Annotated in this window: 30 protein-coding genes (1 of these 30 only partly in view); 2 read left to right on the top strand and 28 right to left on the bottom strand. The window is 41.8% G+C overall.

Annotated elements, in window-relative coordinates; translation table 11 throughout:
• Nucleotides 1–522: 522 nt before the first annotated feature.
• Both HPC41_RS22440 and HPC41_RS22435 read left to right on the top strand, forming a co-directional pair.
• Nucleotides 523–2,166: an NAD+ synthase gene (locus tag HPC41_RS22440; protein ID WP_172396308.1), complete on the top strand. Its 1,644-nt coding sequence runs from the start codon at nt 523–525 to the stop codon at nt 2,164–2,166.
• Between the two features lie 260 nt (nt 2,167–2,426).
• Nucleotides 2,427–2,999: a DUF4136 domain-containing protein gene (locus HPC41_RS22435; protein ID WP_172396307.1), complete on the top strand. Its 573-nt coding sequence runs from the start codon at nt 2,427–2,429 to the stop codon at nt 2,997–2,999.
• Between the two features lie 125 nt (nt 3,000–3,124).
• Here the strand turns inward: HPC41_RS22435 and HPC41_RS22430 are convergent, their stop codons facing one another.
• From HPC41_RS22430 to HPC41_RS22295, 28 genes are all read right to left on the bottom strand, one after another.
• On the bottom strand, nt 3,125–4,162 hold the full coding sequence (locus HPC41_RS22430; protein WP_172396306.1) for a GntR family transcriptional regulator: 1,038 nt from the start codon (nt 4,160–4,162) through the stop codon (nt 3,125–3,127).
• Nucleotides 4,163–4,237: 75 nt separating this feature from the next.
• On the bottom strand, nt 4,238–5,395 hold the full coding sequence (locus HPC41_RS22425; RefSeq protein WP_172396305.1) for a glycoside hydrolase family 88/105 protein: 1,158 nt from the start codon (nt 5,393–5,395) through the stop codon (nt 4,238–4,240).
• Between the two features lie 648 nt (nt 5,396–6,043).
• A complete protein-coding gene (locus HPC41_RS22420; RefSeq protein WP_172396304.1) occupies nt 6,044–7,852 on the bottom strand; it encodes a RagB/SusD family nutrient uptake outer membrane protein in 1,809 nt (602 codons plus the stop codon).
• Between the two features lie 107 nt (nt 7,853–7,959).
• Nucleotides 7,960–11,214, bottom strand: a complete 3,255-nt coding sequence (locus tag HPC41_RS22415) for a SusC/RagA family TonB-linked outer membrane protein (protein ID WP_172396303.1) — start codon at nt 11,212–11,214, stop codon at nt 7,960–7,962.
• Nucleotides 11,215–11,359: 145 nt separating this feature from the next.
• Nucleotides 11,360–12,814 carry a pectate lyase family protein gene (locus HPC41_RS22410; protein ID WP_246250968.1) on the bottom strand — a complete coding sequence of 485 codons (1,455 nt, stop codon included), beginning with the start codon at nt 12,812–12,814 and terminating at the stop codon, nt 11,360–11,362.
• Nucleotides 12,815–12,968: 154 nt separating this feature from the next.
• Complete coding sequence (locus HPC41_RS22405; protein ID WP_172396302.1) at nt 12,969–14,306, bottom strand: pectinesterase family protein; 1,338 nt, start codon at nt 14,304–14,306, stop codon at nt 12,969–12,971.
• Nucleotides 14,307–14,317: 11 nt separating this feature from the next.
• Nucleotides 14,318–16,051, bottom strand: coding sequence for a fibronectin type III domain-containing protein (locus tag HPC41_RS22400; RefSeq protein WP_172396301.1), 1,734 nt, complete (start codon nt 16,049–16,051; stop codon nt 14,318–14,320).
• Nucleotides 16,052–16,125: 74 nt separating this feature from the next.
• Nucleotides 16,126–17,763 carry a DUF4957 domain-containing protein gene (locus tag HPC41_RS22395; RefSeq protein ID WP_172396300.1) on the bottom strand — a complete coding sequence of 546 codons (1,638 nt, stop codon included), beginning with the start codon at nt 17,761–17,763 and terminating at the stop codon, nt 16,126–16,128.
• Nucleotides 17,764–17,810: 47 nt separating this feature from the next.
• The gene (locus tag HPC41_RS22390; protein ID WP_172396299.1) at nt 17,811–19,649 is read right to left on the bottom strand and encodes a RagB/SusD family nutrient uptake outer membrane protein; all 1,839 of its coding nucleotides are present in this window, start codon (nt 19,647–19,649) and stop codon (nt 17,811–17,813) included.
• A gap of 7 nt (nt 19,650–19,656) precedes the next feature.
• Complete coding sequence (locus tag HPC41_RS22385; RefSeq protein ID WP_172396298.1) at nt 19,657–22,893, bottom strand: SusC/RagA family TonB-linked outer membrane protein; 3,237 nt, start codon at nt 22,891–22,893, stop codon at nt 19,657–19,659.
• Between the two features lie 375 nt (nt 22,894–23,268).
• Nucleotides 23,269–24,402 (bottom strand): glycoside hydrolase family 88/105 protein, encoded by a 1,134-nt coding sequence (locus HPC41_RS22380; protein WP_172396297.1) that lies wholly within the window; start codon nt 24,400–24,402, stop codon nt 23,269–23,271.
• Nucleotides 24,403–24,405: 3 nt separating this feature from the next.
• Entirely contained in the window at nt 24,406–26,562 is a 2,157-nt protein-coding gene (locus HPC41_RS22375; protein ID WP_172396296.1) for a hypothetical protein, read from the bottom strand.
• A gap of 180 nt (nt 26,563–26,742) precedes the next feature.
• Nucleotides 26,743–30,330 carry a DUF4450 domain-containing protein gene (locus HPC41_RS22370; protein ID WP_172396295.1) on the bottom strand — a complete coding sequence of 1,196 codons (3,588 nt, stop codon included), beginning with the start codon at nt 30,328–30,330 and terminating at the stop codon, nt 26,743–26,745.
• A 157-nt stretch (nt 30,331–30,487) separates the two neighbouring features.
• Nucleotides 30,488–31,888, bottom strand: a complete 1,401-nt coding sequence (locus tag HPC41_RS22365) for a glycoside hydrolase family 28 protein (RefSeq protein ID WP_172396294.1) — start codon at nt 31,886–31,888, stop codon at nt 30,488–30,490.
• Nucleotides 31,889–32,016: 128 nt separating this feature from the next.
• Nucleotides 32,017–33,078, bottom strand: a complete 1,062-nt coding sequence (locus HPC41_RS22360; RefSeq protein ID WP_172396293.1) for a glycoside hydrolase family protein — start codon at nt 33,076–33,078, stop codon at nt 32,017–32,019.
• Nucleotides 33,079–33,299: 221 nt separating this feature from the next.
• Nucleotides 33,300–35,378, bottom strand: coding sequence for a RagB/SusD family nutrient uptake outer membrane protein (locus HPC41_RS22355; protein ID WP_172396292.1), 2,079 nt, complete (start codon nt 35,376–35,378; stop codon nt 33,300–33,302).
• A gap of 32 nt (nt 35,379–35,410) precedes the next feature.
• Complete coding sequence (locus HPC41_RS22350; RefSeq protein WP_172396291.1) at nt 35,411–38,539, bottom strand: SusC/RagA family TonB-linked outer membrane protein; 3,129 nt, start codon at nt 38,537–38,539, stop codon at nt 35,411–35,413.
• A 288-nt stretch (nt 38,540–38,827) separates the two neighbouring features.
• The gene (locus tag HPC41_RS22345) at nt 38,828–40,336 is read right to left on the bottom strand and encodes a RagB/SusD family nutrient uptake outer membrane protein (protein WP_246250965.1); all 1,509 of its coding nucleotides are present in this window, start codon (nt 40,334–40,336) and stop codon (nt 38,828–38,830) included.
• 1 nt (nt 40,337) lies between these two features.
• Nucleotides 40,338–43,511, bottom strand: a complete 3,174-nt coding sequence (locus tag HPC41_RS22340) for a SusC/RagA family TonB-linked outer membrane protein (RefSeq protein ID WP_172396290.1) — start codon at nt 43,509–43,511, stop codon at nt 40,338–40,340.
• 277 nt (nt 43,512–43,788) lie between these two features.
• Nucleotides 43,789–46,530: a glycosyl hydrolase gene (locus HPC41_RS22335; protein ID WP_172396289.1), complete on the bottom strand. Its 2,742-nt coding sequence runs from the start codon at nt 46,528–46,530 to the stop codon at nt 43,789–43,791.
• 12 nt (nt 46,531–46,542) lie between these two features.
• Nucleotides 46,543–46,854 carry an L-rhamnose mutarotase gene (gene rhaM / locus HPC41_RS22330; protein ID WP_172396288.1) on the bottom strand — a complete coding sequence of 104 codons (312 nt, stop codon included), beginning with the start codon at nt 46,852–46,854 and terminating at the stop codon, nt 46,543–46,545.
• Nucleotides 46,855–46,910: 56 nt separating this feature from the next.
• The gene (locus tag HPC41_RS22325) at nt 46,911–49,868 is read right to left on the bottom strand and encodes a DUF4982 domain-containing protein (protein ID WP_172396287.1); all 2,958 of its coding nucleotides are present in this window, start codon (nt 49,866–49,868) and stop codon (nt 46,911–46,913) included.
• Between the two features lie 130 nt (nt 49,869–49,998).
• Complete coding sequence (locus tag HPC41_RS22320) at nt 49,999–51,153, bottom strand: glycoside hydrolase family 88/105 protein (protein ID WP_172396286.1); 1,155 nt, start codon at nt 51,151–51,153, stop codon at nt 49,999–50,001.
• Between the two features lie 112 nt (nt 51,154–51,265).
• Complete coding sequence (locus HPC41_RS22315; RefSeq protein ID WP_172396285.1) at nt 51,266–52,861, bottom strand: arylsulfatase; 1,596 nt, start codon at nt 52,859–52,861, stop codon at nt 51,266–51,268.
• 1 nt (nt 52,862) lies between these two features.
• Nucleotides 52,863–53,642, bottom strand: a complete 780-nt coding sequence (locus tag HPC41_RS22310) for a rhamnogalacturonan acetylesterase (RefSeq protein WP_172396284.1) — start codon at nt 53,640–53,642, stop codon at nt 52,863–52,865.
• A gap of 8 nt (nt 53,643–53,650) precedes the next feature.
• Nucleotides 53,651–54,421 carry a rhamnogalacturonan acetylesterase gene (locus tag HPC41_RS22305; protein WP_172396283.1) on the bottom strand — a complete coding sequence of 257 codons (771 nt, stop codon included), beginning with the start codon at nt 54,419–54,421 and terminating at the stop codon, nt 53,651–53,653.
• Nucleotides 54,422–54,479: 58 nt separating this feature from the next.
• On the bottom strand, nt 54,480–56,330 hold the full coding sequence (locus HPC41_RS22300) for a rhamnogalacturonan lyase (RefSeq protein ID WP_246250959.1): 1,851 nt from the start codon (nt 56,328–56,330) through the stop codon (nt 54,480–54,482).
• Nucleotides 56,331–56,366: 36 nt separating this feature from the next.
• Nucleotides 56,367–57,671: the 3' portion of a rhamnogalacturonidase gene (locus tag HPC41_RS22295; protein ID WP_172396282.1), read on the bottom strand. It continues 18 nt past the right edge of the window; only the last 1,305 of its 1,323 coding nucleotides appear in the window; the start codon falls outside the window, past its right edge; the stop codon is at nt 56,367–56,369.

The following is a 57,671-nucleotide window of genomic DNA, read 5'->3' as shown; positions in this document are numbered from 1 at the left end:
AGCTCGAAGTGGGGAACTCCGAGCTTTACCTAACCAATTATTAACCTAAATTATGAAAAGTTCTTTATATATTATTTTGTATATATCTTTCTGTTTTGATATATCAAAGGTACTATAGATTCCGTTTCATGTCAAGAAATTTAACAGCATTTAACGTTGTTAAAATTATGTTAAAACAATTTAGCAAATTACAACAATTGAACACCGTTATTTTGACGATAATTTTTCAACCAATCTATAGATAATAACAGATTAGGCTGTAGCTTTAGACAATGATTAAATTCATGGCCTATGCGTTGAATAGGCCAAACAAAAAATACTACGATCAATTCGTGGATTAGTAAATAAGCTAGTCACTCGTAGAATCTTAAAAAACAGTAGCCAATAAAAGAAACACTTTCAATAAAAAGGAATAAATTTGTAATGAAGGTACCGCGTCTTAGGGCTGTGTACTATTGAAACAAAACTTAAATCGTCATGTTTTTAATCACATAACGGGTTTAACAAAGAAAAATTAAAAGGATGAAAATAGCTTTAGCCCAATTGAATTACCATATCGGTAATTTTGAAGCAAATACAAAGAAAATAATTCAAAGCATCAACCAAGCCAAAGAAGCGTCGGCAGACCTTATCATCTTTGCCGAGCTCGCTATCGGAGGATACCCAGCCAAAGACCTTTTACGAAATAGCGTATTTAAAAAACAGTGTGATGAAGCTATTCACCAGATCGCTGCCCATTGTCAGGATATTGCTTGTATTATCGGTGCCCCCGTCAAAAACAGCGATCTCGAAGGCAAAGAACTATACAATAGCGCAGTGTTTATTGAAAAGGGTGCTGTTCGAAACATTATAAAAAAGGGCCTGCTGCCAGACTACGATGTATTTGATGAATACCGTTACTTCGAACCCAACAGACACTTCAATTGCATTACATTGAATGGTGTAAAAATTGCCCTGACCGTATGTGAGGACCTATGGGATGACGACGAGGGTGGAAACTCTTATGTCGGTGACCCTATGGCCGAACTCAGGAAAGAAAATCCTGATCTGTTGATCAATATCGCAGCTTCACCATTCTCATACACACATTTTGACGAACGTGTTAAGGTACTTTCACGCCAGGTCAATACCTACAGCCGCCCCCTGATCTATGTGAATCAAGTAGGTGCTCATATGGATATTATCTTTGATGGAAGGTCAATTGCACTTAATAATGAAGGAACAAAGATCGCGGAATTAAAACGGTTTGAAGAGGACCTGCAATATGTTACCTATCATCAAAGAAACATCACCTCAACCACCGCAACGACAAAAGATCCTGCAACAGAGATCGCCTTGGTCCATGATGCATTGATTCTGGGACTACGCGATTATTTTCAGAAATCAGGGTTCAAAAGAGCAGTGTTAGGTCTTTCTGGCGGATTGGATTCTGCATTGGTAGCCGCCCTTGCCTGCGAGGCATTGGGGGCAGACAATGTACTCTCCATTCTGATGCCTTCAGTCTATTCCTCAGACCATTCGATCAAGGACGCAATGGATCTTGTGCATAACACGGGCTGTAAACACAATATTGTACCGATAAAAGACATCGCTTCAGCATACGAAAATACGCTAGCCCCGATTTTTGATGGACTAAAACCAGATACCACCGAAGAGAATATTCAAGCGCGTGCACGAGCTGTCATCCTAATGGCGGTATCAAACAAGTTTGGCAACATTCTATTGAACACGTCTAACAAAAGTGAGGCTGCTGTAGGTTACGGCACTTTGTATGGCGACATGGCGGGTTCCATTTCGGTCATTGGTGATGTCTATAAATCCAAAGCTTATGAGCTGGCTCGATATATCAATCGGGAGCGTGAAATTATCCCGGTCAATACAATTGAAAAAGCTCCTTCAGCGGAATTACGCCCGGATCAAAAAGATTCAGATTCCCTTCCTGAATATGATCTATTGGACAAGATCTTATTTGAATTGATCGAAAATGAAAAGAGCGGCTCCGAAATTGTAGCGATGGGATTCGAAAAAGCGTTAGTAGAGAGAGTCAATAAATTGGTCAATAATGCTGAATTTAAACGTTTTCAGGCACCGCCGATCTTAAGGATCAGCCCCAAAGCTTTTGGCCCAGGAAGACAGATTCCATTGGTGGCAAAATATTCCTATTAATTTTACAATTAGGATTAAACCATATCTGTAGTTTTTTGTCTAACATTAAAAAATAAAATCCTGTACTATTTAGTACAACAACGAATTGCAAATAAACACTCGATGCTGCGTAAAAGCGATGAAAGCGGATAGTGAGAAGTTAAAACAAATTTAATAAATATAAAGTTCCATATAGGCCATGAAACCATCACGGGTATGAGGCTAAAAAGCAAAGCCATATACGTGATAGATTCATCACAGTTAATAAATAAATTACTACGATGAAAAAGATTCTATTATTTTTGGTGCTCTGCGTCGCGCTGGCATCATGTTCGTCTTATCAATACAATACCACTCGGGTAGAAAAGATGGATTTTACTCCTTTCAAGACGTATGCTTGGTTACCACCGGTAGACTCGCTTTCAAAGTCTTATTTTGACAATGATATTGCCAAAACTAATATTTTGGATGCAGCAAATGCGGCCTTGGAAGCAAAGGGACTCCAGTATTCAAAAGATAATCCGGATCTATTATTCCGTTATATTACAATAGTTAATAACAAAAGCCGATTGGTATATGGCGGCGGTGGATATTATGGCTGGGGCGGTCCTTGGGGCTGGTACAGACCCTGGTTTTCACCTTACTATTACGGTGGTGGATATTATCCTGTTGCAAAAGAACGCTATCGTTATGGCCACTTAATTATCGAAGCTATAGACCGTAAAACAAATACGGTGATCTGGCAAGCGCGGGGCTCAGGTGATGTCGATAACCCAGAAAAAGCGATCAATAATATCAGTAAGGTCGCAACCGGAGTTATTGATTTGTTCCCTATAAAAACATTAAAGAAATAAACGGAGTTTTTACAACTCCCATAAAGCAAAAGGCTGGTTTAATAGACCAGCCTTTTGCTTTTTAAGTATCTTTTATTGATCTGTTCCGAGCAATCACCTCGTTTTGTTTGATGAGCGGCTCATCCTTAAACCGATGGCCGCAATTTTAAGTAAAATGGTACCTCGACGCGTTCCTTCGATTTGTTCATAATCAGTTCAGCAGCAAGCCGCCCCATCATTTCAAAATCAGTGGATATTGTCGTAATACCATTCAGGATAAATTTCTTCAATGGGGTCTCATTATAGGAAATGACTCCGACATCTTTTCCTATCACCAGTTTATTTTGAATAACCTTGTTCAACAACTTCACAAGATCGTCCTCAATAATATTGATGTAGCATGTTCCCTTCTCAACATTCTCTTCATCAATATCGGACACTAGTTCGTGCTCAAAAGCATATTGCTGACAAAATTTGTAAAATCCCTTGATGATGGCTTTAGGAAAATCACTATAGTCCGGAAATACCAGTTTCAAATTTTTGTACTTACTAAGCACCTCATTGGCTTCTTCCAATGCGGAATAAATATCGTGTTCATAATTTTCATATACAGCAGGAAAATCCCCAGGAACGTCCTCAATGAACTTACCCAATAACATCAGTTTATCTGTAGGGATCTTGCGGATGATGTCGGGCGCTTTGTCTCTCCCTTCTTTAAAATGCGGAAATAAGACGTAGTAATCATACGTTTTGGTCAAGCTTCCCAATAGGTTATTCAGGTAAGATAAATCCGAATTATAAACAAATAAGTCGAGGTTGGCAAAGTCTCCGAGTTCCCTAGCAAAAGAATCATAAACAATTTTTTTATGTGCGCTCAATTTATTGAGAAAAAGGGCTATCTTAAGTTTCGATTGTACATCGGTCTTGTTGACATAATATCCCTTACCTGGATTGGACGCAATAATATCATTTTTCTTCAAATAACGATATGCTTTTTCAACAGTATCACGCGATATTTCCAGATATGCACTTAATTCATTGATAGACGGCAACATATCATTTCTGACCAATGTTTCATTTTTAACAGCATCGATAATGGTATTTGCTAATTGCAAATACTTGGGAGTAGCAGAAAAATCACTGATTTCTAAGGTTTTTAAAAACTGATTTACGGAACTGGTCATTGTTAGATTTTAATAAATATAAAATTAACGATTTGTTTATAAATATTTTAAAAAAACACTTAAAAACTAGTTTTTTCAAAATCCAGACTCTATACAGCCCATGATAAAAGGTCCCGTGGCCTTCGTATCATTTTCGCGGATCCGTTCGCCTACATAATAATCATAACTACCGTCCCGATAAGGATTTCCACCTAGACCGGCAACTGCATTGCACTGCACCAATGACCACAGCCCATTTTCTTTTTTTAACAGACGTCCTTGAATCCCCTGATATAATTTGTGTACCAAGGCCATGTAGCTTTCAGAAAGGTATTTTTTATTGATCCCTTTTGAATAAGCGTATAGAAACATGCTATTGACCGAAGCTTCCTGATAATTTCTTTCTTTTTTTGGCTGATCTATTACTTGCCACCACAGGCCCTCATCATCTTGATAGTTAGCAAGAGTCTTGGCTAACGATTGAGCCAATTGGATCAATTGATCTCTTCTGGGATAATCTAAAGGCAACTCGTCCAATACATCGATGACAGCCATAAAATACCAGCCAATACTTCTGCCCCAAAAATTGGGCGACTGCCCCGTTTTGGGATTTGCCCAAGCTTGCTTTTTACTTTCATCCCAAGCGTGATAATACAATCCTGTCCTAGTGTCCAATGTATGTTTAGCTGTAATTAAAATCTCATCGATAGCCTTGTCATAATATTGGTCTTGCTTACTAAGCTTAGCATATTTTGCGAGAAAAGGCCCGGTCATATAAACGCCATCCAACCAGATCTGATGGGGATAAATCAGTTTGTGCCAATAGCCACCTTCGAGTGTTGTAGGCTGGTATTTTAGTTGGTGAACTAATGTTTCAATAGCCAAGCGATATTTTTCTTTCTTTGTTTTTTCATAAAGTTCAAAAAGTATCTTTCCAGAATTCACAAAATCCACATTATAGGCACTAAGCTCGTAGAGATGAATTTCACCCTTTTCATTAATGAGCGTGTCTGCCCATTTTTCTACGTAGTTGAAGTACTTCTTATCGCCTGTTTTTTCAGCTACCTTTAACATTGCAAGACATCCCAAGCCTTGGGAATACCCAAAATATAATCGTTTTCCATGGTCCAACTGCCAGGCCTCAGGAAACCGCTTCATTTCCGAATCTGCAAACTGTTGATACATCGATTGTGCTGTCAGCGTAGATACTACTCCCAGTATGCATAGGAGAAGAATTATTTTTTTAAAGATCATATGTTGTCCTGTATGATTAAAATAAATATTTTACATTATTATACTACTTATCAAGAATATTGTTAACCATGACTCGTTGTTGATATTTCACTTAAGGTACTTTATAAATATTATCGTACCCAAATCGCTAAGGCTTCTGGAGTTACGTCGTCAATGTCATTCGTTTTTCTTTTACATAGCGGCATATAATTATATTATGAACTTACCTTACGAGAAGTAATAAATATGTACATCAGCCAGTAATGCTAAAAATATCACAAAAAGAAACAATAACCGTCCTGAGCTATCTTGATTTGCATGCTGTCTGAACGATTTCGCGCAGCAAAATATTGACTTCGTCACGTAGAAAAGTCATTCCGACCAGTGTTTCGTTTGTTTTCCCACGTGGAATTTTCATTTCCCCACGTGGAAAAATCGTTCAGACACCCGACTTTTTCATTTCGCCGAGTGACAAAATGAAAAAGTCCATTAACTAAACAAAGAAGTCGGGGGACTTTTTCATTTCGACGAACGTCAGTGATATTTTGCCAAAAGGGGAAATCAAACGTTCACCTGTCGAACTCATTTCGCCAAGTGGAAAAATTGCACAAATACAGTGCAATATCCCACAGACAGAGCGCAAAATCGATTGGAGGGACACAATACATCTTAATAGAGTGGATGCTGCTGACCGGTCAGTCCTGGATTATTATCAATGGTCGTCGTACTTAACGGGACTATCTCTACTTTGTTTTTTTCCAGACCTCTATAAATATTACTCACCCAAGTCGCCGTAGGGGCCAAGGCATTTGAAAAGAAAATAGATTGATTGCTGTACATATCCAATATGGTATATCCCTGCGCAGTTAATTCGGCTTTTTTTATTGCATCCGGAGCCTCTTTAAACGATATAAATTCCTGTGCAATCAAAGGATCATTAAACGCATTGGCAGGCGTCATTTTGTACGCACGGAATAAATCCACATTTGCGTACTTGCCTTGGTGTGCGGCAAGATCCAATAAATCTTGCTTGGTTTGACTCAGTTTTTCGAACAAAATTCCCCAACGAATTAAATCGGTCCGTCGCCATCCTTCAAAGCCCAATTCCAGTTTACGTTCCTGGATAATGGCATCCCGAAACCCTTGATAAGATGTTGGTGTTGTCCCTATTTTTGTTTTATCGTTTTTAAATGCACGTAAGCGTACTTGTTCGTATAGATCTTTTGCAATTGCGGTTGGTCCTTGATTGATTTCATTTTCAGCTTCGGCGTACATCAGCAGGATATCAGCGTAACGCAATTCAATCCAGTTGATATCTCTTTTGTTTACCGCAATGCCTTTCTCTGCTTTCCAATTGACCCTAAATTTACCGATAGTATTACTTGCATAGGTATTCATCTGGTGCTTACTATCTGCTGTGATGGAATAGGATGCAATCGCGACATCACGACGGCTATCCCCCTCTTCAAATTCAAAATAATAGGTTGGAAAGGCTGCCATTGCTGGCTGTGCTTTACCATAGAAGGAATTTGTGTGCGAAAAAAATCCATTTGTATAACCAATCTGTGCATCGTTACGATCAGCTCCTTTTTGCCCATATTCCAGCATGGATTCGTTATCGTATTTTCCATTGATGAGGTTTCTGAATATCGTTTCATAATCTATCAGACTATTTTCACCGCGATCTACAACCATTTTGCAAGCATCTCTTGCGATTTGATATAACTGGTGAATCCTGGACTGGTCCGGACGTTTACTCAGCTGCACACTACTTGCTGAATATGAGTTTAGATCCCAACGCAAGGAATATCCGGCAGCATATAAAGCTGTCCTAGCCAATAACCCATAAGCTGCATTCTTTGAAATACGTTCTACGGATAAACCAGATTCTCCTTTCCAAGGGAGCAAGGCAATAGCTTTTTGTAAATCTTCGACACAGGCATCCATGATGGTGTCACGACTCACACGGGAAGAAGAGAAGCTCCCCGCATCGACTACGGGAATACGTGGAAAAGGAACATCGCCAAAATAACGTACCACATTCAACATATTTTTGGCGCGTATAGCCAGTGCCTCGCCAAGGAGCATATCAAGTTTTTTCTTTTCTGAATCAGTCTTAGGTTGCATTAATGGAATATTCTTAATTAATACATTGACCTGTTCAACACCAGAATACATTGCCGTGTAGGTCGAAGAGGGGCTTGTTGCTGGAGTATACACATAGTTGGAAACTTGATTTTTTGAATTGGTCTCCCCCTCAGTAGAAAAGCATTCGTCTGTCCCCATACCAAATTGGTAATACAGTTCTGAATTAAAAACACTCGTATAAGCACCTAGTAATGCCATTTCTACACGATCGGCGTTTTCAAAGATATTACTACTATCGTAATCGCTTTGGGAAGGAAGTTCCAAAAATTTCTTACATGATCCTGTTGCCAATAAACAGGCTATGCTTAATATTGTTACAATTCTTTTCATTGGAATAAAGTGTTTTTCATTAAAGACTATTTTTGTCATAAACGATTCGTTAAATCGCATTAAATCTTTTGTCTGTAGTGCTGCTATATTTTAACCGAATCCATCACTCAAAAGGTCAAATTAAATCCAACAACGAAACTTTTTGTTCTTGGATAAGCAGAGTTATCCACCCCTCTCGTTAAAATAGACGATGTTGATGCTACTTCTGGGTCATAACCCGAGAATTTGGTAAATGTATGAATGTTGTTGAGCGTCAAGAAAACCCGCATTTTTCGTAAATAAGCATGTTTGGACAATTCTTGAGGCATAGTATAGCCTAGGGTGATATTGTTAATTCGTAAAAAGGATGCGTCTTCCAGATAATAGTCCAATGCATCACTTATCGCAATATTATTGGTGGAATTTAGACTCCACACTTGATCTTTCTGATGCTGATTAGGATTCAGTTCGGCCAAGCGGTTGAGATCTTTAGTCTCTGTTCCAGTAGAGGGATCAATTAATGTAAATCGATCCGCCATTCTTTCCAATGAATTCTGATTCGGTAAATAAGGTCCCATGAAACGCTGTGTATTCATATTAAATGCCTTATTACCATATGCAAAATTTAGAAATACATTTAAATCAAAATTTTTATAGGAAAGATTATTCCCAATTCCGCCAAAAAACTTCGGTTCAGGATTGCCTATTACCGTACGATCATTGGTTGACCATACGGGATTACCATTGCTATCTGTCTCGCCTGCAGTTGGTAAATATTTGACATCGCCTGGTTTAATACTCGTTCTGTTTTTCCCTTTTAATGATGCTACACCATCTTTCAACATGTAGCTACCATCCCCATTTTGGACAAAATCATCTGTGGTATATACACCGTCGTATTTGTAACCGTAAAATTGTCCTACAGTTTCGCCGACTCTTGTGATGAAGTCAATCCTTGAGCTGAGATTATTCAACATAAAATCGCTACTTTCACTACTAGATCCATATAGGCCAAGCGTTTTTGACCTATTAAATGTGATATTGAAATTGGTTTGCCATTGAAAATTCTGTTTTTTGATATTCAATGTGCGTAAGGTAAACTCTACTCCCCGGTTGCGCAGGGCTGCCACATTTTGATTTTGATAACGATATCCTGTTGAGGTAGGTATTGTCTGCTTTAACAAGAGATTACTTGATTTGTTGGAATAGAAATCTGTCGTTAAACTAATACGATTCTTTAAAATAGCAATGTCCAGCGCGAGGTTAGACGTTTGCGTCTTCTCCCATTGCAACTCAGGATTCCCCAACAAATCACTTGGTTTCAAACCTATTACCTCTGTATTATTGATCGCAGCAATCGTGGATCCGTACAATGTAGCGTAGGTCACATTACCAATATTATCGTTTCCGGTAGATCCATAACCCGCCCGTATCTTTAACTGATCAAAAAAGTTCTGGCCTACCATAAATTGCTCCTTGTGGATATTCCAGGCTGCAGAGGCTGAGGGGAAATAACCCCATTGATGCCCTTCCTTGAATTTAGAGTTGCCATCTGCACGCAATGTAGCCGTAAAAAGATAACGATCATCATAATTATAGATCGCTCGCGCAAACCCAGAGACAAGTCCGTACCGACCTTCTTCAACGTCAGCACGATCTATTCGAGTTGCCAAGGATACATCGTTCAATCCAAAATTACTCTGTGGAAACCCATAATATGTATGCCCCAAACTTTGATCTTTGGAGTAAAGAATCTCATGTCCCATCATTAGATTTAGATGATGCTTTTCGAGCTGTTTCATCCAAGACAGTGTATTGGTGAGCTGCCATTGATACCCTTCTGCATTACCTCTTGATCCATATGGCCCACCATTGTTACGGGCATTTACTGTACGTCCATCATCCCACATGTCATTTCTCGTTTGCTTCCACTGGTAGGATCCAGCGGTTCGAAAGGTAAAATTATTAAGGAATTTGACGTTTAAGCCCAAATTGGCCACAGCCAAACGGCTGGCCCTGGTCTTAGTAATCGCATCGTTCATGATAATCGGGTTGTAAATATCATATTGTGAATCTACTGCCTGAAGCTCTTCTGCAATGTCGGTGTTCAGCAATTGATCATTGGTGAATCGAACTCCCCCAGTGACCGGTTGCAGGATGGACATCTTAAGCATCCCTCCCAACGAACCTCCACCTTGTGTATTCGCATCTTGCAGTAAGGTGTTAAAATCCAAATCCACCCCTTTAAAAAGGTTGTGATTGAGTTTAGCCCTTAGGCTATTGCGATTATAACCAGATTTAGCCAATATACCATCTTGACTCATGTTATTGTAACTCAACATTAACTTCGTCTTTTCATTTCCCCCGTTTATATTGACATTATGATTCTGTAAGATGGCCGAACCGCCAAAAACTTCCTGTTGCCAATCAATCCCAGTACGATTGCCATACTCCTGCTGTATCCGTGTATATGCATTGCTCGCAAAATCCGGTGCTGTGGGATCCCCGCCAAACATATTTGCGAATTGCTGCTGCCTGCCACCTAGGGTCTGGTATTCATATTGATATTTCACATAATCTTCGACCCGCAACAAATCCAATTTTTTGCTTAGTCTTTCAAAACTGAAATAGGTATTGTAATCTATATTGGTCCGACCGGATTTTGCGGACTTTGTGGTTACTAATATAACACCATTAGCACCTCTAGAACCGTAAATAGCCGAAGCTGAAGCATCTTTCAACACATCGATACTTTCAATATCACTTGCATCCACACTGCTCAATCCTCCATCCATAACAAAGCCATCGACAATGACCAACGGATTGCTCGATCCAGAGAAACTCGTCCCACCGCGGACAGTAACATTGACTGCCGACCCCGGGGCACCACTTTGCGTAACAACGTTAACTCCTGCAATCTTTCCGGTCAATGCTTGCGCTGCAGTTGTCACCGGTATATCCTTGATTTCACTTCCTTTGACCGAGCCCACAGCCCCAGTCAAATCGCGCTTTCTGGCGGTACCATATCCAATAACAACAACTTCATCAAGATCACGATTGGATTTTTTCAATTGCACTCTAATTGGTACATTTTCTTTGACAACAAACGTTGTCGTTTCATAACCGACGCTTGATAACTGTAAAATATCGCCTTCTTTCGCTACATATTGGAATAATCCTTTGGAATCAGTTTGTAGCGTTTGACCTGTTCCTTTTATACGGATACTTACTCCAGTAAGAGGCACATTTGCGTCATCAACCACCACTCCGGCAATTTTATTTGACTGCGCCCAGAGATGAAACGGCAAAACTAAGGCCGCCAAAACAAACTTAAGCTTTGAGTTAAACAACACAGATTTATCTTTCGGTAATTTTTTAAACATTCGCATTATAATTTAGTATATTGAGATTTTCATCGGGTTATTAAATCGCATTTTATGCAACATAGGACTTGCTTGCAGCACTTAAATGGGCGACTTACAAGGAACGGCTTCCATTCCTAGTAAACCATTTCTTTATTTCGACCCCTTATTTCTGCTGCGCTAACAAGATCAAATAAGCTTCCAAATTGAGATAGCCTTTGAACAACGGATGTTCACTCGGTCTTAGGGCATCCAGATTATCGTTCTTATTCAATTTCAATTTTTCTTCCCATATATCAGGTATGCCATCATGATCTGAATCGAGTGGAAGATTAGCGCTTTCCAATCGTCCCAACCCGCCATTGTCCAAAGGAAGATCCGATTCGCGATAGGTATAAAATCCAAGTGTGCCTTTACTTTGCAATTCATTGACTAAAAAAGCATCGACCTGATCTCTTTTGGGCAAGGTGGCACCGACATGATCAATTAGGTAGGCATACGCTTTTTTAGCGCTCATTCTGGGCCGCAAGGTGGGGTAGGTCTCGTAGAAGTCGGCTGTTTTAAAATTATCTGCAGTTAGCCCCGGGTACCAGGCCGTTGTAGCTTCGATTAATTCCCCGTCCAGCTTACCGTTCTGATTATTGTCAAAATAATTACCCGACTGATAGAGATTGAAATTGCCGTTTCCTCTAGAAAATGGAGTTCCTTTTGTCTTTGGGGTTGACGGACCACCCACAAAATAATTATTTAAGATGGTCACATTAGACTCTCCTGAGGATTCACCGCCAAGAATGTAAGCATCTGCAGATATGGTATGATCGGGATAGGTTGTATTGGCGTTGCCAAAGTTATAAACAACATTATTGACAAATTCGTTAATGCCTTTCACTTTCGGATTTCTAGTCTTGTTGCTATGATAAAGTGATTTGATGATAGAGATCTTCCCTCCGGTCTGTATCAAGCCGCCGGCAGAGTGATTATGACGATGTAGCCCCTGCCCAATGATTGAATTCTGAATGGTAATACTATCTGGCTCGTTACCTTTGTTATCCCAATTTATGGAGAACACCTCATCCAGTCCCCAGGTAAAAGACATATGGTCGAGCATGATATTTTTTCCGTTGGCAATACCGGATGCATCATCGCTTTTCCCGGCTCCGGCATTTGCGCCGAGCCTGATCCTAACGAAGCGTGCAATCGTCCCATTTGAGCCAGAAAAAGAAACTTTCCTTCCATATAGAACCACACCGTCGCCTGGCGCCGTATGTCCGGCGATGGTGGTGTTTGCGGCAACGGCTAGATTAGATTTTAATTTAATAATACCGGATACATTAAACAATACAAAACGTCCAGGCTCGCTCACTGCATCGCGAAACGAGCCCGGACCGCTGTCATCTAGATTTGTTACAAAATAGACACTTGGTGTAGTTGCTCCCCTGGCTCCGGTAGCAAAACGCCCAAAGCCTTCCGCCCCAGGAAAAGCAAGTAACCTTCCGCCGTCAGTTGTAGCATTACTTTCAGCCCATTCAATCCATTCCAACCTGGAAACAAGTGCGTCTTTGGAACAAGAAAGAAGAATCATAGCCAAAGCGCCAAAAGAAAATAGACATTGTCTTTTCATAATGATGAGATTTTCAAGCCAACCAGTGCTGGCATTGGGTTTATAATTGTTATATATTGGTTTACACAATATTACACAATGCAACCGGTTTCATCATCCTGCACTGTACTGTTGTATGTCAAAAAGACACCACGGTATCATAGCCTGTTTTCTCCTATTTGTTTAATTTTGTTACTATTCGCACATTTTCCGGTAAGAAAGTCGGTTCCCAGCCATCCAACACCTTCTCTTTTGTATATTGCTGCACTTCGGCATCGGTCAGCTGATGTGACCAGCTAACTCGGCTGCTTATATCAGCTCCTTCGCCCATGCTCTTATATTCCGCATAATATGCCGTCTTTTCATTCTCAGGATTTCCCCAATTATGCCACCCCTGCGGCCGAATATGTTTTCCCATTTCAGTATCCATAAAGACAACTTTTGCGTAAGGGCGCCAAGGTCGACCCAACCACACCTCTGAGACATTGTTTGCCGCGGTGAGTTTACAGTCGGCAAAGACATAACCATATTGCTGCTCAGCTGGTGTAGAGGCGGCGGTAATATAGCCACCGGTACGGTTGCTATGAACCTGGCATTTGGAAAACAAAGTTGAGGAACCTCCGAACATAAAATCCACAGAGCCTTCTATATAACAATTTTCCAGCAGGGACTTTGTTCCATTATGTCCGTACCAGGTATCCTGATACCCCAGCATTTTACAATCATTGAAGGCGGACCTAGGCGCATCGATATATAAAGCAACTGCTTGTCCGGCATCCATACCAGCAGAATTGGCAAAGGTAAGTCTTTCACCAACAAATTGATCTCCTTTTATATAGACAGAACGGGAATCTGCGGTTCCATATGTACCACCGCCAGGCTTAGTTTTACCACTGTAATTGTCAAATGTCAAAATGGTCGTTTCTTTATCTTCACCTATTAGGTGAATAAGGGGTTTATTTTGCGGTATTTCAACGACTTCTTTATAGGTTCCGGATTTGATATAGATATAAAAGGGTTGTGCTCCATTGACAGGAGCTGCATGAATGGCTTCCTGTACAGAAACATAATCTCCAGTACCATCTTTTGCGACAACAATATCAGGTACGAAATCCTCTTTGGGTATCGCTGCAGTTGTGAACGTCTTCACCTGTTTTTTGGAGGTAAGGGATGGCGATGTAAGGCTTATGCTCCGCAGTCTGACTGTATAAGCTGTATTTGCTTCCAAGCCCTCAAAGGTATATTTGGTATTCTTTATCGTATCTGACTGTCTCAAAGTTGAGACAAAAGAAGGTCCTTTTGAAAGTTCAGCAAAATATCCGTCTGCAGCAGCAATGGGATTCCAGCTGACGGCTACTTGATTATGCTGGCTTTCAATACGTACCTCTTGGGGACCTTCTAATTCAGACAGCACATGTTGATTATACAGCATTTCATTTTTGCATGAAAGAAGGAATAGGATGCAATTGAAATAAACCGCACTATTGATCCAATGTAAGATTTGATTTTTCATCGAACTCATGTTTAATATAAATGTTTTACCAAACTATTTAAATATACCTCAACGTTATCATAGCCCTCACTCAAATCCCTATCATTTGCATTTGCTTTGCTAGGATCCAACTTATTGGCGATTTCCCATGCATCTGGCATGCCGTCCCCATCGCTGTCTTTTAGCACTGTTCCTTGTTTGAGTTGAGGCCATCCACCAACATCGTCTTGTGAGTCAATGATGCCATTTCGGCTCCGCTCATCGCCACTAGATCCATTGGCCGTAAAATTTCCATTCTTAACGGTATTTATAATCCGGATGTCAGCATCATCCCGTACGAGTGAGGCGCCCACTTTCTCCAGAACGGTTTGATAAGCTTGTTCAGCTGATTCAGTTTTCACATTATCTTCAATCGGCAAAGCTGCTGACAGCCGAATGGCACTCAGCGTAGCCGCGTCCAGTATGCCATATTTTGTGTTGAATTGATTTGCAACGGCATTTGTCCAGTTATCGGAATTAGCAAGATCATTTCCTTCAATGATATTTCCCTGAACATAAAATTCTCCCCACTTATTGAAAATGGGTGAAGCTTCATTTTTCAGATATTTATCGATGGATACTATTCTGCCACGAACACCAGACCGGGTAGCAGGACCAGGTTTATAATAATTATTAACCATATTGACATGCATCGCTTCACCACCATATCCGCTATTGCTTGCCCAATTGTAGAAAACGTTATTTCTGATATCAACGAGATCCGTCAACGCATACTCCGATCCTTCACGCTCCCCTAAACGAGGATTTCGGCTGTCATGATGTGCTACCAGATTGTGATGAAATGTTGCCTTCTTTCCTCCCCAAATAGCCCCATAACCATGCGCTCCTTTAAAATGTGCTGACAAACGTAAACTTTCGGTTATAATACACCATTGCATGGTGAAGTTATCATTATTATAAAATGACGCACATTCATCTGTAGACCAACTCATCGAACAATGGTCAATCAGCATATTCTTACGTTCAAAACCACCTATTGCATCCCCCTCAGCTTGTTGCCGGTCTCCCATTCGGAATCGCATAAATCGGATGACAACGTTATCGGCTTTGACAGTGACAGGATAATCTTGTAGGCAGATTCCGTCTCCCGGAGCGGATTGCCCGGCGATAGTCAGATCGCCATTCTTGATATCCAGGTTACTCTTTAATACGATATTGCCAGACACTTCAAAGACGATAATACGTGCCCCAGTTTGGTTTAAGGCTTCGCGCAGGCTCCCCGGCCCAGTATCATTCAGGTTGGTCACTTTGATGATCCGACCTCCCCGACCACCTGTAACCTGACGTGCAAAGCCTTCGGCCCCTGGAAAAGCATATACCTGCTCCACAGCAACAGCTCCTGTCTGGAAGGACTTGTATATACTTCGCGATGTAAATGCTGGATTATCGCGGTCTATCGCCCGAATCCGTAAGGTATAGTCTGTCTTTGGTTTTAAATCAGCAAAGGCATATTGTTCATTTTGGATCGTATCGCTGGAGTGCACCTCTTTACTGAAAGAAGTTCCTTCCGCTAATTGCAGGAAATAACCATCTGCCAGTGGATCCTTCTTCCAGCTAAAATTTACTTTTGTCCCTTCGACCTGCACATTTAGATTTGAAGGGTCCGCCAAAACTATCCCGTTGTCGGGCTGTTGTACAATGGATTTTGAGCATGCGGCATACATGCTAACCGTAGTTAACAGTAGTACTGTCGATAATTTCATCATGTTAAGTAAGGTTTAAATGAGGCATAGCTATTCCTATATAGCCGATCACTCAGCTATATAGGAATCGGTTATCCTTATGGTCTCCAACGTGGATCGCCGGCACTGTCTTTTCCGGCAAAGCCGTTATCTTTGATCTTGAAGTTGCCCGCATCTGGATCTGTAAATAAATCCGTGCTTTTCTTGGAATAATCAAGTGTGGACAGCGGAATTAAATCAGACGCTTCCTTCCAGGTAAAATCGGCCGTGCGATAATTTCCACCGCCGGTAATCTGTGTGCTTGGGTTTATTCTTATCCCCCCGAGTGTCTTGTTTGTCGCATTTACATCGGTCGTCTTTGGATCACCGAATATTACGCCTGCGATCGTGAGCCCACCTGCAATGGTATTTTTTGTTCCATCAAAATCTATAAAGTTTCTTCCTGAAAGTGGAGCACGATACAATGTGACATATTCAATCTTGTACTGGCCACTAGCATTATTTTTACTAGCTAGAAATACATCTGCGTTATAGACCGTTGAATTTTCCAACGTAAAATTATTGACTGCCGACTTATTGTCATCGACCGTTACTACAGCATAGCCCCCAACATTATAAATGATACAATTGGAAAAAGTCTGTTGCCCGACCGTGATGCCTCCTCTATACCTGGTCACTCCGCGCACATCATGTATGATACAGTTTTCAAAAGAAAACAGATCGATAGTTGCCATTGTATTTGGGTTGAAGATGTATTTACCAGCCGCATCATTGCTAAATATTTCGAGGTCAATAAAGGCAAGCTTAGCAATCGTACTGTTGGCTGTAATACCAAAATTAGATACTCCGCTGATGGACAATTGCGCTTTGAGCTTGACCAATGGATTATCTTCGGACATAACCGTCACTGATTTACTGAAATTAACAGCGGTCGATATTTCGTATGTGGCTCCCTTTTTCAATAAGATGGTCGCCCCTGCATTGGCATTTGCAATCACATCCCCCAAATTAACACCCGCAGGGTTTTCCTTGCTCAAATCGATGATTTCACCGCTCAAAGGATCTTTCGTCGTGTAATTATTTTCACCCCTAAATTTCTCACCGCTATAAAGCGCCACACGATAGGCCGTTGCCGCTTTTAGATTTTCGATCAGGATCCAGGCATCGCTAATATTTTGCGGTGTTAATGCAATGGTCTGCACGAGCGTTTCGGGAGTAGATTCGGCAGCTGCCTGAAAAACCTTGACCGTGGTCACGGCGCCCCCTTCATTATTCCATTTAAACAGAATGCGGTTCACCCCGACATCCGATGAAACCGGATTAATGACGATCGTAGGAAACCGCGGAGTCTTTATTTCACCGAAATCCGCCGGTCTCGAATTTTTAGCAGCATCCGTGGGGTGTAGCGTTGTTACACGAACTTGATACAGTTGCTCCCAAAGCAAGTCGTCCACCGTCCCCCCTGTTGTGTCTACGACATCAATTGATTTTGCTACTGTTTTAAAAGTATCTACGCTAACTTCAACTTTATAACCGCCTGCGCCTTCACTTTCCTGCCAGGCAACATCAATATAATTACCGGTGGCTACGAGTGCCCCCTTCATAGAGGGTCTAAACAAACGTGGAGCATCATCACCGTCCAACTCCGCTGTCCATTCTTTTTCACAGCCCGACAGGAGCAGTGCCACTATGCTTAAAAGCATAATCGAATGCATTAAATATGATATACGTTTCATCTTAAATACGTTTTTGTTTTCCATCAATCCAATGGAAAATAACCTGATTAAAAATTATAGCCTTCATTTTTTAATGTCCCCAAACTGCTGGTCACAGTAGAACTATGCAAGGGTAATATATAGGGCGCAGGGGCCATTCCTGTATCGTCCTTATATCCCCGCCATGAACGCAAGATGTAATCCGCGGCACGCTTTTCTTTATCGTTATACAGCGCCTTAAGCCAAGTCAGACTCGTATATCCGTCTGGATTATCTCCCTTAGAAGGACTATCTTTTAATTTAGGTGGCACAAGTACCTGCTTGAATATCCCACCATACCATTCAATTGTTTTGTCTGCTTTCAAACGATAATAAAGATTACCCGGTAAGCTCGCATATGGGCCCGCCCCATTAAACGTATTTTCTCCTATCTCAATTAGTTTTTTGCGATTTTCGGCAATTTTTTTACCAAATAGATTCCATCGGATTAAATCATAATGACGAATGCATTCACCACCCAGCTCCCAAGCGCGTTCATCAACTATCGCATTGAAAAAGGTCGCTTTACTCCCCGAAACCTGAGCCAGGTATTGGTCAACCTTATTCGCCCATGTTGCTGCTGAAAAGGCACGTTGCCGTACTTTTTTCAATGCCTCTTGGGCCTGGGGCGTAGGACCATTCAGCTCATTCTCACTTTCTGCATACATCAGGATAACATCGGATAAACGCATGATTGGCCAGTTTATACCTGTTCCTTTAGCCGAGTTTGAACCTGATGGTGTCGGCATAAGCATTCTATTCCATTTGCCTATACCGATCCCCGTAGCACTGATCGTGGCCTGTTCTAATTTCGAATTATATTTGACGAAAGCTGCTGTCTTAGCTAATCGGGTATCCAAGGTATCAAAACTATAGACATATGCAGGGTTATAGGGCATATAACTTGAACCAGATCCATAAGGATGATCTCCCGCGTCTACAGCTACACCAATATTCCATCCAACATCGCCAAATCCGGGTGCAAAAGCAACCTCATATAAGATATCGGTTTTATTCTCAACAACCCATTTACTCTGATTATCAAAAACATCCGCGAACTTTGGATCCAGCGTATGACCTGATTCATCAATCACTTTTTTACTGTAGTCCTTTGCAATTTGATAATACGTCAAATAATCCTCCTTACGTTTCATGGTCATATCAGGATATAGCCAGTACCCACCCCGACATAGTGCAAGGCGGGCGATGAGTCCTTGCGTAAATTCACGGTTCACGGTCTCTACACCATAGGTCAACTGTGAAGCCGGTTTCATACTCGGCTCAATACTGATGAGATCTTGTATCAGGGTACTTAATATCGTATCCCGCCCAGTTCGCGACAGGTATAAATTATCTCCCCCTTGTGTAGGTTTTAATTTGAATGGAATATCCCCCCAATAATTTACCAACCAATAATACCATAGCGCCCGGAGTGTCTTAGCTTCACCTAGCAGCTGCTTCATGTCGGCATGATTGGCAAGAGGAGACTGTTCAATTCCTTCGACAGCCAGATTAGCGCGATTAATCGCATTATAGGCGTTGTTCCAAACCGTCCGGATATCGCCGTTACCATCCGTGGCTTCCATCGACCAGATATCCCTTCTCGAGTTTTCAGGCGCAGCTCCCACCCCACCAACTTCAATGTCCGTATTTGGAATAAACGCGTTGGAAAGCCTGGAAGTAAAGGCATCTTGATTAAATAAAGCGTAGATGCTGCTCACTCCTTTGGTTGCATCACTCACATTTGCATAGATTGTCTCTTGTGTAAAATTTGATGGTGAATCCGTATCTAAAAACTTCTCACAGGAGATCAGTCCCAGTGAAATAACCAAAGCAATATATCTTGATTTTCTAAAATATTTTCTCATGATCTTCTTATTTAAAATTGACATTTAAACCGAACGTAAACGTTCTACTCTTGGGATAGGCAGAATAATCCACACCTGGTGTTAGCGCTGCATATGCACTGCTTCTGGTCGTGGATACTTCAGGGTCGTATCCTGAATATTTAGTCCAGACGAAGGCATTATAAACTGTTGCAAAAAGACGCAAAGAGGCTATTCCTACGCGTGAAGTCAATTGTTTCGGCAAGGTATATCCAAGCGTAATATAAGAGAGGCGAAAGAATGAACCATCTTCAATCGCATCGGAAGTCAGCACCGGTGAAGCTGTTCCCATCGAAAAAGGCGACCATACTTTGGCATCTTTATTCAGTGCTGCAAGCTCATCCAAGCCTGTTACCAATTCCCCCGCGTCGTTAATGTACTTAAAGCGGTCATGGGAATTCATCCGATCCGATATATTACCGAATGTCGTCCGGTAGAGCATATTATATTGTATGCGCCCCGTGTTATAAATATCATTGCCATATACCCAATTGAAGAAAGTGCTTAAATCAAAATTCTTATACCTTCCATTGAGTCCTATTCCCCCAGAATGTTTAGGTAGAGCATTTCCAATCACCTGCCTATCCCCTTCAGCTGTAATGAGACCATCTCCATTGAGATCTTTTAGCTTCATTGTACCAGGTCTGATGCCCAACGTCCCGCCAAGTATACCCTGCGACGAAGCAATTCCATCCTTAAGGGTATAGGAGCTACCACCATTGTAAGATTCAAAATCATTCGATGTATAGAAACCATCGGCAACATACCCATAAATCTGCCCGATGGTTTCACCCACATTAAAAAGGTAATCATCTTGCGATTTGAGGTCCGTCCCCGCCCAGTTGGATTGGAGAATCCGCTTGTTGTTACCATCCAGTTTTTCAATTTTCGGAATATTGCGCCCGATATTGAAGGATAGCGACAAGCCATAATCCTGCTTTTCGATCAGTGGTGCTGTCAACCCTATTTCAATACCCTTGTTGCTCGTTTCTCCAAGATTGATCAATTGCTTTGTAAAACCATTAAAAGCTGGAATTTCATTGTCGATAATCAAATCTTTTGTTGTGTTTTTGTAGATATCAATGATGGCCGAAAGTTTATTGTTAAAAAGACTGAAATCTAACCCTAAATTACGCGAGACTGTTGTTTCCCATTTTAAATTGGGATTAGGCAAAGACGAGTTTAAGATATTATAATATGTCTGATTAATATCCCCGGCGCCATACGGGCGATTTTGGCTAGGTCCATACAGCATTCTCCATGAATCGTTGGCGATCCGGTTATTTCCTGCCTGGCCATAGCTCAAGCGTAGCTTTAGGTCATTGATAAAATTCACATCCTTCAAGAAATCTTCTTCTTTTACCTTCCATGCGAAAGACGCTGAAGGGAAGTAGCCCCATCGTTTGGTCGGCGCGAATTTACTACTACCGTCGGCACGTAATGTGGCATAGAGAATATAACGATCTAAATAGGAATAATTTGCACGGCCAAAAAAGGATACAAAATCTTCGCCACGGACCTCATAAGTTTCCATGCGTTCGGGTGTCCCCAAGGCCATATTCGAAAATAAAACCTCTGGCGTTACATTTTCGTCGAAATATTTGGCCCGGTTCAAGCTGGTATTACCCGTTGTAAAACTCAATTCATGTCCCAGCAGGAGATTTAAATTATGTTTTTTATTCTTGATGGCTGTATAGTTAGCGGTATTAACAAAACGATAGATGCTTGCATTGGATAAATCAATTTGACCTAAAGGCAAATTCAAACCCACATTCCGGGATTCTCCTGTCAGTGGGCCCCAGTAGCGTTTACTGTCACCTCCGCGCAGGGTGATTGCAGACTCGGAACGCAGGGTCAGATTTTTCAACGGGTTATAGGTAATGGCCGCCCCGAAACTAAAATCACGGGTTTTCCGTTGTCGGTAATCTTGTTTAGCGAGTTCAACAGGATTGATCAGGCTACGAAGAAAATTATCGTAATCGTCTTCACCGTCGACGATGCTGGTCGGATCGATAACCATGTGATCCACCAAACCATTAATTGGTCTGGTCTGGATACCATCTGAAATACGGACGCTTGACGATCCCGATGTTCCGGCGCCATCGATCACATTATTGGTATACCGGGCGGAGAGATCCAATTTGAGGTTTTTATAAAGCTCATGATTCAATTTGAAGTTGAAGTAATAGCGTTTCTGTCCGGAATTCAGCATCAATCCTTCGTCCTTATTATAGGTATTGTTAAAGCCCCATTTGGTTTTCTCGGTACCACCGGATATGGAGAGATTGTGCTGACTTGAACGTACGGCTCCCCCAAAAAGCTGATCTTGCCAATTGGTTCCCGCTTGATATTTATATAGTTCTAAGTCATCGTATTCGCCAAAGAATTTTTTAAAGTTGGTATACTCGCTAGACGTTGTTCCGCGAATCATTCCATATTCATAATGCAGGAGGGCAAATTCATAGGGCGAGAGTACACCCAATTCCTTAGGCATATACTTACTTTGAAAAAAGTTATTATAATTGATGCTAGTCTTGCCAGCCTTAGGAGTCTTGGTGGTGACAATAACGACACCATTTGCTCCTTTAGAACCATAAATTGCTGTTGATGAGGCATCTTTTAGTACATCAATGGATTCGATATCTGAAGCAGAGATATCATTGAGGTTATTGACAATAAACCCATCGACAATGTAAAGGGGTGCATTATCCTGCGTAATTGAACCACCCCCACGCACCCGAATAACGATCTCCGCCCCCGGAGCACCATCCACCGTGGTGACCTGTACCCCCGGCAGCCGACCGGTCAATGCTTCGGCAACATTGACCACAGGCGCTTTCTCCAATTCCTTTCCTTTGATCGAACTCACTGCACCCGCAAGATCCTTACGCGAGACAGTACCATAGCCAATAACAACAACCTCATCAAGTCCACGCGCATCTTCCTGTAGAGTTACAATAATATTATTTCCGATGGCAGCTGGCTTTTCTGCTCGAATAAATCCTACAGAAGAAAAAACTAGGGTATCCTGGAGAGAGCCAACGGCAATAGTGTATTGTCCATCTTTGTTGGTACTTGCCTGCTTGCTTTTGCCTTTTATGCTGACCGTTACCCCCGACATCGGTTTTGCATCAGGACCATAGACTGTTCCCACAATTTTCTTTTCCTGAGCCAAGGCGACTTGTGCCACAGAAATCAGAAACAACAAGGTTTTGATTTTTCTCATAATTAAGTTACTATATTAAATTGGTTATTATTTTATTCGTGAATTACTTCACAGCACTATTAGCTGTTATCGCTTCGTTTTAATACCGCTTGGTAATTCTTTAATAAAATTTACAGCAAATTTCAATTGGTTATTCTTGTAATTCGTTTAAACAATATTAAATGAAAACAAGCTTGATACCATAAAATTGTACGATTAAAATTACGCAAACGATGCCGGCAACGTTTGCAGGACAGTTCAGGACAGTCGATGGTAACAACCGGTTGCACACAAAGTGATAGCAACAAAAAAGGCACAATCAAATTTGATTGCGCCTTAGCACAAGAGTAGTCAGTAAAAGTCTATCTTCGATAGATCCACCAAGAAGGCATGACTTTATTTTTTCGCAAGTTTATATATTTCAGTTCCCGCCAAAAGGAAGCAACCAAGCCCATAATCTTCAAAATCAGGAATTTTATCGACCGTAACAGGTTGGCCATCTTTAGGTTCTTTTCCTGTCGATTGAACATAGCCTAAAAATCCATTTGGTTGTAAGGATTCCTTCGAGATTGCATTCCAACCTTTTTCTACTGCTGGCAAAAAGTCCGCTTTTGATAGATGCCCGTTATTTATCCCCCAGGTCATTCCATACACAAATAATGCCGTACCTGAAGTTTCTTTTCCGCCAAAATAATTCGGATCATGCAAGCTCACATTCCAAAAACCATCCGTTCTTTGCAACGGGAGCAATGCCTTCGCTAATTTTTGGAAATCATCCAGGTATTCCATGTAATGTGCATCTGTCTTGGGTAGTTCCTGAAGCACCAAAGCCAAGGCTGCGAGGACCCAGCCATTTCCGCGTGCCCAGTAACAGTCTTCACCATTAGGTTCTGAATAGGGCGGTATAAAATCCTTATCGCGCCACCACAGGTTATCTTTTGGATTAAAGAGACCATGTCCTCCTTCCTGATATTTAATATGACTGTACATCTTATACATATAGTCAAAATACTTGGTGTCGTTTAATGTTGCGCCCAGTTTGACAAAGATCGGCATCGCCATTTGGATCGCATCTATCCAGGTCCAGTCATCATATCGCCCACTGTTAATGACAGCATCTATATTTGTTTTAATCGCTGCCAGGCGTTCTGGCTTTGGATCAATACGATATAGATCAATATAAGTCATCCCACAGTTTTGATTATCTGCATGTCGCGTATACACTTCACCGCGGACAGGTTTCCAATGATGCTTTTCGGCCCATTCTACTGCATAATCATAATAGCGTTTTTGATTATCGATTTTATAAAATGCCATCAGTCCTTCATAATACACACCTCGGGTCCAGATATTGGCCGGTCTTTCTTTATTTGTAATAATGGTTTTGACCGGATCAGGCCATTTATGCATAAAATAGTCATTAGCAGAACGCAACTCACGGACGATCGTAGACTTAGCTGGTAAATCCTGGGCTATCGTCACTCCTGTTCCACAGCCCAAAAGCAATAGTAATAATATTTTTTTCATCATATATTAAGGCATCTTTTTAAATCCTTCTTTTTTTATAACCCAGGAGCCGTCGTTCGGAAAGCCTGGTAAATCACCTGTGGAAGCATCCCAACCTTCCAGCATCATCGCCACGGTCGTCAATACCCCGCCATTGCCCGGCAAATAGATCCGCAGGCGTCCATCCTGATAATTATGACCATTTTTGAGGTAAGTATTGGTTTGGATATTCATAAATAATGCATCCAGCGCCTTATTGGGAAGATTCAGACGAGCAGCATTCATAGCCGTCATAGGAAAATCCCATCCCCATGTTTTTTCCCAATGCCATTTCTTCAGAACGACATCCAATGTATTTTTCATCAGTTCCTTGTTTAATTTCGGCGATTCGGGCACCATTCCCAATGCCCCCAATACCGCAGGATGATCAGTCATCCAACGCTCGTAGGTATACGAATCGGGGGCGGTTTCGGTGGCTAAGTAGAGGTTGTCCTTACTTGGTAAGGGAGCCAGTTTTTCAATAACCTGATCCCATTTTGCCACCCGGGGTTCGCCCAGACGTCCCTTCCATTCTTGGGCTACACGAAGTGCCCAATCCCAGTAAGCGACCTCATAAGTCGGATTCATCGTCTCCGAGGCCTTAAAAACTTCTTGAGCCGGGATGACACCTTTACCTACATTATACCGGCCAGTGACCTTATCGTAATGTGCAAAGTCAGCCATAAAATCAGCTGTTGCAAATACCAAATCCTTGTATTTCTTTAAGACAGCCAAGCTCTTTTTATCCCTGTATGCCAATTCCGTCATATAGATAATGTGTGGTTGCTGCCATACTAAAAATGCTGCTACAGATGACGGGCTTTCATTGCCTTCGTTGTCAGACATCTTAATCCACCGCACTCCTTGATAGCCTTGTCTTTTAGCAAGTTCCCTGGCTTTTTCAAAAGTCCGAAAATAATAGTCCAGTGTTTTTTCCATAATCTCGGTGCGCCCCCAGAGTGCGAAATGAACGGCATGCCACCAATGCATTTCTGTATGCGGCTTCCCATACCAGCTGTTAAAAGTAAGTCCTGTCTCTTGGGGCGGATTACTTCCACCACATTGTACTTTGGTCAGGTATTGAGAAAGTACCACCCTCCTTTCCAACTCATTCGCCCTCGGGTCTGTGCTACCTGCAAAATCAACCGCGGCCCCACTTTCCCAAAAATTCTTCCAAGATGCTGTACTTTCACGTGCTGCATCAGAATAGCTATGGCCATCATGATCAAATTTATCTGTGGCAGCGAATGCAAATGAAAAATCAAATTCCTGGAGTCCCGCTGCTGGTTGATACACGAAATAGTGTGGATCTGTATTTTTTATCGTTCCTTGGGAATAATCCAGTTTCGTAAAATAATCTGTACCCTGCAGCTGATGATTGATAACCGCAGATCTGGTCGATTCAGATACAATCGACGTGCTATGGCTGTCTACCTGACCATAATTGGTACCTTCATCCAAAAATTTCCCACTTGGATAAGGATAGTGTACAAATACCTTAAGTCTTTGCGCTGCGATCAATGGAGAAACGACATGGACTGCTATCCGATCACTTCCTTGGTGCGACGCTGTTTTCACAACAACTGGCTCACCTTCAATACGAAACTCACTCGTAATAATACCCGTCCAAAGATCTAACTGCTGCTTGATTTGCTGAATATTATTTACAGTCGCCCGTTGCCCATTTTTCAGATAAAGCTCCAAACCCACATTTCCTAGCTGCAATCGGTGCTTGTTCTCTCTAAAATAATTTACTGCCAAGACGTTACGCTCGGGCTCTTTCAACTGAATACTATACTTCGCATCTCGTCCTTCATTGTTAAAGTCATAGGACTTCAATGTTTCTTCGAATTTATAATTTTCTGTGTTGGGAAATGAGTCCCACCCCCATTCAGATTGTGTTCCTAGTGATACCCCATTTTTATAGTATACAGGAAATGTCTGCATACCTGTAGCATCAACGGTGTAGGCGAAGGTACCATTACCTACAGTAAGCGAGGCTAATGTATCCATGGTTTGGTTAGATACATTATGTCTTTTTACGACGCTTTCACGATCAATTTTTGTTCCTTGTTGTGCTTTGCTCAATACAGGATATACTATACTTGCAAGGGCTATGAAAATAAAGCAAAATTTCTTTTTCATCCGTATAAATTATTTATAAGTGTTGGTCTCATCCGTATAAATGAACTTGTTTACTCATTAAATTAGTATTTTAAAGTATTCGTGAGCTCACTTCGTTTGCTACACTCGGTTTGAATAAATCATGATGGTTTCATCCATTCGATTTTTTAACTATATTTTATCCTCAATATGACAATTCAACTACCGCATCAAAGTGAGACTTATCAGGCCAATGACCGCATCATTTGCCACGGCTATCAGCTCTATCGATTGCAGTGTCTTTTTTACATTTAGGGGTAGATCTAATAAGGTAGCAGCTCCCCCCTCAATGGCACGGTTGCTATACCCTTTGATATCGGTATAGTGGTGCCAGCTTCCCCCTTTATAAAGCGATCCTGATTTCAAGCTGATTCGATAAGGGATTCGTTCATCCGGGATTTCAAAGGCATAGTTATCATCCAGATAGTCTTGTTCTATCGGCCACCAATTGATAGGGTTGACCAGATCAAGCCTATCGGAGGTTCCATCCGTATAATTGACCTTAATCTTCGCGTTTACAAATTGGGATTGCATGGGATTTGTAGAACCGGAGACCAAGAGATACATTTTGCTGGCCTGACCTGTTAAAGGTATTTTGACAGTTGTCGGATAATTGTTCCACTGACTGACAAAGACCACATTTTTGGTATCATTGTTTATCTTGAATGGGATACCCAAGTATTTTAAACTATCCTGCTTGTCTTTTTTCATGATTCCGCTATCATCGATATTCGCCGTCGTCAATGGATAGCACCAATTTCCTATTCCCTGCCAAGGGAGCTGCAACGTTGGCCCTTCGGGCCTTGGCGAAAGATATTGCTGTTGAAAGATATCCGTTAAACGTGCATTGTAATAGCTTGATAAGTTTTGTTCCAAAAAACTTGGTTTATCATGCATGGTCCAATCCACATAATCGACCTTTTGATGATAATTTTCCCCATTCAGATAAAGGCTATTTGTTCCTTTCGAAAAGATAGTGATGGGAAGCGCAAGTTCTTTTATCTCTTTGGATTTTAAGTTTAAGGTCGTCTGAAAATTGCTATGCTCAATCTTTAGGTGTTGTGGCTGGCCTGAACAGTTTTCCACGACTAGCTCATAATTAGCCTGTTTTTTTACAATCGTTGCTTTTAACGGCGGTAATAAACGCATATCAACCGCTTGCCACCACTGCATAGTTCCCTGCTGAAGCTTCACAAAAAACGTTCCCATCCGCTCTTGCTGAACAAAAGAGAACTTGTCATCTGCTCGCTTTTGGATCATCCCCTGTGGGTCATAACAATCCAATAACTTTGTATGCTTCGTTAAGGGGAATGACCATGGTTCGGTGAACGCGTGCTCCGCATTTCTGGTATCCATCTTTTCGAGTTTACCTTCACCTAGTATTGCGACGTCGAAATTCCGATCAGCTTCAGATTCAATGACAACATAGGGCTTATTAATAGCGGAAGATTTTAGCGACCATTTGACTTCCTTTCCATTGACTTTAACAGCACGTACCTGTATAAAATCTATGGGGACCTCCAAGGCAAGTTTTACAGGCATCGCGTAATGCGTCTTAATCTGAAATGTAAGAGCTGCCTTTTCTTTTTTATAGGTATAACTCCATTCAGGCAGTTCGATCTGTGCAAAATTCCATGTCTCGGGAAAACCTGGTTTTATAAACAACTGTTTATCCAATAGACGTGGATGCACGCCAAATAATCCTTCAACTAATGCGCGGGATGCAACACCAATAGGATCAGCAAAATCACGGTACAATTCACCCCGAAATGCATCATAATGCGAGAGCTGCTGAAAGTTGGCTGGACTGATCCCATGGTACATGCTTTCCATGAGGTTGCTTTTCCAGAGTTGGTAGGCATCCTCCGCCCGACCAGCTTGCCAGTAGGCTAGTGCCGTTTGCAGATTCTCAGCCAAAGCAACATTATTGATTGACCAAGTATAGGGCTGCCATGTCGTCGTGGGCAATGTATACAGGTCCTGTTGTTCCTGTCCTTTGACACGAATAGGAATCTTTGGCAAATAATTAGTTACATATTGAAGGTTTTGGTAGCTTTCAAAATCATCCAGCATAGCGGCGTCCGCGGCATGGTAAATGGTCCATAATCCTGGGTTTTCGTGTACAAGCTGATGGCCAAGCCCATCCTGAAACTCCGCAAAATATCCCTTTTCTTTCAACCAAAGTCGGTCTTTTAGCGCCTTTTTAATCTTATCGGCTTCTTGTTGATAGGGTGCAGCATCTGCCCCTATTAGCTGTGCTAGTTTGACCATCATTTGATTGGCCCGGTACATATAAGCGCTAGTATGCGTAACGGCCCCGCCAGAATATTGCAATCCATCGCTGGCCCAGATCGCACAATAGGCGTCATACAAACCGTCATTGTTTCGATCAAAATTGCGTTTTTCCCACTGGAGATGCCGGGTCAGTGTGGGCCACATCTCTTTGATATAAGCAACATCCCCCGTATAATTAAAATGTGACAACAGTTGATCGATAAAGACCAAATTCATATCGTAGTGATGGGGTACCATGTTATTATTGGGATTTCGAGAAATATAACCACTGGAAAACATCGCAGTACCCATTTTCTCCAGATGTCTTGCTAGGTGCAGCGCGGTATCCATCACAACCGGGCCAGAGCTTGGTTCGACTACCTGCGAGTTGGCATAACTCGAAAAGTGTTCCTTCGCTCTGTCGTGCCATCCCAAGGCATCAGCTGCATAAGCACCCCGCCATGCATTCAAACGCATACGCCATGCCACTGCACCATGCAAAAAAGTAGGCGATTCCCAAATACCATCGGCAGCTACCGACAATGCCGCACCCAAATTATTGATATAACGATTCGGTGTGTTTATTTTAACCCGACTGGCTAAGGAAACCCTGTTCTGTTCGGCTTGTTCATAGACCTTTGCCAATGACCTTTCAGAAAATTTTGCAGCAGAACGCTTGCCCTTAGAAATTTGAATATAATATGGCTTTTTAGTCAACTTATATTCCCCCACAAGGATTGGATTGCCCGTGTTTTTTGCCTTGGTCAGATTCGACAAATCATCCAAAACCGTAGCATCTGACATACGCAGTGTTAAGCGTCCAGAAAAGCTACCCTGAATAAACTGGGATTCATTTTTCTTATTTTGATAACTTAGTTCAAAACGATTTTTCTCCAGTGTATAGCGATTATTTTCACAATAGGCAGGAAGAAGGTAAAATCCAGATTCTGGGTCTGCTCCTATGTCTCCATTTCTGCTAAAGGTTTTTCCGCTGGCACCACCATAAACAGCATAGAGCTGTACTTCGGGTCTAATGTCTATGCCCTGTATTTTTACGATCATTCCTTCGGCATCGGCCTGCGCCATGACAACGATATCGATATAGCCCTTTCCCAATAGAGCATCTTTGATACGATAATGCATGGCTCCCGGCCGATATCTTGTCTCAATATGATCGGCATTGATTAATTTTTTGCGTGTTTGTTTATTCCCGAGGACAAATTGCAGATTTCCTGCCATCCCTGGCATATAGAGTGCAAATTCAGGTAAATCGCCAGCTTCAACACGGGATGCCAAGTTATTACCATAAAGCGCGCGATTAAATCGATATCGTCCATTGACCAGCAGGAAATCTCCTTGATCTTCCGTATAATGCAATACACGGTCATTATGTTGCCAATGTTTAGATTGGGCAGCTGCCTCCTGTAATACAATACCGGCTAAAAAACAGAAAAGAATCAAGCTCCTTCGTGTCATATCAATAATTATTTCATGAGCTCGCTATGCTCAGTTTGTTATTCATGAGTTTATTGTCCCTTTAAAGCGTTTATTGCGGTCCTCTGCAGTTTTAATGACGCTCATGCTCCCTCGTAATCCGCCGCAATTCTTCATGCTAAACACCGATTATTTCATATCAATCAAAAGACTTTAGCTCCTTTCCGTTGACAATAACATTCTTTAAAGAGACATTCTTGAGGTAATCCACTTTAAATGCTTCTTTTACACCATCAATCTTACAATTAACCATTGTAAAATCAGTTACAGGTGACGATTCGTACGCTGTGGAGAGCACAGCATACTTACCACCACCTTTGACCTGAAGGTTTTCGACCCAAATGTTACGGATTGTTGGGAAGTGCTTTCCAGGTTTTTCATAAAACATATTGAAGCGTACCGCCGCTTCTTTATACTGTCCCACTTCCGTGTTATAAAAAAACACGTTTTCAATAATACCACCTCGGCTGGAACTGGTTTTTATGCGTAGCGCCCGATCCAGATTGGGACTATCCATCACATTGTTAAGTGCGTAGATATTTTTGGCTCCGCCTGCAATTTCGCTACCGATGACGACGCCGCCATGTCCATCCTTCATTTCACAATTTTCGATGATATGATTCTCAGCGGGTCGACCAATATTGCGGCCATCTTCATCTCGTCCAGATTTAATAGCAATGCAGTCATCGCCGGTATCGAAATAACAGTTTCTGATCCATACATTTTTACTTGCCTCAGGGTCACAGCCATCATTATTAGGTCCATGGCTCACCACTTTCACGCCCTCGATCAACACATTTTCGCATAAGACAGGATTAAGATTCCACATGGGCGAATTAATTAGCTTCACATCAGCAATCCAGACATTTTTGCAGAGATAAGGCTGTACAAAATTGGGACGGAGAAAATGTCCATCGCCAAATACCCTTTTATTCGGATCCATCTCTTGGGCCATCTGCTGATGCAAAATTGCCCGAGCAGGCTTTTGTTCGCCAGGACGGCCTTCGTGCCAGCCATATTTACGGGCACCGCACCAATACCACCAATGATCATTGTCAGCATTTCCATCCAGTAATCCTTTTCCCGTAATCGCAATATTTTCTTCTTTATACGCATAGATAAAGGGCGAAAAATTGATACACTCCATTCCTTCCCAACGGGTGAAGACCATCGGATAATCTGCACTATCTCTACTAAAGAGCACCGTTGCACCCTCGCTGATATGAAGGTTGACATTACTTTTCAAATAAATGGCACCAGTCAAGTATATTCCTTTAGGAACAATCACACGTCCTCCGCCCTGCTTATTGCAGGCCTCTATTGCTTTTTTAAAGGCTCCGGTATTTTTTGTCCTGCCATCTCCAATTGCACCGAAATCAGCGATGGAATAATCTTTCTTTTTGAATGTAGGCGCGACAATGACCTTTTTGAGCTGTTCAATTTCCTTTAAGGGTTGCTGTGCACTGGTCCAGGTTGTCTGTTGTGCTTGACTTGCTACGCATGCAAAAATAGCGAGGAGCATACTAAAAATCTTTTTCATGGGTATATAATTGTTTCTGGTTATCATTGTTATACTTGCAGGTTTCGTGCACCTGCATCGGTCTTCAGCATACAGGAGCACAACTTTGCAGTTACATTCTCAAACTAAACATGACTATGGCATATTCCTCACACGATCTCAAAAACAAAAGTTGTCGAGGTCCCGGCTACGCCACCTTGGGTAGCTCCAAATAGAAAACGAGGTTCATCGGTTACTTTATCCATTAGGATCATAGGCCGTTCCAGCCGGCCAAACCGTTTCAAATTCGGCGGTGGTGGCGGTTCTTGGACATATTTAGTTAAATTCAAATACGCTACTTTCGGTTCGGACCATTGCAACCCATCTGATGATGTTAAGATTAGGCCATATTCATGATTATAAAACCCCATATCCCTTGCGATTAAACAATATTGTCCGTCTTGTTTCCAGACGAATGCGTCTTCAAGCTGGGCATTTTTGGGTCGATCTGAAAAATCAATCACTGGAGATTCAGACACCTTTAGGTATGGTCCTAAAGGATGATCTGCTTTGGCCAACCCATATTTTCGATTTCCCCTGACAGGGCCTTTATCACGTAAGTATTCAGCTGTATTCCAAGATTTATAATACAGCCAAAATTTACCATCATCGCCCTTTAAGAATGCTGGATTTGTGGTACAGTGGTCATCCCACGTTCCTTCTGCTCCGGGCAATAAGGTCGGATGATCACTCCGTTTCCAAGGCCCATCCAAGCTTTTCGCTGTTGCCACACCTATCCTCTTCGTATCTGTCTTTCCATTGGAATTTCCCATATAAAAGAGATAATAAGTATCATCTATTTTTTTTATCAAGGGATTATGGCAAGTTGTACTGTCCCAAAATCCCTCGCGCGGCTGTAATACGACATTCTGGTGTCTAAAAACTCCATATGGTGAATCGGCAATAGCATGGGCTATTTCAGAACCTTTGATCCAGCCTCCCATTCCCTTCTCCTTTCGCCATCGGGAATAAAAAAGATGGACCTTCCCATCCTCTCCCCAAATCGGCGATGAACACCAAATAAAATAATCCTGTAATTGCAATGAACGACCAATCGGTTTCAATTTGAAATAGGGCGACTCTATCCTACCCTGTTGGCCCCATGTATCTAAAGGCAGCAAGGTTGTCATCCATAAAAATGCATTTGACTTTAAGAAGACTCTTCTATCCATTTGAACATTCCCTTCCGTTGATTTACAATTTGGTTTAATCAGACCCGCAATATTTACACGAATCAAGCCGTAAGATAATAAAAGGAGTCAAGCCACCTATCCTGCGCTATCCTGCAACCGATTGCAAACCAATATTTCCAAAGCTGCTATAGGTTTCCTCAAAAAAAAACTACCCATTCTAGTACAGAACAGGTAGATTCACGTTTATTATATTCACTAAATTAATAGCCTGGATTTTGCATCGCTTGTTTTTCTGCTGGTGTCAAGGCAGCACCACTTTCACTGGTCGTTGCATCCAAGAAAGATTGCGGAATCGGTCGATAGTAATGTGTATTCGGACTGAAGGCTGTATTTCCTCGTACATAACCGTCATTAAATGCTTTCCATCTGGCCTCCAATGTTTTGGTACGTGCCAAATCTTCCCATCGGTAGAGTTCACCACATAATTCACGTGTGCGCTCATTCAATAGGAAAGCCATCATTTTCTGTGCATTACTTGCTGCACCCAATTTCTCATAGATCGGAGCATCGACTTTCGAGTTATAAATATCAGCGACCGAATTAATCAGCATCTGTGATTCGGATGATGCTGTTGTATTAGCCATATCGTTATTGGATTCATAGTAGGAGTTTCCTTCCCAATAAATTGCACCCTCAGCCGAAAAGCCACCTCCTTTACCAACAGCATAGGAATTATTCTTGTAAGCTTGTCCGCCATCAACATTTTTCGCGCGATCTTCACCACTTTTATAGCCGGCACGGCTGCGCAATTTATTAATCCACTGTATAGCATTGGCATATTGCCCTTCCCCCTTACGGATATACGCTTCAGCCACCATTAAGACATCTTCAGCCGAACGGGCCATAATCACGTCACGAGTACCATTGGCAGATGCTATACTCACCCGATAACCGTCTCTGAACTTTGAGAGCGCCACATAACGTGATTGTACACCGTAGTAGCCATTATTTCCATGTTGGCCCACCCAAGCTTGTGGTTCTCCTTGGAAGTAACGCACGAAAGTATGCGGATTTTGCATCACGCCATTTTTAAGCACTCCAGTCGCGTCACTGGCCACTGCTTTATAACGTGTATCACCAGCGTTATTCACAATATACTTAATCCCCAGTTCCCCACCTTTAAAGCGTTTGGTTCCAACAACAGTACCCTCAGGACCCAACGGTGCATTTGTCGCTGTCCATGTTGGCGCATTAGCGGTATTATTGGCGCCATACATCGTAATAAAGGACTTCCAAAAACGGGAGTCATTGACCCGGTCAAAGACATCTAAAGTATAATTTGTCGTACGTGCATAAGAGAATTCACGATCCCCAGAGATATCCCGGCTAGTTCCCGCTAAATCCTGATAAACTGCAGGATAATAAAGGTGGATCTGATTTCCATAACGTCCCCAAGTCGCCTGGTCGTCCGAGAATTGTGCCGACAGAACAACCTCCGAGACCTTTTCATTGGCACTATTCGCCTTTTGATAATCCCACAATTTTACATAATCATCAACTAAGGGATGAGCCGCAACAACTTCCGTTCCGTATTTGATAACCGCATCCAAATCTTCTGCGGTATATTTTGAATTCCAGGAAGCATATAACTCGCTCGCACGGGTTAATCTTGCTTTAGCAATGTAATGTGCAGCAGCTGATTTAGTCACACGTCCAAATTCGGTGGCCGAAGCAGGCAATAAGGTATAGGCCTGTTCCAGATCCGAAATGGCCTGAGCAAAACAGGCATCTTCCGAAGCCCGTGTGAAATAGGATTCAACTTTTGTCGTTGGGGTCAATTTCAAGGGTACGCCACCAAACTGTATAATTAATTGCAAGTAAAAATATCCGCGCATAAAGTATCCCTCGCCAAGACGTGTATTATAATTTGCATTGGATTTATCATAATATAAGGGTACATTCTGAATCAAGGTATTGGCCGATTCGATCCCACTATACATATTGTCAAATACCGGTTGGATATTTGCTCCACCATAGGTTGATTCAGCTGGGTTAAGATCCATGCTATAACTATTAAAACTAGGGGATGGATTATTTGCATCGGTAAACTCATCCACTCCTAAATTGAACAGAGCCATACCCCAGGTATAATTATATTTAAATTTCAGCTTAGAGTAAACTCCTGTTGCCAGATCATCCAACCCTGCCTGCGTTTTAAAGTATTCTGTATCTGGTATGGTAATCTGATCCTCTTTTAAAAAGTCTTTGCTACATCCATTCAATACTAGCAATCCAGCAGCACCAAAGATGGAAGCAATTAATATTTTATAATTTTTCATTAAAATGATTTATACGTTAAACTTTACGTTCTCTAAAAACCGATATTGACTCCGATCACAGCACCTCTTGTCGTAATGGACGAACCTGGTTGAGTTGTATTGTTATTATAGCTTGCTAAATCGGGATCCAAGAAGTCTACTTTTGAATATAACATTGCGGGGTTCATCACCTGCGCATAGACTTTAAAATTACTGATACCTAGTTTTTCCAATTTTGCCCTTGGAAAATTATAACCCAAACTCACATTCCGCAACTTAATAAATGATCCATCACGGTAATTCATGGAAGAGTTCCATGGATCCGCTGCCTCACCATTCGATCCCGGCTGATAATACTCTGCATCTTCGTTAACTCCGGGAATAAAATAATCCAATTTACGCATCATAAAGCGTCCCCCCAAAGTCTCTGCGCCGGTATTAATGGTATGTCCCCACCGCGAGAAAATAAAGAACGATAAATCAAAGTTTTTGTATGTAAATGTATTCATAATACCACCGGACCATTTTGGACGGTAGGATCCCAAAATTTGTCGGTCATAATTGCGGTCTACTTTACCATCGGGCACACCGTCTGGACCACTGATATCCTTCACACGAATCTGTCCGGGTTTAGCGCCATACTTTGCAGCTTCTTCTACTTCCGAGGTTTTCCAAATGCCGTCGTAGACCATATCATAAGGGACTTGTATTTCCTGGCTAATAAACCAGTTATTATTAACGTCTTCTTTGAGTCCATTATTCAATTCAAGGATTTTGTTCTTATCCTTTGACCAAGTTAAAGTTGTATTCCACTGGAAATTGTCATTTTTAATATTGACTGTGTTTAATTGAAAATCAATCCCCCATCCGGATGTTTTCCCCACATTTGCTAAAGTCGAACGAAATCCCAGCACAGGATTTAACGTCATATCAAGTAAGAGATCATTTGTCTTTGTTTTATATATATCCAAACTACCGTTGATGCGATTATTAAAAAATCCAAAATCAATTCCCCCGTTATATTGTGTAGTACGCTCCCAGCCCAACTCAGGGTTTGCCATTTTTTTAGGGTTAGCAGCAGAAGGATCTGATGCAACATATCCAGGCGTTGAATTCGTTGCACTCCAATTATAAAAATTTTGCGTCAATCCGCCTTTTGTTTCATAAGGGCTAATTGCAGCATTACCTACGACACCAGCTCCCAAACGTAATTTTAAGGTGTTGATAAATGGGGCATCTTTCATAAAGTCTTCTTGGTCAATGCGCCAAGAAGCCGCTACAGAGGGAAATGAACTCCATTGGTGACCAGGTGCCAATACTGATGAACCATCCCATCGCACAAAGGCAGTCAACATATAACGGTCTTTATAGCTATAATTTGCACGAGCCATATAGGATTCTCTTTGTTCCTCTAATAGACCCGTCCCCCAACTACCTATAAAGCCCCCAGAGTTAATATTATACCATAATTCCCTGGCACTGTAGACATCCGTCGCCCGCATATCGCTCGTTTCAACATTCCTTTTTGATGAACTCTGCAATAACGTAATGCCCAAATGATGATCTGTTCCAAAGTCACGATCGTAGTAAATTAAATTATCCAAGGTCCAAGAAAGATCTCGACGGGTAGAATATCTTATCGCATTATTTCCATCACCATTAATTCCTTCGGCCGCATTCGCCAAGCCCGCACGGTTATATCGAAATTCAGGTCCAAATTGCACCCGGTATCTTAGACCCTTTAATGGTGCATAGATCTGCCCAAAATCCAACTGACTAAAGAAACTACCATTGGCTCCAAATGTCTGCCGTTGATTGGTGTTGTATTCCAATTCATTGATTGGATTAATGATATTAATATCACCTGCCGCAGGATTTCTCAGGTAGTTTCCATTCTCGTCATAGGGTACTGTCCAAGGTAACATCCCTCGTAAAGCGCTGTAATAATCACCCGCTCCCGTAACTGATTTAGAAAAGTTGTAACCGTAGTCTTGATCCGAGAAAAATGTGTTTAGTGAAGCGCCCATGGTAAACCACTTCGTCGGAGTCGCTTCAAAACTAACTTTTGAGGTGTAACGATTAAATTTTTGTCCTGGTTGTGTGGCATCTTGCTTGAGATAACCAAATGAACCATAGCCTTTCGAATTCTCTCCACCCCCTGATACACTTAAGGTATGTTCTGTTGATAAGGCATTTTTACGTCCAGCATCAGCCCAATCGTAATTCCCCACAAGATTTGGATCCCAAACCGTATTATTGTTGGTCCAGCCTTTGGCAATATTAGCCCAAGAAGCTGCGACAGAACCCCACTTTGAAAAATCATTTGTATAATTAGGTGTTGTTGTTCCAAATTTCGCCAAACGCGCATAATCTAACCATTCCGCAGCGTCCATATACTCGGTGACGTCATACATCTTTTCGAATGTCGCTGTACCAGCATAGTTTAATAACAAACGGCCTTTCTTTCCTTGTTTGGTCGTCACCAAAACAACACCGTTCGCCCCACGTGAACCGTACACTGCTGTTGCAGAAGCATCTTTTAAGACATCAATGGTCTCAATATCACTCGGATTGATATTATCAATTCCACCTGCCTGCAATACCATTCCATCAACTACATAAAGGGGGCCTTGGTCTGCTGTAATCGACCGAACACCTCTTATTGTTATATTCCCTGTAGTTCCGGGTCGTTGATTCGATGTAATATCAACCCCTGCCACCTTGCCTTGCATCGCCTGCAAGGCATCTTTTACGGGCATTGCCTTCAGTTCTTTTTCGCCCACACTCGCGATCGAACCCGTTACATCTTTCTTTTTCATGGTGCCGTAGCCAACCACCACGACTTCATCCATGACATCCGCCTTTTGTGCTAAAACTACATTAAAGTTATTTTGACTACCAACGGAAATTTCTTGGGGTTCAAAACCAAGACTTCTGAAAGCCAATACATCTGAAGGCATAGCACTAATGGTAAATGACCCATCGGCATTGGTCTTTGCCGTCATGGCTTTGCCTTTTACCTGTACCGTCACGCCTTGTATAGGTGAACCTTTTTCATCATTTACCTTTCCAGTCCTAGTGGTTTGAGCAAACAAGTTGAAGGTACACAGCATCGCCATAAACAGCAAAAAAGCGTACTTCTTTACATGATGATCAAACCTAATTGTTAAATAGTTTATCATTAAAGTATTATTTAGGTATTATTTTATTTCTTCCCTTGTTGATTTTCGGTAATGAAAATCCTTTTCATCGTATTGAATTAACGAAAAAGCTTTACGGTTTTTTTCGTTAATTCCTTAATCGGACTGACTTAAAAAAAATGATAATCAGGATTCCTCTTAGGTTTATAATGATGGATAAAAATAACAGGATGATTTGTAATAACCATCCTGTTCAATCCTGTGATTGGCTGGCGCCAAAAATAAAAAAATCGCCCATAAATACCGAGGGCGATTCAATTCGTTAAAATATTAATATCCGGGATTCTGTGTATACAAGCCCGGGCTATTGTCGAGTTCGGATTGTGGCACAGGGTATAACACATAATTTACGTGAAAAGCAGACATTTGTTTTGCTACATCGTCCTTCGTGATCCAAGCCTTCATGACAGATTCTACGGTACCGCCACGGATAAGATCAAACCAGCGTGTTCCCTCACCGATAAATTCCCGTCTACGCTCGTCCATCAACTGCGATTTAGTTACATTGGCTAGCTCAGTTGTCAATCCAGCACGTTTTCTGATTTGGTTGACGACCGCATCAACATCCATCGCTGTTGAACCAGCTGCGCCGTTCAATACACATTCCGCTTTTAATAGCAATAGATCCGTATAACGAAATACAATGTAATTGATTGGCCAATCGGTTCGGCTCGCTGGTACTTTCGTCACATCAACAAATTTTTTAACGAAAGGTCTAGTTTCAACAACATTGCCATAAGTATATCCTTGCTGAATACTGAATGTTTTCCTACCATCACTTGCATCATACAATTTAAGCAAGTCTTCAGATACAGGTCTAATCGTAAGGCCTCCTTGTGTGGCTAGCCCGAGTGAATTGAACCAGTTGTCAGGCACGAGTACCCAAGGAAATGTAGCCCCTACTACGGGGTTAGCCCCACTTGAATATTCTATATTGAAGATCACTTCTTTATTGCGCTCATTACCATAATCAAAAACGCTATTATAACTGGTCAACAAACTAAATTCATTGCTATTGACCACATCGTTAAACTGCTCCACAGCTTTCGCCCATTCATTGCTGTTCAAGCCCGCTCCTTCAACACCCAAAGTGGGTCCTGATCGCGTCATATAAACTAATCCGAGCAACATTTTTGCAGCGTATTTATTGACACGACCTTTATCTACCGCCGCATAAGCACTGGGTGCTGGAAGCGCATTAATAGCCTTGTTCAGATCTTCAATAATGAAGGCATACAGCTCCTCAACGTTGCTCCGTCCAATATTTTTGGCTTGACTGGCAGGCACAACCTTGTCGATCAGTGGCACTTTTCCGAAGTATCGAATCAAATCAAAATAAAAAAATGCACGCAGAAATCGAGCTTCGCCTTCCATTCTATTACGAAGATTAGCATCAGAAATGGCCGTAGCACCATTTGCCGTAAGTTGTTCCAAATAATTGTTTACCCGAAAAATACCGTTGTAATTTGTTTGCCAAGCTTCTATTACATAAGGATTACTGGCAATCGTTTTATGAAAACTATTGATTCCTTCCCAATCACGTACCCCTCCATCTGACACGGCGTACAAATTGTCAGATCGCGTCTCCGAGAGATTCATCAGACGGTCTGGATATCCTCGTGTACTATTATATATGGCGTTCAATCCTTGAACAAAATCATTCGTAGTCTCAAAGTACGTGTCAGATGTTGCACTCGAAATTGGCTGCTGATCCAAATCCATTTTGCAAGATCCCAATAAACCTGCCATCAACAAAAATATACTCAACTTTTTCATCATTTTAAAAATTTACGTTTAAACCAAATGTTACTGTTTTTGGAATTGCCAAGCCCCCATAGTCACCCGCTTCGGGATAATCAGCGCTTCCGCTAAGGTTTGTATTTGAAGATTCTGGATTTACACCACCGTCATATTTGTCCTTTCCCCAAAAATTTTCCAATGTCACGAATAAACGGACTAAACTAAGTTTGGACTGACTGCCCAATTTTAGGTCTTTTATATTATAACCTAAAGTTACATTTCGTAGACGCCAATAATCTGAAGAATACAACCAATCTGTATTTTTGATCCGTCCGAATGTCGAATACGCTTTCCCCACGCGGCCTTCCCCGGGATCCTCTTCTGAACGCCATCTATCCCGATAAAATCCGAGTGCATTGTCCGATGCTCCTTGACCCGTACGTCCCAATGCCCGTCCTAACAAGGAATAGATATGCCCTCCATTTTGGCCTTGGAACATGAAACTTAAGTCAAAATTTTTATACTTAAAGTTGTTGGTGATTCCCCATACATAACTAGGGTTTGGGTGTCCCACAATTACGCGGTCGCTCGCATCGATCACACCATCGCCATTGGCATCCACGTACTTTGGATCACCAGCCTTTTGGCTACCATACAATGCGGTCCCGGCATCAATATCTGCCTGACTCAATATACCATCTTGTTTAACAACATAAATACTATACATCGGTTCACCAACCCGCAAAAGGCTATGTTGGATATCGAACGAAGACGGAATTAAGATTTCCTTTTGCTCACCAGCAAGTTTTGTTACCTCATTGGAATTATGACTGATATTAAAAGAGGTAGACCACGAAAAATCCGATTTTCTGATCTGATGGGAAGTGATCTCGAAATCCCAACCTTTACTTTTTACTTCACCGGCATTATCCAAGTAGGAAGAAAAACCTGTCGCCAACATGGACGGCACATTCAACAATAGATCACTACTCTTACGCGTATACCAATCAAACGATCCTGTGATGCGGGAACCCAAAATACCAAAGTCCAATCCAACATCGTATGTCCGGGATTTTTCCCATTTTAGGTCCGGATTAATGATATTGCTTGGCGCCTGCCCGGATGACGAAAGACCATTTGACGAATAATTATAAAAACCCAATAAAGCAATGCTGCTGTAATCTCCGATATTATTATTTCCAGATTCACCATAACTTCCACGCAGTTTCAGCTCATTGATGAAAGTGATCGGTTTCATAAAATTCTCCTGCGACAAACGCCAACCCATAGAAAGCGATGGAAACCAACCCCATTTTGTATTTAATCCAAAACGCGATGAGCCGTCACGTCGAATACTTCCCGAAAGAAGGTATTTTCCGTCATAGGCATATTGAACCCGTCCAAAATAAGACAGCAAGACGCTTTGTGTTGCGCCGGTTGAAGCCACCGTAGCGACTGCGCCATTCAAAGTGGTTATGGAACTATTGGTATAACCTCCCTGTGAGGTGATAGATGAAGTTTCAAGTTTATCAAAATTATAGGCTTGCCCTAATAAAGCAGTAATATCATGTTTGTCGATATTGAGATGATAGTTTAGGGTGTTTTCATTGACAAAAGTTTGCTTTCGATATACACTATTCGACCCATAGGTCGCTTGATTCGGGTTGTTGGTGCGATTAGCCAAAGTTCCGCCTACGGTATAGGGCTGAAATCTATTGCTTCGACTATCGGTTTGATCCAGATTGACCGTGGTCTTAAAATTTAAGTTCTCTAGGATATTGTACTGTCCGTAAACTGTCCCCAATAAACGTGAAATTTTATTTTCCCCAATATAATAGTTCAATTTTGCAATCGGATCATTTGTTGATGTGCTCCAAGGGTATTTTTCGTTGTCAAAAACATTCACCGTTCCTGCAGGATGATCCTGAACCGGTGACATCGAGTAAATTTGATGCATAATATTGTCCTTTCCTTCCACCCCGGGGTCATTTCCTATTGAATAGGTAGGTGCCAGGTTTAAACCAAATGCGAATTTCTTATTCGGTTTCACTTCGACGTTAGCTCGCGCAGTATAGTTTTTATAGTCCAATCCTTTCACAATACCTTGCTGATTGAGATAGTTTCCCGACACATAATAATTGACAAATTCTGTCGCTCCCGACGCTGCAACCTGGTAGTTTTGGATCACGCCTTTTCGATATGCTTCGTCTTGCCAATTAATCAGGTAAAGCCCGGGATGCCCAGGTTCCAGCCAACGGTCGTCATACATATAAGATGTATTATATGTCCCATCGGCGAGCCCCAATATTTTCCGTCGTTCGGCATTACTTTGGCTTGCCAACCTTCCTGTACCCGAGGCTTCCCATTGCGCATTGATCATCTCCACAGCTCTATCTATCCATTCTTCACCATTCAACATATCCAATTTCTTATAAGCTTCGGAAATGCCCACGTATGAATTGAGGCTCACTTTGGCCTGGCCGCTCTTTCCGCGTTTTGTCGTGATCAGAACGACGCCATTTGCCGCCCGTGATCCATAGATTGCAGCTGCAGATGCATCTTTTAGGACCTCCACAGATTCAATATCATTGGGGTTCATATTATCTAGGGGATTTCCCGAGGCATAGTTTCCTGAGCCATTCTGTGCTGCTGTTGATAAGGGGAAGCCATCAATAACGTACAAGGGTTCACTACCAGCAGTAATAGAACCCGATCCCCTGACCTGAACACTTAACCCTTTTCCCGGAACACCTGTGGATTGCTTAACCCTTACCCCTGACATCTGTCCGATCAAGGCTTGATCAACACGCGCAATAGGACGCTCATCGAGATTTTCGGCATTAAATTTTGAAACTGGAGCAATAAGATTAGCCCGTTTTTGGGATCCATACCCAATAACAACAACTTCATCGATCGATTCTTGTTTTGGGGTCAAGTTCACTTGTAAAAATGAGAGGTTAGCTACATTGAGGGTTTTAGTGAGATATTCTATCGACGTGAAGGTAATTTTATCTCCTGGCTTGGCAACGATACCAAATTCACCATTTGGATTCGTTGTTCCACTACCTTTGCCGTTGACATGAATAGTCACTCCGCTGACAGGTTGACTTTTATCGTCAACAACTTTTCCCTTCAGCAGTTCTTGAGCATATAATACCTGAGTCAAAGCCAACTGGGCCATTACTACGGTACCATATCGTAAGATATTTTTCATGGGTTGAAGTTTAAATTGTTATTTGTGATTTATATCGGTAACTGGAAGTTATGATATCCCTTTAAACTAACTATCCTGAACTTACAGGCTCCTATGTATCCAGTCTGTTACAGAAACTAAAAAACCCCATAAATGGGGCTTTTTGTAAATATTATTTTTTTCAATGTAACGGATTCATTTTCTTTTCAATCCAGTTAAAGTTCAATATAAACTTCTTGCCATGGTGAAAAATTGACCAACCAAGTATGATCAACAGCAAGTACATCCAATCGTTTCCCTAATAGCTCCACAAAGTCACAGGGCCGATCAGACCACTTTCCATTGGTTTCCAATCGCTGGCATCAAAGTTTTTATAGTTGATATTGACAAAGTTTATTTCATGATAATTACGCCATTCAACTTTTTTCCGGTCTAGATAGCTGATACGATTTGCCATTAAGTTGGCGACCTCAACGCGAATTTTATTTTCTCCATTGACCAACCACTTGGTAATATCCTGTTGAAAGGGTATTGACCATAAAATACCTGCATCCTGCCCGTTGATAAATACACGAGCGCTTTCAGCAACACGTCCAAGCTTCAGTAGATAAGATTTTGATTGATCCTTTTCGATGGAAAATGTTTTCTCATACGCAGCGGTCCCCGAGAAATTGGTCGCATCTTTGTCGCCCCATTCCGTCCATGAGGAGAGTTGGTCTAGCGTTTTAGTTTTTGGTAAAACAGGCCCTCCAGCAATAAAACTCACTTTCCAATCATGATCCAATTGAGTTACTTGGCTCAATTCATCTTGATAGCGGAATGGTTCCGCAGCTTGTTGCTCAGAAGCTAAAATGATCCAGGAATAACCCGAAGGAATCTGCACCCGTATTTTGCCATCGATCGATGGCAACTGGAATGTTCTTCCTGTCTGCGGATCCAACAAAGAATAATATTTGGCCTGTGCATTTAGCATCATACTACGATCCACAGTCCGTTCGCTGTGATTGACCAAATAATAATAGGTATCCTTACCAGAGACCCTTCTCGAGAATTTCAGTCCTACTTGGTTAATTCGTTCAGGTACGATTTGTTCCGTCTCAAGTGCTGAGTTGACATCCGTCGTCAGATAGATTTTACCTTTTCCAAAAGCCGTATACTGGTTCGCCTTATCTTTTTCAAAACCAAGCGATGTAATTAATTTATTGAATAGCACAGTGCGTTCATCCAAACGGTTATATCCAGGAACCTCCTGCGGTAATTGTTGGAAAATGACTGTTGCCCCTTGCGTCGCCATTTCTAAGATTTTCTGAAGTGTGACTTCTGAAAAATAATGACAGGCAGGAATATAAATTGCACGATACGGGATTGCGTCCTTCGAAGTCTGTAGTTTTCCATCATTTACAGTTGTTCCCGCCAAGATTTTATCTGTCGCAAAATCAAAGCTATACCCACGTTTCTGTAGTTGAATACTTTGTTTATAAAACTGTGTTGGATGTAACCATTCATCAACATCGTGGACCTTCAATGCCTTATCCATTCCTTTCGCATTATTCCAAATATCATAAATCGGCCAATATACCAACAATTCATTATCGGCACGACTGGATTGAAGGATGGATTGAACACGGGTAATATATTGATTCAAACCAGTAAGGTGATCCCAGAACGAATTTTGGGGGACAAAATTAACGGAAGCATAGAATAACCATCCCGGAAAAGGCACATTTTTTGGCGAATAGGTTGTCCCATGGTAGAACACATGATTCACACCCGCCAGGAATAATTGTTCGACTTCAGGTTTCGTTTGTGACAAGGACGTCTTAAAATGTTCCGTCAGCCAAGTGAATGTTTCCGAAGAGGTATATTTCTTCCCATACACATTTGCTGCTGAGGTTGCAAACTTAGCCATTATTGGATCAGGGTCTACATTGCGGATATCAGCCGTGTCTCGTCTTAATCCGGGAATAGCAAAACTACTGGAACCGAAGGTTTCACACTCTGGAATATCTGTATCGGCATATAAATCGATTAGGTTTCCTGGAGATCCATGCGCTTGATTTTTTGAAATCGCATTATAGCGATGGGCAAAATCCGTAAATGGAATCAAAAAGTTGTTGGTCAGTAACGCATTCACAACTTCGCGATAATCCGATTTAAGGCCTGCTGTTTTAGCTTCATCCTTGCCCCTACCCGCAAAATCCAGCAGATGATCTTGAAGTTTGTATCCTTTTATCCGTTCGAACGATTGTAAAAATTCATCTGTCCAATTTGCCCCGTATACTTCATAACTATCGTTAAAAAAAGCGCGGACATTTAATTGTCTCTCCTTAAAAACTTCGGCAAACCTATTAAAATAAGATGCGACAGATGTTTTGCCCAAGTGGTCTAAGGTATACCCCTCGCCACCAGGGGCAGCACGTTTGACCTTTTGCCCCGTCCTTCCTGAAAATACAGCGAATAAACGAACATTCGCAGGCGCTTCCCATGTTCCAGTGCGCCCTGAAATATAATCATCTAGATTTATTTCACTATTGTCAGCTCTAAATGCCCGTAAAGCCTGCAGGAAGAAATAATGTTGTTTCGGATCCTTTGGCTTGAGAGGAAATGTGATTTTTTCACCTTTTTTCAAGTCAAATTCATCCAGGATCAATTTGGTGGCGGCATCTTTCTCTTTGATTTGAGATCCACCAAAAGGCCAACCTGTTCCCAAATTAATATCCACCCCCATCCCCAAGGTTTTAGCTTTATCCGTTGTTACACCCAACATATTCATCCATTGTGGCGAGAGAAACTTTAGGTAACTGGCTTCAAACCCTTTAGCGCCATAAATAGGCGTTACCTCGACACCACCAAACCCACTTTTGTCAAATAAGGTTAACTCTCGTTCGAGGTTAGGTCGATCCACAGCTGAACCGAGCCACCACCAACGCGTCCAGGGTTTCATTTCTTTGGTAACTGCTGGCCATAGATCCTGTGCCATCGTTCGACCGAAAGCTAACAGATTACAGGCAAGCACAAGTGATATATAGATTTTCTTCATGTTAAAATTGACCTAATCCATGTGAAACACTTTTTTCAAATTTATCGATACCGGGGAATGGTCTGGATTTACGTCCATGATATCATGCATATAATCCCACCATTGCTTAACAATAGCTTCCTTGCCCAATTCTTGCGACGAGTGCCCTGCTAAATATTGAACCGCAAATAAAGTATCCGTCTCTTCATCCAAAAAAATGCTATAATCAGACACCCCATTTTCGCGCAATAAGGTTATTAATTCTGGCCAGATCATCTCATGTCGGCGCTGGTATTCCGCAGACATACCTGGTTTTAATTTCATCTTAAATGCTATTTTCTCCATTTCGAACATATATTTAAAGTATTATTACCCAACGATTCCCTAGATAATAACTATCCTTAGTGCACCAACACCTGATGTATATCGGTTTCGATAATGCTCAAGGTCCCTTTGGCATTGGCATCATTGCGTGAGACGCCATCGTCGAGTTTCTTACCGCCCATTTCTACCTGATTATTTTCCTTCGCAGTAAAAGGTGCATTTTTAAGTTTTATAGTTACCCTTTCGCCCTTTGTACGCGGAAAAGAAAGTGTACAGTAGCCTAGCGTAATATCCGTATTTCCATCAAAAACAAGTTTGTCATCTACAAAAACCTGTAGCGGATAGGATCTTGACCTAAAGTTATTTAATTTCAGATCGATCTCATTAATATCGGATTTTTCCTGTAAAATATAGGTGATCCATGCTGTACCTAGCTGGCCATCATTGACCCAATCGGAAAGCTCATTATCATCGTAGGACTGCCCGGCCTTCGCTTGGTTAGCTCCAGCTATCGCTGTACGGATTTTGAGGCTTTTTTTCAGCTGCACCAAAGTTGGCTTTTTTGGACTTGGCCCCCGCTCTAAAAGTGACGGCAAATTTTCAGCAGATTCTTTTACAAAATAATTCTCCATCGTTTTGATCGGCTGCACGGTCCAGATAATTGAATCCGATAGAAGGCCATTTGATGTAGCTTTCAAGATCACCCGACCTGATTTATCATACTGCGTACGAAGTAATACACGATTTATACCGGCCTCAACTGGGATTGATCTAGCTAAAATATAGTTGTCAGATCCCTGTGCAATTCCACCGCGCCAATCCATCGGCCCATCAAAATTGAAATCAATCCTATTTGATGCCAATGGGCAACGTACGCCATTCTTGTCAAGCACTTCAACTTCGGCCAATACCATATCGTTTCCATCCGCAAAAAGGCCGTTTTCTCCATGTTGTGCCGTCAAACGGATTTTATAAGGTTCGCCCGCTGTTCTTAGCTCTTTTTTGTTCAACAACTTTCCGCCTTTCGTAAATGATTTGGCAGTCAATACACCGGCCTCAAAATCAATCGCTGGAAAACGGAATAGAAAATCATATAGCTTTTGAGCTTCTCCCTGTATCTTGCCATTTACGGATAATTCAACACGATCTGCAGCAGAAACGACCAATACATCTTTTTGTGTTCCTGAGGCATAGTTCCAGTGCCCTACAAGATGTAATCCCTTTGGATCGGGAGCAATCCAACCACCCCACATGACCTGATGGGCATAATAAGCATCTTTGGGAATACGCATGGCATCAACTTCGCCACTTCGTCTATAATTCTCTTTTCCCCTAAAATGGGTATTGGAATCCGAAAAAATAATATTGACGCCGCCCGAATTTACGCGATCGCCAGTACCTGGACGCATTTTCCAATATTCCCACCAACGATGTACAGCCTCAACAACATAGCTATCTTGATTTCTATTATAGTCACTGGCGTCAACACCTTTATAAAGCGGCCCTTCACCATCTTTGTGAAACGGATAACTCAATTCGTCCCAATATTTACGTAAGGCTTCGTCACGCATGTATTCCGTTGCAATCATGGGGTGACGGGCACTTTTATTGATGTATAGCATTTCTCCACCATATTCAGCTAGCTTACTGTCTAACATTTCACGTGAACCAATTGCCCGTCCGCCAGCTGGATCATATTGATCGCGGATAGCTTTCATTTCCGCCATATGTTCCTCCGAAATCGACTCGTTTCCACATTCATAAAGCAATACACTTGGATTATTTCGATAATAGATAATTGCATCGCGCATAAGCTCTGTCCGCTGTTCCCAGTGTCTGCCCTGCGTATCTTTTTCGGCATCTCCAGCAGGTAACATTTGCATTAATCCCACACGATCACAGGATTCAACATCCTGTTTCCAAGGGGTTACGTGCATCCATCGAACCAGATTGGCATTGCTTTTGACCATCAGTCCATTGCTAAAATCACTTAACCAAGGGGCTACAGATAAACCGACAGCAGGCCATTCATTACTTGTACGCTGTGCATAACCCTTCATCATCAAAACCTGATCGTTTAGATACACCATCCCATTCTTAAAAGCTGTTTTTCGAAACCCTGTTTTCGTTTGTACAGCATCGATGATTTTATTATCCCGCAAGATTTTTGTCGTAACTGTATAGAGATAGCCGTACCCCCAGCTCCAAAAATTAACTTGATTCAAGGCTGAATTCATGGTCAATTGTTGTGTTTGATTGGCTGGGAGATTGAATTTTTTTGAAAAAGTTTTCACCAACTTCCCATCGGCATTGCGTACTTCGGCAACAAAGTTGACTAAACTCGATTTATCGGTTTCATTTTTCACCTCCGAAGAAACAAAAAGATCCAATGTCTTTTTAGGGATGTTCATATTCTTCGCATAGACATAAACACCCGTAGTTTTTAAATTGGAATACAAGGGTAGCGTCTGATAGATCTTGGAAGCAAAGTGGATCCATACATTTTTTGGAATGCCACCATAATTTGCGTTAAAGTTTTTATCATTCCATTGATAAGTACTGTTTGTCGCCTTTTCCCGATAGTTCCAGCTATTGTCTATGCGTATCGCCAAGATATTTTCGCGATCGCGATCAATCAGGTCTGATAGGTCAAATCCTGCTGCCATAACACCATTTTCATGCCGCCCGATAAATTTTCCGTTAAGGTAAAACTCTCCGCCAAAACGGATTCCTTCAAATTCTAAAAATACCTTATCAGAAGTAATACCCTTCGGAACACGAAATTTCTTTCGATACCAAACAATATTTGCCGAAAGGTCATGTATCGCTTTTGCAAAGGCCTCGTCTTCATTCCAAGCTTGGGGCAAGACAACTTGCTTCCATCCACGGTCATCGAACTCAGCAGCAGAAGCATCGTTTACATCGCCAATGTGGTAACGCCAATCGGCGTTAAAACTTAAAGTTTTCCGACCTGCTTGAGCATAGGTGCCAAATGAAAGCAGAAGGTAACAAAAAATAAATAATACTCTTTTCATTTTATATTTTTTTATGGCTAATGTGAGATCGAGTAATTACTTTTATCTATAGCATAACTGTGAACCATTCCCATGATGGGCGCTGATTAATTAAGTTATTGGCTACACACTGAATGAATAATGAGACAACTTATTTCGACAACATTTTATAAACCTCTGTTCCACCTAATAGAAAACAGCCCAACCCATAATCTTCAAAATCCGGTTGACTGGAAAAACTGACAGGTTGACCGTCTTTAGGTTCTTTTCCCGTTCCTTGTAAATAGCCTAAAAAGCCTGAAGGGTGTACCGCTTCTGCTGTCATTGCTTTCCACGCTTTTTCGACAACAGGTCGATATATTTTAGCATCCAGGAAACCATTATTGATACCCCAGGCCATACCATAAACAAATAATGCCGTTCCTGAAGTTTCACGTCCGCCAAAATTAGTGGGATCATGCAGACTGACATTCCAGAATCCATCCGGCCTTTGAATAGGAACAAGCGCTTCCATCAAGGCTTTATAATCCGCCATATACTCCGCACGATGTACTTCGTTTTCTGGGATTAACGAAAGTACCCTGACTAAAGCCGCCACGACCCATCCATTACCACGTGACCAATAGCAATCTTCACCGTTTGGTTCCTTATAGGGAGGTACAAAATCCTTATCGCGCCACCAAAGTTTGTCGGCCTTGTTATACAGGCCACCACCTTCTTGCGTTTTTGAATGATGATACATTTTATACATGTAATCAAAGTAAGTTTGATCCTTGGTCATTACACCCAATTTGGCATAAATTGGCATGGCCATTTGTATCGCGTCAATCCAGGTCCAATCGTCTACTTTGCCAGATTTGATAATGTAATCTATATTTGCTTTAATCTTCTGGATACGCTCAGGTTTCGGTTCAATCTCATAGAGATCAAGATAAGTTTGCCCACAGGCTTGGTCATCGGCATTTCGAGTTTCTACACCATTGCGCATACCCCATTCATGTTTATTGCCCCAATCCACAGCGTAATTGTAGTAATCATTGTTTTTATCAATCTGATACAGTGCCATGAGACCTTCGTAATAAACGGCTCTGGTCCAGATATTACTTGGCCGCCAACGATTGGTATAGATGGGTTTGCCCGTGTCTGTCCATTTATTCATGAAATAGCGGTTGGTTAACTGCAAGGATTGAAGTACATCCCCAGCGGTGATTCCCTTCTTCTGTTCGACTACTTTTTTCGTCGATGAACAGGCCGAAAGGAAAAACGCAATCAGTAAAGTGGCTGTATACGTATTAAATATTTTCATGTTTTTCTTTATATAATTATTCATAACGGGAGTTCCCTTTTTTTCTGAAAGTGTCTAATCTTATTGGCCAGAAAGAACCTTCTTTCGCTTTCATTGCTGTTGGTGTCTGAAGTCATGAAGTTTTTTGAGCGAGCTGCTCGTAGGGTATCACACCGACTCTTTTTGCCCAATTTTCATAGATCTGAACCATTTCGTGGTATATTTTTGGAAAAGTAGCCGATAAGTCTATAGTTTCACTCCTATCTTTTTCAATATCATACAGGTGCCATTTGTTTTCAGGGTAGGAGGAAACAAGTTTCCATTTTCCTTTGCGCACCCCTTTATTGCCCTCATGTTCAAAACAAATCTCCCTGTCCGCAGACCGCTGCCCTTCCGTCCAAATAGGAAGCAGGGACATTCCTTCCATCGGTTTGATCGTATTACCGGCGTAGTTCTTTGGGTAATTTGCACCCGACCACTGCGCTAAGGTGGGCATGATATCGATCAAATGGGCCGGCAGATCAAACTGTTTTCCCCGTGGCAAAAACTTTGGCCCATAGGCGATAAAACCAGTTGCATTGCCTCCTTCAAACTCCCAATGCTTAAACTTTTTGAAAGGCGTATTACTAACCGCAGCGCCTTCTATTCCATAGGCGGTAAAAGACCGTGGGTGGCTGGCCGGAAATTCATTGGCAGCCCTTATATCAGCCGTGAATCCAGTATTGGTTATTGTTTCATTGCTCGCTCCATTATCGGAAAGGAAGATAAAAACAGTGTTTTCCAATTGTCCTTTCGACTGGAGATAATCAACCAATCGCCCTACATTTTGATCCAATTCGTCGACCATCGCCGCGTATACAGCCATCTTTTCATCCCATTTTACTTTTTCCTCCCAGCTGCAATCATTCCATTTTCGCAATGCGGTATCCATTGGAGACAATTTGGTCGTTGGTGGCAGTAGACCTAACTGCTGCTGTTTTTCAAAACGCCTTTCACGGACAGCATCCCATCCTTCCATATATTTACCGCGGTACTTTGCGATATCCTGAGGTTTGGCATGTAAAGGCCAATGTGGAGCCTGAAAAGCTAAGTACAGGAAAAAGGGGCTCTCTTTTTTAGTGTCTAGATGCTCGCCAATAAAAGTCATCGCATAATCCGTATAGGCATCCGAGCTATAGTAATCTGTTGGCGGAACAATCGCTTCATTGTCCAAGGCTATCGTCAGCTTTTGGTTGGGTCGATAAGGCCGGTTTTCAAAATAGCTGTTTGCCCCATCAATCAGTCCATAATACCGTTGAAATCCACGTTGTAAAGGCCAGTTTTCTTTTTCCTGCCCCACATGCCATTTCCCAGCCATATAGGTTCCGTAGCCTGCGCCTTTTAATAGTTCGGCCAAAGTCACTGAAGTTTTATTTAGAAACCCCTGATAAGCAGGAAAAGGACGCTTATTCATCATGTCACCAACTCCTGCCTGATGTGGATATAAACCTGTCAATAAAGAAGCTCGGGAGGGACAGCAACGCGAAGCATTGTAAAAGTTGGTCATCTTAATTCCTTCTTTTGCCATTCTATCCAGATTTGGGGTTTGAATTTCAGAGCCAAAACAACCCAAATCGGAATAGCCCATATCATCTGCCAAGATCAGAACAATATTTGGGCGTAGCTGTGCACGCACTGTAAAGAGTGTGAACAGAAAAAAGAGAGTCAGCGTAAATATTGGTTTCATCATACTACATAAATTTCTTTAGCCCGACTTTGGGCTGTGCTTTCAATTGTTCAGCGACTAATTTGGCATTCAGCAAGGCGCCCGCTTTAATCGTGTGAGTCGCATCCTTTGGATCAAAAAATTCCGTTTCTACTTTCTTTTTCCCCATTGTTTCATACTGGGCAATCACTTGATCCTGTAACGGGATAAAAAATGCACCACTCTGTTGTGCAGCTTCTTTCGCCCATAGGGCATAATCCGATCTACGGATCTGCGTTCCCGCCCATGCGTTGCGCGGAATGGGCGAACAGATAATTGCTATCGCTCCCTTATCTTGAATATTTTTCACAAAGCGTCGTAAATAGAAACCATAACTATACACGACTTCATTTTGCTTCAATAACGGATTATACACTTCTTGGTAATCGTCACCATTCCCCTTTATCGTCCCCCTTGCCCGTAACGTATCCACAATGGGACTTGAATCATTATGTCCAAATTGCATGAGGACAAAATCACCCGGCTGTATGCTATCCAGTACTTTCTGCCAAAGTTTGGGGTTGTTATAAAATGTCCGGGTACTCGTTCCACCCAATGCACGGTTCTTGACGTTGATTTTATCCGATTTAAAATACTGGCCAATAAAACTTCCCCATCCCCACTGTCCGTTTGAACCGTTTCCCTGTCCATTTTTTACCGTGGAATCACCAATAATAAACAAAGTCGGTTTATGCTGTCTTTCCAAAAAAGACATGCCGATTACAGCGAAAAGGACCGCAGCCCATGGCAATAATTTCAATTTCATCTCTGTTACTATTTAATGTATTGTACTAATTGGCTTTTAATCCTACGAAACCCTTCGATAACGGATAAAGCATTTTCGCGCGCGCCATCTTTATTCGTATGGGTATGGTCACCTGGAAAAAAGCTGGATTTTACCGTTTCCGGACCAAGTTGGTCATATTTGTCTGCGGAAATACTATTCAGATCCAAAAAAGCGACGCCCTGTTCCTCTGCGATCTGCTTAGCCCACAATCCAAAATCCTTATCTGCTCGCTTTACTTTACCTTTATTATCCCATTGGTTGCGCGGAATCATGGATAACAAGATCGGTGTTACACCTTTTTTCTTTGCTTCAATCACAAAACGACGTAGGTTTTCACCATATGTACGTACGGCCTCCTTCTTCCCATTTCCCCAATCCAATACAATAGAGTCCTGACCAATCCCCCGCAGTACACCGCGATATCCCTGTGTGCTCGTATCAGGCTTGCTCCCTTCGTTGTGGCCAAACTGAATCAGTAAAAAATCCCCGGGTCTGAACAAAGAGTCAACTCTAGCCCACCTTCCCTCTTTGACAAATGTACGCGTGCTACGCCCAGCCATCGCATGATTTTCTACGCGCACACGAGTAGTATCCAATAGCTCAGGAAGCAAAGTACCCCAGCCCCAATACTCTTTATTGCTATTCTTCACCGTCGAATCACCGATAAGATAAATCGTAGGTCTATTTTGCTGCTTTGCAAAGGATATTAAAACAACCGCCACCAATGCCATCCCTATCCATTTAATTTGATGCTTCATGTATTAACTTATCTATTTCTTTTAATCAAAAAATCCAAATCGGACGCTTTCAACCGCTCTATTTTTTGTCAGCAGACTTGACCAAATGAATATTCGGTTTAACCGGGCACCCCATACCTACGCCAAGATAATATCCCGTATGTGGCGGTTGATTATAAGCCACATTCTGCCATGCTATACTCAGACGATACTGTGGATCATGCATGAGGGTATATACGCGTTGTTCTGTTGGGATCGTTGTTGTATATACACGGAGATTCTGGTTATCTTCTGAACGTAAGACCAATTCTTCACGCCAATCACCAAAAATATCGGCGCTCAAATTGGGGGTACTTTTAGTTCCATTGATCGATGTACTTCCCGTTGCCGTAAAAATACGTTCCGTTTTCCCATTTTGATATTTTTCAATATAGTTGCTATTTAAAAGCTCCCGGCTTAAATCAGCATCCCACCAGATCAAAAAGTTAGTTGATCTGGGAGCTGGTCCTACATTATTTCCCTTAGTATCATACATGGCTTTAGATCCAAGCCACCATAAATACGCACCTTTATGATCGGGATCAATATTTGCAGCAACACCCCGGGGCACATCTTGATCGATGGCATTTTTAAATAATATAGCTCCTGTTTTGGCATCTAACAAAGCCACACCAGTTCCTTTTCGTCCGCCTTTCAGTTCGTGAATTCCAAAAATTTCCAGACCTGGTCGCTCAGGGTCGAGATCGCTGACATGTAAGGCATCGCCATGTCCCAGTCCGGTACTGTATAAACCTTTGCCATTATCATCAATCACCATCGAGCCAAACACAATCTCATCTTTACCATCTTGATCTACATCAGCAACTGAGAGACTGTGATACCCCTGACCAGAATAAGGATCTTGACGCACTTTACTGTCAAATACCCAACGACTCACTAATTTCTTATTTTTGAAGTCCCATGCCGCTAAGGCCGTACGTTCGTAATAACCTCGCGTCATCACCACACTCGGATGTACACCATCCAGATACGCTACGCAAGCCAGGAATCGATCACTGCGATTGGCATTGGTATCTCCCCATGAACGTAGATCCCCACGCTCGGGCAGATAGTCAACAGTACTCAGGGCTTTGCCCGTCAGCCCATCAAATACAGTTAAATATTCAGGCCCTTTTAATATGCGACCAAGCGTCCTTGAATTGGATATGGTATCCCGCCAATCGGCCTTTGCGTCACCAATGACATTGCCCAGTGCATCTTTAGTGCCATCAGCAGTTTTACAGACCAGCTCGGCACGGCCATCGCTATCGAGGTCGTACACCATAAATTGGGTATAATGTGCTCCTTCACGGATATTTTTACCCAAATTAATTTCCCATAGAAAGGTACCATCTAGTTTATATGCCTGAAAAATAGGTTCTGAAGTAATACCATTATGTGCATTGTCATGTCCAACACCGGTTTGATGAACAATAAGTTCATAAGTCCCGTCTCCATCCAAATCGCCTACAGAAACATCCCCTGGTATGTAGCCTTTAGGGGTGCGTAATGGAATATTCAAGTATTGCTGTACTTTTTGATCTTTGGATAAAGTAAGTTTAGCAACTTCCTTCTCTTTTCCTCCATCCACAATATCCAGTGTGTAGGTCACATCTTGATTTAGATCAACATGATCATCCACGAAATTAGTTCCTTTTGTTAAAGGAACAGCGTTCAGTTTGACCTGTTTACCATTTCCTTCCTTTCGATAAATGGAAAATGCTGTATCAAAATCGTCGGTACCTAGTAAACGCCAGCTCAAAAAAACAGCGCTGTCCGTAGTTTTTACCCCGACCATCCCTCGATCCAAAAACTCCATTTTGCGCTGGCCTGAAACAGCAAGAGAACCGATCAGTGCTCCTGTCAAAAGAATAAATTTTGTCTTCATCATTCAAAGGTGTAAATCACAGCAATATGCTGGTACATATTATTGCTTTTTATTATTAACCGTTACATTGTTTAGGATAAGATTTTTAATGTATTCTTTGTGAATAACAGGGTCTTTGCTAGCACGGACATGCATATTTTGAAATGTAAAATCCGACAGTACATATTGCTCCGAATTGAGCACATCAAATACAATGTCACAATCTAAGTCAATGTTGCGCAGAATAATATTTCTTGCATAGGACATTTTGATGTCTTTCTCGCCTTTCAAATCAAAAAATTGAGTCCAAGGCTTGATAAACAACATACTATTGACATTGCCCTTGATATTTTCAATCAAGATATTTTCGTATTCCTGCGGGGTATCCGGGCGCATCTTCAATTGCAATAATTTGCGCGCTTTATCTAAGGTATTGTTTCTAAAAATCACATTATAGCTATGGATGGATTCACTTCCACAGGTAAGTGCACTATGACAAAATCCAAAAAAACAATTTTCAATAATAATATTTGAATTGGGGCCGTTGTTAGGATCCTTATCGGACTTCGGTCCTTTACCACCTTTTAATGCAATCGCATCATCGTTGACGGATAAGTAACAATCCTTAATCAATACATTACGACAAACATCCAAATCAATTGCATCAGAGCTAGGTGCTTTAACAGGTTCTTTGGGCGCTGAAATATGTAAACCTATCAATTTGAGATTTTCACATTTATAATAATGTGAGGTCCAGAAAGGTGAATTAATCAAGCGAATACCTGAAATCTGTACATCTTTACTATTTGACACATAGAGTACACGCGGACGCATTTCGTCCATATTTGTACATTTCGGGTTAAACTGCCGTCTTAGCCAAAAAGATTTCCAATACCGCAATCCGTTCCCGTTAAGTGTACCTTTACCTGAAATCGTGAATCCATCTACATGATCTGCATTAACGAGCGCCACAAAGTATTTTACAGTTTGTCCTTCCATGCGAGTCTCCGCTAGCGCAAAATCTGCGATATCATCACTCCCTTTCAACACAGCTCCCTCTTCTAAGTGTAAGTGTGTCTTTGGCTTGAAAAATAATGATCCACTCAGGTAGATACCCTTAGGCACTACAACTACACCACCACCATGCGCGTATGCTTTATCAATTGCTTGCTGAATCTTGGCTGTTTGCACAATAGTACTATCTGCTACCACACCAAAATCCGTGATCCTGAATTTCTTACCGAGCGTTTCTATGTTGGTCGATCTTACCGTTTCAAACCATGTCGAAATTGCTGATCCATCGGGGAATTTCCCTTGCGCCTGTACATTGGACAAAATGGCAAGTGAGGTAAGCACATGTAAAAA

This window comes from Sphingobacterium prati (assembly GCF_013167215.1).
Lineage (GTDB): Bacteria > Bacteroidota > Bacteroidia > Sphingobacteriales > Sphingobacteriaceae > Sphingobacterium > Sphingobacterium prati.
The sequence above is the reverse complement of the archived record's forward strand: the minus strand, read 5'-3'. Positions and strand labels throughout refer to the sequence as shown.

What these genes read in the sequence shown, in the direction of transcription:
- HPC41_RS22440 (WP_172396308.1), top strand. Translation starts at nt 523, where the DNA reads ATGAAAATAGCTTTAGCCCAATTGAATTACCATATCGGTAATTTTGAA.
- HPC41_RS22435 (WP_172396307.1), top strand. Translation starts at nt 2,427, where the DNA reads ATGAAAAAGATTCTATTATTTTTGGTGCTCTGCGTCGCGCTGGCATCA.
- HPC41_RS22430 (WP_172396306.1), bottom strand. Translation starts at nt 4,162, where the DNA reads ATGACCAGTTCCGTAAATCAGTTTTTAAAAACCTTAGAAATCAGTGAT.
- HPC41_RS22425 (WP_172396305.1), bottom strand. Translation starts at nt 5,395, where the DNA reads ATGATCTTTAAAAAAATAATTCTTCTCCTATGCATACTGGGAGTAGTA.
- HPC41_RS22420 (WP_172396304.1), bottom strand. Translation starts at nt 7,852, where the DNA reads ATGAAAAGAATTGTAACAATATTAAGCATAGCCTGTTTATTGGCAACA.
- HPC41_RS22415 (WP_172396303.1), bottom strand. Translation starts at nt 11,214, where the DNA reads ATGTTTAAAAAATTACCGAAAGATAAATCTGTGTTGTTTAACTCAAAG.
- HPC41_RS22410 (WP_246250968.1), bottom strand. Translation starts at nt 12,814, where the DNA reads ATGAAAAGACAATGTCTATTTTCTTTTGGCGCTTTGGCTATGATTCTT.
- HPC41_RS22405 (WP_172396302.1), bottom strand. Translation starts at nt 14,306, where the DNA reads ATGAAAAATCAAATCTTACATTGGATCAATAGTGCGGTTTATTTCAAT.
- HPC41_RS22400 (WP_172396301.1), bottom strand. Translation starts at nt 16,051, where the DNA reads ATGATGAAATTATCGACAGTACTACTGTTAACTACGGTTAGCATGTAT.
- HPC41_RS22395 (WP_172396300.1), bottom strand. Translation starts at nt 17,763, where the DNA reads ATGAAACGTATATCATATTTAATGCATTCGATTATGCTTTTAAGCATA.
- HPC41_RS22390 (WP_172396299.1), bottom strand. Translation starts at nt 19,649, where the DNA reads ATGAGAAAATATTTTAGAAAATCAAGATATATTGCTTTGGTTATTTCA.
- HPC41_RS22385 (WP_172396298.1), bottom strand. Translation starts at nt 22,893, where the DNA reads ATGAGAAAAATCAAAACCTTGTTGTTTCTGATTTCTGTGGCACAAGTC.
- HPC41_RS22380 (WP_172396297.1), bottom strand. Translation starts at nt 24,402, where the DNA reads ATGATGAAAAAAATATTATTACTATTGCTTTTGGGCTGTGGAACAGGA.
- HPC41_RS22375 (WP_172396296.1), bottom strand. Translation starts at nt 26,562, where the DNA reads ATGAAAAAGAAATTTTGCTTTATTTTCATAGCCCTTGCAAGTATAGTA.
- HPC41_RS22370 (WP_172396295.1), bottom strand. Translation starts at nt 30,330, where the DNA reads ATGACACGAAGGAGCTTGATTCTTTTCTGTTTTTTAGCCGGTATTGTA.
- HPC41_RS22365 (WP_172396294.1), bottom strand. Translation starts at nt 31,888, where the DNA reads ATGAAAAAGATTTTTAGTATGCTCCTCGCTATTTTTGCATGCGTAGCA.
- HPC41_RS22360 (WP_172396293.1), bottom strand. Translation starts at nt 33,078, where the DNA reads ATGGATAGAAGAGTCTTCTTAAAGTCAAATGCATTTTTATGGATGACA.
- HPC41_RS22355 (WP_172396292.1), bottom strand. Translation starts at nt 35,378, where the DNA reads ATGAAAAATTATAAAATATTAATTGCTTCCATCTTTGGTGCTGCTGGA.
- HPC41_RS22350 (WP_172396291.1), bottom strand. Translation starts at nt 38,539, where the DNA reads ATGATAAACTATTTAACAATTAGGTTTGATCATCATGTAAAGAAGTAC.
- HPC41_RS22345 (WP_246250965.1), bottom strand. Translation starts at nt 40,336, where the DNA reads ATGATGAAAAAGTTGAGTATATTTTTGTTGATGGCAGGTTTATTGGGA.
- HPC41_RS22340 (WP_172396290.1), bottom strand. Translation starts at nt 43,511, where the DNA reads ATGAAAAATATCTTACGATATGGTACCGTAGTAATGGCCCAGTTGGCT.
- HPC41_RS22335 (WP_172396289.1), bottom strand. Translation starts at nt 46,530, where the DNA reads ATGAAGAAAATCTATATATCACTTGTGCTTGCCTGTAATCTGTTAGCT.
- rhaM (WP_172396288.1), bottom strand. Translation starts at nt 46,854, where the DNA reads ATGGAGAAAATAGCATTTAAGATGAAATTAAAACCAGGTATGTCTGCG.
- HPC41_RS22325 (WP_172396287.1), bottom strand. Translation starts at nt 49,868, where the DNA reads ATGAAAAGAGTATTATTTATTTTTTGTTACCTTCTGCTTTCATTTGGC.
- HPC41_RS22320 (WP_172396286.1), bottom strand. Translation starts at nt 51,153, where the DNA reads ATGAAAATATTTAATACGTATACAGCCACTTTACTGATTGCGTTTTTC.
- HPC41_RS22315 (WP_172396285.1), bottom strand. Translation starts at nt 52,861, where the DNA reads ATGATGAAACCAATATTTACGCTGACTCTCTTTTTTCTGTTCACACTC.
- HPC41_RS22310 (WP_172396284.1), bottom strand. Translation starts at nt 53,642, where the DNA reads ATGAAATTGAAATTATTGCCATGGGCTGCGGTCCTTTTCGCTGTAATC.
- HPC41_RS22305 (WP_172396283.1), bottom strand. Translation starts at nt 54,421, where the DNA reads ATGAAGCATCAAATTAAATGGATAGGGATGGCATTGGTGGCGGTTGTT.
- HPC41_RS22300 (WP_246250959.1), bottom strand. Translation starts at nt 56,330, where the DNA reads ATGATGAAGACAAAATTTATTCTTTTGACAGGAGCACTGATCGGTTCT.